Annotated in this window: 50 protein-coding genes and 2 pseudogenes; 31 read left to right on the top strand and 21 right to left on the bottom strand. The window is 72.5% G+C overall.

All coding sequences use genetic code 11. The features are described 5' to 3' along the window. Nucleotides 1–319, bottom strand: a pseudogene (locus KUM38_RS31605) (hypothetical protein); the annotation flags it as partial. Nucleotides 320–500: 181 nt separating this feature from the next. On the opposite strand from KUM38_RS31605, the gene KUM38_RS31600 reads away from it, so the two are divergent. From KUM38_RS31600 to KUM38_RS31585, 4 genes are all read left to right on the top strand, one after another. Beyond that, entirely contained in the window at nt 501–1,439 is a 939-nt protein-coding gene (locus KUM38_RS31600) for an SCO0930 family lipoprotein (protein WP_217134495.1), read from the top strand. Nucleotides 1,440–1,761: 322 nt separating this feature from the next. Next, nucleotides 1,762–2,574 (top strand): SAM-dependent methyltransferase, encoded by an 813-nt coding sequence (locus KUM38_RS31595; protein ID WP_217134493.1) that lies wholly within the window; start codon nt 1,762–1,764, stop codon nt 2,572–2,574. After that, nucleotides 2,571–4,712: a bifunctional diguanylate cyclase/phosphodiesterase gene (locus KUM38_RS31590; protein ID WP_217134447.1), complete on the top strand. Its 2,142-nt coding sequence runs from the start codon at nt 2,571–2,573 to the stop codon at nt 4,710–4,712. Before KUM38_RS31595 ends, KUM38_RS31590 begins: the two co-directional genes overlap by 4 nt. Nucleotides 4,713–4,849: 137 nt before the next feature. After that, nucleotides 4,850–5,236: a DUF4440 domain-containing protein gene (locus tag KUM38_RS31585; protein WP_217134446.1), complete on the top strand. Its 387-nt coding sequence runs from the start codon at nt 4,850–4,852 to the stop codon at nt 5,234–5,236. Between the two features lie 264 nt (nt 5,237–5,500). On the opposite strand, the gene KUM38_RS31580 is transcribed toward KUM38_RS31585, so the two are convergent. Then, nucleotides 5,501–6,385 (bottom strand): LysR family transcriptional regulator, encoded by an 885-nt coding sequence (locus KUM38_RS31580; protein ID WP_217134445.1) that lies wholly within the window; start codon nt 6,383–6,385, stop codon nt 5,501–5,503. A gap of 120 nt (nt 6,386–6,505) precedes the next feature. Here KUM38_RS31580 and KUM38_RS31575 point away from each other — a divergent pair, with 120 nt between their 5' ends. From KUM38_RS31575 to KUM38_RS31550, 6 genes are all read left to right on the top strand, one after another. Further along, on the top strand, nt 6,506–7,177 hold the full coding sequence (locus KUM38_RS31575; protein WP_217134444.1) for a succinate dehydrogenase: 672 nt from the start codon (nt 6,506–6,508) through the stop codon (nt 7,175–7,177). A gap of 2 nt (nt 7,178–7,179) precedes the next feature. After that, nucleotides 7,180–9,129, top strand: coding sequence for a fumarate reductase/succinate dehydrogenase flavoprotein subunit (locus KUM38_RS31570; protein ID WP_217134443.1), 1,950 nt, complete (start codon nt 7,180–7,182; stop codon nt 9,127–9,129). Next, a complete protein-coding gene (locus tag KUM38_RS31565; protein ID WP_217134442.1) occupies nt 9,126–9,875 on the top strand; it encodes a succinate dehydrogenase/fumarate reductase iron-sulfur subunit in 750 nt (249 codons plus the stop codon). The genes KUM38_RS31570 and KUM38_RS31565 overlap by 4 nt, the downstream gene beginning before the upstream one ends. Nucleotides 9,876–10,172: 297 nt before the next feature. Then, nucleotides 10,173–10,943 (top strand): GNAT family N-acetyltransferase, encoded by a 771-nt coding sequence (locus tag KUM38_RS31560; protein ID WP_217134440.1) that lies wholly within the window; start codon nt 10,173–10,175, stop codon nt 10,941–10,943. Continuing rightward, nucleotides 10,943–11,743, top strand: a complete 801-nt coding sequence (locus KUM38_RS31555; protein WP_217134438.1) for a 1-acyl-sn-glycerol-3-phosphate acyltransferase — start codon at nt 10,943–10,945, stop codon at nt 11,741–11,743. Before KUM38_RS31560 ends, KUM38_RS31555 begins: the two co-directional genes overlap by 1 nt. 103 nt (nt 11,744–11,846) lie before the next feature. Further along, a complete protein-coding gene (locus KUM38_RS31550) occupies nt 11,847–12,812 on the top strand; it encodes a DUF2382 domain-containing protein (RefSeq protein ID WP_217134436.1) in 966 nt (321 codons plus the stop codon). Between the two features lie 36 nt (nt 12,813–12,848). Here the strand turns inward: KUM38_RS31550 and KUM38_RS31545 are convergent, their stop codons facing one another. Further along, nucleotides 12,849–13,871 carry an LLM class flavin-dependent oxidoreductase gene (locus KUM38_RS31545; RefSeq protein ID WP_217134434.1) on the bottom strand — a complete coding sequence of 341 codons (1,023 nt, stop codon included), beginning with the start codon at nt 13,869–13,871 and terminating at the stop codon, nt 12,849–12,851. 43 nt (nt 13,872–13,914) lie between these two features. Here KUM38_RS31545 and KUM38_RS31540 point away from each other — a divergent pair, with 43 nt between their 5' ends. Continuing rightward, the gene (locus KUM38_RS31540; protein WP_254397986.1) at nt 13,915–14,424 is read left to right on the top strand and encodes a hypothetical protein; all 510 of its coding nucleotides are present in this window, start codon (nt 13,915–13,917) and stop codon (nt 14,422–14,424) included. A 24-nt stretch (nt 14,425–14,448) separates the two neighbouring features. Here the strand turns inward: KUM38_RS31540 and KUM38_RS31535 are convergent, their stop codons facing one another. Beyond that, nucleotides 14,449–14,664, bottom strand: coding sequence for a dodecin (locus KUM38_RS31535; protein WP_217134430.1), 216 nt, complete (start codon nt 14,662–14,664; stop codon nt 14,449–14,451). A 186-nt stretch (nt 14,665–14,850) separates the two neighbouring features. Here KUM38_RS31535 and KUM38_RS31530 point away from each other — a divergent pair, with 186 nt between their 5' ends. Next, nucleotides 14,851–16,101: an extracellular solute-binding protein gene (locus KUM38_RS31530; protein WP_217134428.1), complete on the top strand. Its 1,251-nt coding sequence runs from the start codon at nt 14,851–14,853 to the stop codon at nt 16,099–16,101. A 32-nt stretch (nt 16,102–16,133) separates the two neighbouring features. Here KUM38_RS31530 and egtD read toward each other — a convergent pair whose 3' ends face one another. The 4 genes from egtD to egtA are packed head-to-tail and all read right to left on the bottom strand — an operon-like array spanning nt 16,134 to nt 20,531. Continuing rightward, nucleotides 16,134–17,096, bottom strand: coding sequence for an L-histidine N(alpha)-methyltransferase (gene egtD / locus KUM38_RS31525; protein WP_217134426.1), 963 nt, complete (start codon nt 17,094–17,096; stop codon nt 16,134–16,136). Continuing rightward, nucleotides 17,093–17,896, bottom strand: a complete 804-nt coding sequence (egtC, locus tag KUM38_RS31520; protein WP_217134425.1) for an ergothioneine biosynthesis protein EgtC — start codon at nt 17,894–17,896, stop codon at nt 17,093–17,095. Before egtC ends, egtD begins: the two co-directional genes overlap by 4 nt. After that, nucleotides 17,896–19,212: an ergothioneine biosynthesis protein EgtB gene (gene egtB, locus KUM38_RS31515; RefSeq protein ID WP_217134423.1), complete on the bottom strand. Its 1,317-nt coding sequence runs from the start codon at nt 19,210–19,212 to the stop codon at nt 17,896–17,898. Before egtB ends, egtC begins: the two co-directional genes overlap by 1 nt. After that, nucleotides 19,209–20,531, bottom strand: coding sequence for an ergothioneine biosynthesis glutamate--cysteine ligase EgtA (egtA, locus tag KUM38_RS31510; RefSeq protein WP_217134421.1), 1,323 nt, complete (start codon nt 20,529–20,531; stop codon nt 19,209–19,211). Before egtA ends, egtB begins: the two co-directional genes overlap by 4 nt. A gap of 301 nt (nt 20,532–20,832) precedes the next feature. Here egtA and KUM38_RS31505 point away from each other — a divergent pair, with 301 nt between their 5' ends. Further along, on the top strand, nt 20,833–21,705 hold the full coding sequence (locus KUM38_RS31505; protein WP_217134419.1) for a TIGR02452 family protein: 873 nt from the start codon (nt 20,833–20,835) through the stop codon (nt 21,703–21,705). Here KUM38_RS31505 and KUM38_RS31500 read toward each other — a convergent pair. Continuing rightward, entirely contained in the window at nt 21,659–22,105 is a 447-nt protein-coding gene (locus KUM38_RS31500; RefSeq protein ID WP_217134418.1) for a type II toxin-antitoxin system PemK/MazF family toxin, read from the bottom strand. The two genes, KUM38_RS31505 and KUM38_RS31500, sit on opposite strands and share 47 nt — an antisense overlap. Before the next feature lie 96 nt (nt 22,106–22,201). Further along, the gene (locus KUM38_RS31495) at nt 22,202–22,660 is read right to left on the bottom strand and encodes a pyridoxamine 5'-phosphate oxidase family protein (RefSeq protein WP_217134417.1); all 459 of its coding nucleotides are present in this window, start codon (nt 22,658–22,660) and stop codon (nt 22,202–22,204) included. A 185-nt stretch (nt 22,661–22,845) separates the two neighbouring features. Here KUM38_RS31495 and KUM38_RS31490 point away from each other — a divergent pair, with 185 nt between their 5' ends. From KUM38_RS31490 to KUM38_RS31475, 4 genes are all read left to right on the top strand, one after another. Further along, on the top strand, nt 22,846–23,382 hold the full coding sequence (locus KUM38_RS31490; protein WP_217134416.1) for a cysteine hydrolase family protein: 537 nt from the start codon (nt 22,846–22,848) through the stop codon (nt 23,380–23,382). A gap of 38 nt (nt 23,383–23,420) precedes the next feature. Continuing rightward, complete coding sequence (locus KUM38_RS31485) at nt 23,421–24,224, top strand: nucleotidyltransferase domain-containing protein (RefSeq protein WP_217134415.1); 804 nt, start codon at nt 23,421–23,423, stop codon at nt 24,222–24,224. Between the two features lie 145 nt (nt 24,225–24,369). Beyond that, entirely contained in the window at nt 24,370–24,798 is a 429-nt protein-coding gene (locus KUM38_RS31480; RefSeq protein WP_217134414.1) for a VOC family protein, read from the top strand. A 118-nt stretch (nt 24,799–24,916) separates the two neighbouring features. Further along, complete coding sequence (locus KUM38_RS31475) at nt 24,917–25,342, top strand: CBS domain-containing protein (protein WP_217134413.1); 426 nt, start codon at nt 24,917–24,919, stop codon at nt 25,340–25,342. Here the strand turns inward: KUM38_RS31475 and KUM38_RS31470 are convergent. Continuing rightward, nucleotides 25,317–25,781, bottom strand: a complete 465-nt coding sequence (locus KUM38_RS31470; RefSeq protein ID WP_217134410.1) for an archease — start codon at nt 25,779–25,781, stop codon at nt 25,317–25,319. The genes KUM38_RS31475 and KUM38_RS31470 overlap by 26 nt on opposite strands. A gap of 131 nt (nt 25,782–25,912) precedes the next feature. Here KUM38_RS31470 and KUM38_RS31465 point away from each other — a divergent pair, with 131 nt between their 5' ends. Then, nucleotides 25,913–26,560: a phosphoribosyltransferase gene (locus KUM38_RS31465; RefSeq protein ID WP_217134409.1), complete on the top strand. Its 648-nt coding sequence runs from the start codon at nt 25,913–25,915 to the stop codon at nt 26,558–26,560. A gap of 6 nt (nt 26,561–26,566) precedes the next feature. Here the strand turns inward: KUM38_RS31465 and KUM38_RS31460 are convergent, their stop codons facing one another. Continuing rightward, nucleotides 26,567–27,757, bottom strand: a complete 1,191-nt coding sequence (locus KUM38_RS31460) for a CaiB/BaiF CoA-transferase family protein (RefSeq protein WP_217134407.1) — start codon at nt 27,755–27,757, stop codon at nt 26,567–26,569. Nucleotides 27,758–27,827: 70 nt separating this feature from the next. Then, a complete protein-coding gene (locus tag KUM38_RS31455) occupies nt 27,828–28,064 on the bottom strand; it encodes a hypothetical protein (RefSeq protein ID WP_217134404.1) in 237 nt (78 codons plus the stop codon). A gap of 125 nt (nt 28,065–28,189) precedes the next feature. Between KUM38_RS31455 and KUM38_RS43795 the strand changes: the two are divergent. Next, nucleotides 28,190–28,360: pseudogene (locus tag KUM38_RS43795) on the top strand (LysR family transcriptional regulator); the annotation flags it as partial. A 235-nt stretch (nt 28,361–28,595) separates the two neighbouring features. Here KUM38_RS43795 and KUM38_RS31445 read toward each other — a convergent pair. Continuing rightward, a complete protein-coding gene (locus tag KUM38_RS31445; protein ID WP_217134400.1) occupies nt 28,596–29,210 on the bottom strand; it encodes a TetR/AcrR family transcriptional regulator in 615 nt (204 codons plus the stop codon). 271 nt (nt 29,211–29,481) lie between these two features. Here KUM38_RS31445 and KUM38_RS31440 point away from each other — a divergent pair, with 271 nt between their 5' ends. Genes KUM38_RS31440 through KUM38_RS31425 form a run of 4 tightly spaced genes read left to right on the top strand, consistent with a single transcriptional unit; the run spans nt 29,482 to nt 34,313 of the window. Then, entirely contained in the window at nt 29,482–30,039 is a 558-nt protein-coding gene (locus KUM38_RS31440) for a 2Fe-2S iron-sulfur cluster-binding protein (RefSeq protein WP_217134398.1), read from the top strand. Then, nucleotides 30,036–31,028: a xanthine dehydrogenase family protein subunit M gene (locus tag KUM38_RS31435; RefSeq protein ID WP_217134396.1), complete on the top strand. Its 993-nt coding sequence runs from the start codon at nt 30,036–30,038 to the stop codon at nt 31,026–31,028. Before KUM38_RS31440 ends, KUM38_RS31435 begins: the two co-directional genes overlap by 4 nt. After that, nucleotides 31,025–33,145, top strand: coding sequence for a xanthine dehydrogenase family protein molybdopterin-binding subunit (locus KUM38_RS31430; RefSeq protein ID WP_217134394.1), 2,121 nt, complete (start codon nt 31,025–31,027; stop codon nt 33,143–33,145). Before KUM38_RS31435 ends, KUM38_RS31430 begins: the two co-directional genes overlap by 4 nt. Further along, the gene (locus KUM38_RS31425) at nt 33,138–34,313 is read left to right on the top strand and encodes an XdhC/CoxI family protein (RefSeq protein WP_217134392.1); all 1,176 of its coding nucleotides are present in this window, start codon (nt 33,138–33,140) and stop codon (nt 34,311–34,313) included. Before KUM38_RS31430 ends, KUM38_RS31425 begins: the two co-directional genes overlap by 8 nt. Nucleotides 34,314–34,470: 157 nt before the next feature. Here the strand turns inward: KUM38_RS31425 and KUM38_RS31420 are convergent, their stop codons facing one another. Next, complete coding sequence (locus KUM38_RS31420; RefSeq protein ID WP_217134391.1) at nt 34,471–35,034, bottom strand: NAD(P)H-dependent oxidoreductase; 564 nt, start codon at nt 35,032–35,034, stop codon at nt 34,471–34,473. A gap of 120 nt (nt 35,035–35,154) precedes the next feature. Here KUM38_RS31420 and KUM38_RS31415 point away from each other — a divergent pair, with 120 nt between their 5' ends. Beyond that, on the top strand, nt 35,155–35,817 hold the full coding sequence (locus KUM38_RS31415; RefSeq protein WP_217134390.1) for a TetR/AcrR family transcriptional regulator: 663 nt from the start codon (nt 35,155–35,157) through the stop codon (nt 35,815–35,817). A 61-nt stretch (nt 35,818–35,878) separates the two neighbouring features. After that, the gene (locus KUM38_RS31410) at nt 35,879–36,916 is read left to right on the top strand and encodes a LacI family DNA-binding transcriptional regulator (RefSeq protein ID WP_374227110.1); all 1,038 of its coding nucleotides are present in this window, start codon (nt 35,879–35,881) and stop codon (nt 36,914–36,916) included. A gap of 182 nt (nt 36,917–37,098) precedes the next feature. Here KUM38_RS31410 and trxA read toward each other — a convergent pair whose 3' ends face one another. Beyond that, the gene (gene trxA, locus KUM38_RS31405) at nt 37,099–37,488 is read right to left on the bottom strand and encodes a thioredoxin (protein ID WP_217134388.1); all 390 of its coding nucleotides are present in this window, start codon (nt 37,486–37,488) and stop codon (nt 37,099–37,101) included. 118 nt (nt 37,489–37,606) lie between these two features. Here trxA and KUM38_RS31400 point away from each other — a divergent pair, with 118 nt between their 5' ends. After that, a complete protein-coding gene (locus tag KUM38_RS31400) occupies nt 37,607–39,052 on the top strand; it encodes an NAD(P)/FAD-dependent oxidoreductase (protein WP_217134387.1) in 1,446 nt (481 codons plus the stop codon). Nucleotides 39,053–39,216: 164 nt separating this feature from the next. On the opposite strand, the gene KUM38_RS31395 is transcribed toward KUM38_RS31400, so the two are convergent. Then, nucleotides 39,217–39,861, bottom strand: coding sequence for a peptide deformylase (locus KUM38_RS31395; protein WP_217134386.1), 645 nt, complete (start codon nt 39,859–39,861; stop codon nt 39,217–39,219). A gap of 129 nt (nt 39,862–39,990) precedes the next feature. Between KUM38_RS31395 and KUM38_RS31390 the strand changes: the two genes are divergently transcribed. Further along, complete coding sequence (locus tag KUM38_RS31390; protein WP_217134385.1) at nt 39,991–41,400, top strand: PepSY domain-containing protein; 1,410 nt, start codon at nt 39,991–39,993, stop codon at nt 41,398–41,400. A 49-nt stretch (nt 41,401–41,449) separates the two neighbouring features. Here the strand turns inward: KUM38_RS31390 and KUM38_RS31385 are convergent, their stop codons facing one another. The 4 genes from KUM38_RS31385 to KUM38_RS31370 form a co-directional block, all read right to left on the bottom strand. Then, nucleotides 41,450–41,797: a tetratricopeptide repeat protein gene (locus KUM38_RS31385; protein WP_217134384.1), complete on the bottom strand. Its 348-nt coding sequence runs from the start codon at nt 41,795–41,797 to the stop codon at nt 41,450–41,452. A 119-nt stretch (nt 41,798–41,916) separates the two neighbouring features. Continuing rightward, nucleotides 41,917–42,579: a response regulator transcription factor gene (locus tag KUM38_RS31380; protein ID WP_217134383.1), complete on the bottom strand. Its 663-nt coding sequence runs from the start codon at nt 42,577–42,579 to the stop codon at nt 41,917–41,919. Further along, nucleotides 42,576–43,805 (bottom strand): histidine kinase, encoded by a 1,230-nt coding sequence (locus KUM38_RS31375; RefSeq protein WP_217134382.1) that lies wholly within the window; start codon nt 43,803–43,805, stop codon nt 42,576–42,578. The genes KUM38_RS31380 and KUM38_RS31375 overlap by 4 nt, the downstream gene beginning before the upstream one ends. Next, the gene (locus tag KUM38_RS31370; RefSeq protein WP_217134381.1) at nt 43,802–44,635 is read right to left on the bottom strand and encodes a CPBP family intramembrane glutamic endopeptidase; all 834 of its coding nucleotides are present in this window, start codon (nt 44,633–44,635) and stop codon (nt 43,802–43,804) included. The genes KUM38_RS31375 and KUM38_RS31370 overlap by 4 nt, the downstream gene beginning before the upstream one ends. Nucleotides 44,636–45,167: 532 nt before the next feature. Between KUM38_RS31370 and KUM38_RS31365 the strand changes: the two genes are divergently transcribed. From KUM38_RS31365 to KUM38_RS31350, 4 genes are all read left to right on the top strand, one after another. After that, complete coding sequence (locus KUM38_RS31365) at nt 45,168–47,789, top strand: FG-GAP-like repeat-containing protein (protein WP_217134379.1); 2,622 nt, start codon at nt 45,168–45,170, stop codon at nt 47,787–47,789. A 126-nt stretch (nt 47,790–47,915) separates the two neighbouring features. Then, nucleotides 47,916–49,406, top strand: coding sequence for a VCBS repeat domain-containing M23 family metallopeptidase (locus KUM38_RS31360; RefSeq protein WP_217134377.1), 1,491 nt, complete (start codon nt 47,916–47,918; stop codon nt 49,404–49,406). 34 nt (nt 49,407–49,440) lie between these two features. Continuing rightward, on the top strand, nt 49,441–50,928 hold the full coding sequence (locus KUM38_RS31355; RefSeq protein WP_217134375.1) for a VCBS repeat-containing protein: 1,488 nt from the start codon (nt 49,441–49,443) through the stop codon (nt 50,926–50,928). A gap of 21 nt (nt 50,929–50,949) precedes the next feature. Then, nucleotides 50,950–52,584, top strand: a 1,635-nt coding sequence (locus KUM38_RS31350; protein WP_217134373.1) for an N-acetylmuramoyl-L-alanine amidase, incomplete at its 3' end; no start/stop codon positions are given.

The raw sequence follows: 52,584 nt of genomic DNA, 5'->3' as shown, positions 1-52,584 counted from the left end.
GGGTCGGGCGTGGTTTCGGCGGTGGTGGAGGTGTGGGCGGTGTGGGCTCGGGCGGGGGCGGCGGCTTCGGAGGGGGCGTGGGCGTGGGGGTGGGCGTGGGCGTGGGTGTGGGGGACGGCGGCGGTGAGCAGACCGGGGGGTCGGTCCAGGTGACGTGCCCCGCGACCGCCACCGCCTCCGTGCCGCCCGGCCCCGTCGAGGCGTACGCGCAGGAGTCGGCCACGGCCGTGCCGGGGGTGCCGACGAGCGCCCAGATCAGCGTCGTCACGGCCAACGCGCGTGCGGTGGCGCGGGATTGGGTCGGTACGAGTGCTTGCACGTTGAGGATCATGAGTCGTGCACCGCCGGGCCACGCCCGGGATCCCGGTGATTGCCCCGAAGGAGTTAACAAAAGAAATCCGGGCCACCGTTGAACACGACCCGTGCCCCCGTGCGTACCCATCGTCGAGCGGCGGCACAGCAGGGCGCTGCAACACCCTTGCGATGATGTGGAGTTGACGATGAAGACCTCCTGGCGGACCGCCTCGCTGGTGGCGAGCGCCGCGGCGGTGCTGGCCCTGACCACGGCGTGCGGGCAGGAGAGCCCGCCGTCCGCCTCCAGCCAGAACGTCGGTGCCACGGCCGGGGCCGGGGACCTCGGCAGCATCGGCACCGGCGCGGGCCAGGCGGGAGGCGGCGACGCACAGGCGTCGGCGGGCCCTTCCGACACGGCGGGCGAGCTGAACGTCTCCACCAACGCCGAACTGGGCAAGGTGGTGACCGACAACCTCGGTCTGACCCTGTACCGCTTCGACCAGGACACCGCCGAGCCGCCCGCCTCCAACTGCGAGGACGACTGCGCCAAGACCTGGCCGCCGGTGCCCGCCGACGACGCCACGGCCGGCGAGGGCATCGACAAGTCGCTGCTCGGGTCGGTCTCCCGGGCCGACGGCACCGAGCAGCTCACCGTCGCCGGCTGGCCGGCCTACCGCTACGTCAAGGACGTCAACGCCGGTGACGTCAAGGGCCAGGGCGTGGGCGGCAAGTGGTACGCGCTGAACCCCGAGGGCAAGAAGGCGCAGGCGGCCGAGCAGCCCGGCCTGTCCACCCGCGAGGACCCGAAGCTCGGGGAGATCGTCGTCGACAAGAACGGCATGACCGTCTACCGCTTCATGAAGGACGAGGCCTGGCCGAAGCCCGTGTCGGCCTGCACCGGCGCCTGCCTGGAGAAGTGGCCGGTGGTCTCGCCGGTCGACTTCGCGGACACCAAGGGCATCCAGAAGAAGGGCTACATGACCTTCACCCGCCCGGACGGCGCCGACCAGCAGACGATCAACTGCTGGCCCATCTACACCTTCGCCGGCGACAAGGCTCCCGGCGACACCAACGGTCAGGGCGTCGGCGGCACCTGGTACGCCGTACGGCCCGACGGAAAGCCGGTCGGCGCTCCGGAGAAATAACAACCTCCCAGGGTGTCGTCCGCTCCGGACGCCGCCGACCGCGTGTCCGCCCCTTCGCAGCCTGCGGAGGGGCGGACCGTTTTGCCGTGATTCACCGGTACCCGTGGAATTATCGGAGCCCTTCTCCGCGTACCTCTCGGCGTGCCGGAACTCTCCGGAATGTCACGGCCGCATGTCGTCACGCTTTCGCGGTGGCCGAATAGGCACGTGCCACTGGCAGTGACCGGGAACGGACGGTCAATTTCCGTTTGGGGTCGCTCCTTTGGCGGGCGATCAGTAGCCTCTGCTCGAACACCGGATCGTCTACGTCTTGGAGAGCTACATGGAGCGTCCCGCCTGGGCCCCTCGGAGCATCGACATCTCGGTGCCCAGCATCTCCCGGATGTACGACTACTACCTGGGCGGTTCGCACAACTTCGAGGTCGACCGGGAAGCGGCCCGCAGGGCCATGGAGTTCATGCCGGGCCTGCCCAAGATCATGCAGGCGAACCGTGCCTTCATGCGGCGGGCGGTGCGTTTCGCGGCCGGTGAGGGCATCACCCAGTTCCTGGACATCGGTTCCGGCATCCCGACGTTCGGCAACGTCCACGAGGTGGCGCAGGCGGCCGTACCGGACGCACGGGTGATGTACGTCGACCACGACCCGGTGGCCGTGGCGCACAGCCAGGCCGTTCTGGAGGGCAACGACGGCGCGGACGTCGTCGCCGCGGACCTCCGCAAGCCGCGGGAGATCATCGACAGTCCCGAAGTGCTGCGGTTGATCGACCTGAATCGGCCAGTGGCGCTGCTTCTCGTTGCCATACTGCACTTCGTGGAAGACGCGGACGACCCGTATGCGGCGGTGGCCGAACTGCGCCAGGCCCTCGCGCCCGGCAGCATGCTGGTGCTCACCCATGCCTCGTACGAGGGAATCCCGCTGCCGGCGGAGCGGGCCGAGGGGGCGGTGGACGTGTACCAGGACATTCGCAACCCGCTGATCATGCGCACGCGCGAGGAGATCGCGCGGTTCTTCGAGGGGTACGACATGGTGGAACCCGGACTGGTGCCGATGCCGCAGTGGCGGCCGGACACCGCACCGGAGGACGAGGATCCCTACGCGTTCTCCGGTTTCGCGGGCGTGGGGCGTACGGCGTGAGCGCGGAGCCGGACGGGCCGGAGGACAGACTGCGCCGGTTCGCGACGATCTGGAGCCGGGCGGTCTTCCCGGTGACCTCGACGTCGGCGACCCGCCCGGAGTTCGAGGAGCGGCTGCTGCCGCTGGCCCGGCTGCTGAGCGAGGCGCTGCGGGCCCGGTCGTTCGACGCGGACGCGGGCCGGACGGCCGGGGCCGCGCTGGTGGAGGCGCACTGCACCGACCCGGAGGCGCTCAGCCGGACCCTGGACTGCGTGGACGCCTATCTCGTCCTGTACTGCGGCGAGGACGGCGACCGGGAGGATCTGCGGGCACGCTCCGCGAGGCTCCAGCACGCCATGGCCGCCGGGTTCGCGCAGGCGCTGCGCGAGCGGACGCTGGCCGAGCAGGAGGCCGTCGCGCGGGCCGCGCTGGAGGCCCAGGGCGTGGTGGCGCAGGCGCTGCACGCCACCGAGGCCCGGTTCCGCGCGGTGTTCGAGGGCGCGGCCATAGGGATCGGCATCGCCGACCTGGAGGGCAACGTCCTGCAGGTCAACGGCGCGCTGCGGCGCATGTTCGGCCTGTCCGAACATGCCTTGCGCGGCCGCAAGGTCAAGGAGTGGGTCCACCCCGACGACGCCCCGCAGACGTGGCGGCTCTACGACGAGCTGGTGCGCGGCGAGCGCGAGCACTACCACCTCGAAAAGGCGTTCTACCGCCCGGACGGAACGGTCCTGTGGACCAATCTGACGGTGTCCCTGCTGCGCGACGCCGACGGCGACCCGCAGTACCAGCTCGCCCTCATGGAGGACACCACCGAGCGGCGGCTGCTCAACCTCCGGCTGCGGTACGAGGCCACCCACGACGCGCTGACCGGGCTGCCCAACCGGGCGTTCTTCTTCGAGCGGCTGGAGAAGGCGCTCGGCGCCGGCGGGGGCCAGCGGTTCGGGCTGTGCTACCTCGACCTGGACGGCTTCAAGACCGTCAACGACAGCCTCGGGCACGCGGCCGGCGACCGGCTGCTCGTCGAGGTCGCCGACCGGCTGCAGGCCTGCGCCACCGCGTCCGGCGAGATGGTGGCCCGGCTCGGCGGCGACGAGTTCGTGGCACTGACCACCGGCCCCGACACCGAGCGGACCGTCGACGAGCTCGCCGCCCGCATCATGAACGCCCTGCTCGCCCCGATCAGCGTGGACGGCCGGGAACTGACCGTGCGCGGCAGCATCGGCATCGTCGAGGGACCGGCCGGGGAGCGCAGCGCGGCGGAGGTGCTGCGCAGCGCCGACATCACCATGTACCGGGCCAAGTCGGCGGGCGGCAACCGGTTCGAGCTCGCCGACCCGGAGGCCGACGCCCGCGCCATCACCCGGCACGGGCTCACCACGGCGCTGCCGACGGCCCTGGACCGGGGCGAGTTCTTCATCGAGTACCAGCCGCTGGTGCATCTCGGCGACGGCAGTGTGCGGGGCGCCGAGGCACTGGTGCGCTGGCTGCACCCGCAGCACGGGGTGCTGTCCCCGGACCGGTTCATCCCGCTCGCCGAGCACACCGGGCTGATCGTTCCGCTGGGCCGCTGGGTGCTGGAGCAGTCGGTGCGTCAGGCCCGTGAGTGGCGGGACCGGCACGGGGGTGAGGCGCTCGGTCCGCTGCGCATCAACGTGAACCTGTCGCCCTGCCAGCTCACGCATCCCGGGCTGGTCCAGGACACGGTGGACATCCTGGAGCGCACCGGCGTGGCCCCCGACGCCCTGTGTCTGGAGGTGACCGAGTCGGCGCTGATCGGCGCGGACGACGACCTGCTGAAGCCGCTGCGCCGGCTGGCGGAGATGGGCGTCGACATCGCCCTGGACGACTTCGGCACCGGCTACTCCAACCTGGCCAACCTGCGCCGGCTCCCGGTGAGCGTCCTGAAGCTGGACCGCTCCTTCACCCAGAGCATGCAGCAGTTCCCGGCCGACCCCGTCGACCTGAAGATCGTCGAGGGGATCGTCTCCCTGGCGCACAGCCTCGACCTCGCCGTCACGGTGGAGGGCGTGGAGACGGGGGCCCAGGCCGAACAGCTCCGTGTCCTCGGCTGCGACACGGCCCAGGGCTGGTACTACGCCCGCCCGGGCCCGCCGGAGCGGCTGCACGAGCTGGCGCTGGTGGACGCGACGGGCTGAGCCGCGCCCGGCGGCTCGGGGGTGCGGGTCGCACGGCGGCTGCGGGCCGGCCGCGCCCACGCGGCGGAGCCGCACATGTGCCGGCCCCGCGCCCTCGAGGGGCATATCGCTCACGCACGGACAAGGAGCAGGTGGGAATGGTCCAGGAAGCAGACTCGGTGAGCGCTGCGATCGAGGGTGAGCTGCGGCTCCTGGACCCGGCCGTACGCTCTTCGCGCGCCGAGGTCGTGCGTCTGCTGGACCCCGAGTTCACCGAGGTCGGCGCCTCGGGCCGGCGCTACACGTACGAGGAGATGCTCACCGAACTGCACGAGCACCCGGGTGGCTCGGCGGGCGGCCCGGTGTACGAACCGTCGGAGATCACCGGCGTCCTCCTCGCACCCGGCGTGGTCCACCTCACGTACGAGACCCGCTTCGACGGTCGGCGGGCCCGCCGCAGCTCCCTGTGGCGCAGGCGTGACGAGGAGTCCGGCTGGCGCCTGTACCACCACCAGGGCACTCCGGTGCCGCCGGACACCCCCTAGGTTTCGGTGCGGGCGGCCTCGGCCACCGCCGTCGCCGCGCGCACCAGTGCCGCGGTCGCCGAACCCAGCACGCCCGGGACCGCGCCCACAGGCTTCCGCCAGTGGTGCGAGACGGTGCTCAGGCCGGCCGTGCTCTCCTGAGCCCGGCCCGCACCCGGGCCCGCACCTAGGCGCGCGGGCTCGAGCCCGCGCGCCCGAGCCCGGTGCCGTTGTCTGAGCCCGTGCCGTGCCCGAGCCCCGTTGCGGCGCCCGAATGCGGCTAGCTCAGCGCTCCAGCAGCATCCGCTGCAGCTCGCGGGCCGCGCGGGGCGGGGCCACGTCGCTGCGGTGGGCCAGGGCGATGGTGCGGTGCAGGCCCGGACGGGCCAGCGGGGTGACGCGCAGTCCGTGGCCGGAGCGGGCGGCCACCATCCGCGGCACCACCGCCACTCCCAGCCCCGCCCGTACGAAGCCCAGTACCGCGTCCATCTCGCCGCCCTCCACCGCGAATCCGGGCTCGAAGCCCTCCGCCCGGCACGCCGCCACGGTCAGCTCGCGCAGGTCGTAGCCGTGCCGGAACATCACCAGGCGTTCGCCCTCCAGGTCGGCGATGCGCACGGCGCGCCGGCCCCGTCCCGGCCGCGGGGCGTCCGGGGAGGAGACGACCACCAGGTCCTCGCGCAGCAGCTCCACCGTGGTGAGCGCGGGGGAGGGGGTCGGCAGCGGCAGGACCACCAGGGCCAGGTCGAGGGCGCCGCGGGCCAGCTCCCGCACCAGGTCGTGGGAGCCGCCCTCCTCGACCAGCAGCCGGACGCCCGGGTAGCGGTCGTGGAAGGCGCGCAGCACGTCCGGCAGCAGTCCGGTGCACAGGCTCGGCGTCGCGCCCAGCCGCACCCGCCCGCTGCGCAGCTGCGCCACCTCCTGCACCTCGTGCCGGGCGGTGTCCGCGTCGGCGAGGATCCGCCGGGCCAGCGGCAGCAGCGCCTCACCCGCGTCGGTCAGCGTGATGTTCCCGCGCGCCCGCCGGAACAGGTCCGCCCCCAGCTCCCGCTCCAGCGCCTTGATCTGCTGCGACAGCGACGGCTGCGCGACGTGGACCGACTCCGCGGCCCGGGTGAAGTGCCGGGTCTCGGCGACGGCCACGAAGTACTGGAGCTGCTGGAACTGCATGCACTCAGCATAGGCTCTCCCTATCGAAACGAGCCGGACCATGTCTTGGACCGATGGGGCCTTCCGGCCCTAGCGTCTGGTGACATGGCTCTGGCAACGCGGACGGACCGACGGCCGTCCATGGCACGCACCGTGTGGGACTCGACCGTCGGCAAGAAGACAGTGATGGCGGTCAGCGGCCTGATCATGCTGCTGTACCTGGTCGCCCACATGATCGGGAACCTGAAGATCTTCTTCGGGGCCGGCGAGTTCAACCACTACGCCCACTGGCTGCGCACGGTCGGCGAACCGTTCATGCACTACGAGTGGACGCTGTGGCTCGTCCGTGTCGTCCTCGTCGTCGCCGTGACCGCCCACGCCGTCTCCGCCTACCAGCTCAGCCGCCGCGACATCAAGGCGCGCCCCAGCAAGTACGTGCACAGGAAGGCGCGGGCGAGCTACGCCACGCGCACCATGCGCTGGGGCGGCGTCATCCTCGCCCTGTTCATCGTCTGGCACCTCCTCGACCTGACCACCGGCACCGTGCACTCCGGCGGCTTCGAGACGGGCAAGCCCTACCAGAACGTCGTGGACACCTTCTCCACCTGGTACGGCAACGTCATCTACATCGTCGCGATGCTCGCCGTCGGCCTGCACATCCGGCACGGCTTCTGGAGCGCCGCCCAGACCCTCGGCGCCGGCGGCCGCACCCGCGACCGCGCCCTCAAGACCACCGCCAATGCCCTCGCACTGCTGCTCACGGCCGGCTTCCTCGCCGTCCCCGTGGGCGTCATGACCGGAGTGGTGAGCTGACCATGACCTCCTACACCGAGTACGCGACCGGCGAGCCGGTCGCCGACACCAAGGCCCCCGCGGGACCGGTCCACGAGCGCTGGGACAAGCGCCGCTTCGAGGCCAAGCTGGTCAACCCCGCCAACCGGCGGGGGAAGACCGTCATCGTCGTCGGAACCGGTCTCGCGGGCGGCTCGGCCGGTGCCACGCTCGCCGAACAGGGCTACCGCGTCGTCCAGTTCTGCTACCAGGACTCCCCGCGCCGCGCCCACTCCATCGCCGCGCAAGGAGGCATCAACGCGGCGAAGAACTACCGCAACGACGGCGACTCGGTCCACCGCCTGTTCTACGACACCGTCAAGGGCGGCGACTTCCGCTCCCGCGAGTCCAACGTCCACCGCCTCGCGCAGATCTCCGTCGAGATCATCGACCAGTGCGTGGCCCAGGGCGTGCCCTTCGCCCGCGAGTACGGCGGACTGCTCGACACCCGCTCCTTCGGCGGCGTCCAGGTCTCCCGCACCTTCTACGCCCGCGGCCAGACGGGCCAGCAGCTGCTCCTCGGCGCCTACCAGGCGCTCAGCCGGCAGATCGCGGCCGGGAACGTCGAGATGCACCCGCGCACCGAGATGCTCGACCTGATCGTCGTCGGCGGACGGGCCCGCGGCATCGTCGCCCGGGACCTGATCACCGGGAAGATCGACACGTACTTCGCGGACGCCGTCGTCCTCGCCAGCGGCGGCTACGGCAACGTCTTCTACCTGTCGACGAACGCCATGAACTCCAACGCCACCGCGATCTGGAGGGCGCACCGGCGCGGCGCGTACTTCGCCAACCCCTGCTTCACCCAGATCCACCCCACCTGCATCCCGCGCACCGGCGACCACCAGTCCAAGCTGACGCTGATGAGCGAGTCGCTGCGCAACGACGGCCGGATCTGGGTGCCGAAGGCCAAGGGCGACACCCGCCCGGCCCACCAGATCCCCGAGGACGAGCGCGACTACTACCTGGAGCGCATCTACCCCTCCTTCGGCAACCTCGTCCCCCGTGACATCGCCTCCCGCGCCGCGAAGAACGTCTGCGACGAGGGCAGGGGCGTCGGTCCCGGCGGCCAGGGCGTCTACCTCGACTTCGCCGACGCCATCAAGCGGATGGGCCGGGGGGCCGTCGAGGCGAAGTACGGCAACCTCTTCGACATGTACCAGCGGATCACCGACGAGGATCCGTACCGGGTGCCGATGCGGATCTACCCCGCCGTGCACTACACGATGGGCGGACTGTGGGTCGACTACGACCTCCAGACCACCGTCCCGGGCCTGTTCGCCGTCGGCGAGGCCAACTTCTCCGACCACGGGGCCAACCGCCTCGGCGCCTCCGCGCTGATGCAGGGCCTGGCCGACGGCTACTTCGTCCTCCCGGCCACCGTCAACGACTACCTGGCCCGCAACCCGCAGCAGGAGGAGGTCACCGACGAACACCCGGTGGTGCAGGAGGTGCTGGCCGAGACCGAGGACCGGCTGAGCCTGCTGCTGTCCGTCGACGGCGACCGCACCCCCGACTCCTTCCACCGGGAACTCGGCGAACTCATGTGGGAGTTCTGCGGCATGGCCCGCTCCGAGTCGGGACTGCGCAAGGCCCTCGAGCGGATCCCGCAGATCCGCGAGGAGTTCTGGCGGCGCATCAAGGTCCCCGGCACCGGCGAGGAGTTCAACCAGTCCCTCGAGAAGGCCAACCGCATCGTCGACTACCTGGAGCTCGCCGAGCTGATGTGCCTCGACGCGCTGCACCGCTCCGAGTCCTGCGGCGGCCACTTCCGCGAGGAGTCCCAGACCCCCGACGGCGAGGCCGCGCGCCGGGACGACGAGTTCTCCTACGCCGCCGCCTGGGAGTTCACCGGCACCGGCGAGGCTCCCGTCCTGCACAGGGAAGACCTGGTCTTCGAGTACGTCCACCCCACCCAGCGGAGCTACGCATGAAGCTCAACCTGCGCGTCTGGCGGCAGAAGAACGCCGGCGCCGACGGCGCCATGTCCACGTACGAGGTGGACGGCATCTCACCCGACATGTCCTTCCTGGAGATGCTCGACACCCTCAACGAGGAGCTCATCCTCAAGGGCGAGGACCCGGTCGCCTTCGACCACGACTGCCGCGAGGGCATCTGCGGCGCCTGCTCGCTCGTCATCAACGGCGACGCCCACGGGCCCGAGCGCACCACCACCTGCCAGCTGCACATGCGGTCCTTCAAGGACGGCGACACCATCGACGTCGAGCCGTGGCGGGCATCCGCCTTCCCGGTCGTGAAGGACCTGGTGGTCGACCGGTCCGCCTTCGACCGGATCATCCAGGCCGGCGGCTACATCACCGCGCCGACCGGCTCCGCTCCCGAGGCCCATGCGACGCCCGTGCCGAAGCCGGACGCGGACCTCGCCTTCGAGCACGCGGAGTGCATCGGCTGCGGGGCGTGCGTCGCGGCCTGCCCCAACGGCGCGGCGATGCTCTTCACCTCCGCGAAGATCAACCACTTGAACGTGCTGCCGCAGGGGGCGCCCGAGCGGGAGACGCGGGTGCTGGACATGGTGGCGCAGATGGACGAGGAGGGGTTCGGGGGGTGCACGCTCGCCGGCGAGTGCGCCACCGCGTGCCCGAAGGGCATTCCGCTCACCTCCATCACCGGTATGAACAAGGAGTGGTTGCGGGCGACGCGGAAGGTCTCCAAGCGGTAGCGCCGTCGCACTGACGGTCGTCGCCGGACTGCGGGCAGTCAGTGGCTGGTCGCGCCCACGCGGCGGAGTCGCACCATGTCACGCCCCGCCCTTTCGGGGCGCTTCACCGAACGTTCGCCGGAGGTGCGGACGGACGGGGCCGGGAGAGGTGCTCCTCCCGGCCCCGTCTCGCTTTCCGCTCCGGTCATTCAGCATCTCCACATCCGTACTCCCGGCTCCGGTCACGTACACGCCAACCCCGGTCGGAAGAACAGGGGTGTCCCCACCCCCGCTCCGGCGCGTGATCAGGAGAGAGCCATGACCGGCGTACTGACCGTCGACCACCCCCCGCAGCCCGCCGCCCCCACCCGCTACACCGTCACCCTCGCCCGCGACGAGGAGGACGTGCGTGCCGCCCAGCGGCTGCGGTACGACGTCTTCGCGGGGGAGATGGGCGCCCTGCTGGCCACCCCGCAGCCGGGGCTGGACGTCGACCCCTTCGACGCCTACTGCGACCACCTGCTCGTGCGTGAGGAGGTCAGCGGCCAGGTCGTCGGCACCTACCGGCTGCTGCCGCCGGAGCGCGCCGGGATCGCCGGGCGGCTGTACGCGGAGGGCGAGTTCGACCTGTCGGGGCTCGACGCGATACGGCCGTCACTCGTCGAGGTCGGCCGCTCCTGTGTGCACCCCGACCACCGTGACGGCGCGGTCATCGGACTCATCTGGGCCGGTATCGCCCGCTACATGACCGATCACGGTCACGCCTGGCTGGCCGGCTGCTGCTCCGTCCCGCTGGCCGACGGCGGCGCGCTCGCCTCCGCCACCTGGGACCGGGTGCGGGCCAAGCACCTCGCACCCGAGGAGTACCGGGTGCGCCCGCTGCTGCCCTGGGTGCCGAGCACCTCGGCACCCGCCGCGTCCTCCGAGCTGCCGGCCCTGCTGCGCGGCTACCTCCGGCTCGGCGCCTGGGTCTGCGGCGAGCCCGCGCACGACGTGGACTTCGGTGTCGCCGACCTCTACGTGCTGCTGCCGATGAACCGGGTCAACCCCCGCTACCTGCGGCACTTCCTCTCCCTCGTCCCCGCCTGATGAGCGTCTGGCTGCCGAGCGCGCCCTGCACCCCGCGGGGCTGTGTGGAACCGACGGCGTCCGCGGCGGCCGTACCGCTGGCGGTGCTGCGGCTGGCGGCGGTGGGCCTGCTGGTCCTCGCCGGGATCGCGCTGCTCCCGCTCGGGCGGCGGGTCCCGGCCGGCGCGGTGCGCCGGTGGTGCCGGTGGATCGTACGGGCCGCCGGGGTCCGGGTCCGTATCGCCGGGGCCGCCGTGCCCGAGGGCGGACTGCTGCTCGTCGCCAACCACATCTCCTGGCTGGACGTGCCGCTGCTCGCGGCGGTCCGTCCGGCCCGGATGCTGGCCAAGACCGAGGTACGGCGCTGGCCCGTGGCCGGGGCGCTGGCGGCGCGCGGTGGCGTGCTGTTCATCGACCGTGACCGGCTGCGCGCCCTGCCGGACACGGTCGCCGCGCTCGCCGGGATCCTGCGCGGCGGCGCGGCGGTCGCGGCGTTCCCGGAGGGCAGCACCTGGTGCGGCCGGGCCCGGGGGCACTTCCGCCGCGCGGTCTTCCAGGCGGCGCTGGACGCCCGGGTCCCGGTACAGCCGGTGCGCATCAGCTACCGGAGCGCGTGCGGAACCCCGGCCACCGCACCGGCCTTCGTCGGCGACGACACGCTCCTCGCCTCGCTGTGGCGCGTGGCGTCGGCCCGTGGCGTGGTCGCCGAGGTCGAGGTGCGGGCCCCCATCCGGCCGGGGAGTCACATCGACCGCCGTGCCCTGGCGTACGCGGCGCAGCCGGAGGCGGTGGCGGGACACGAGGGAGGTCACCACGCGTGAGCACTGTGGAAAATTAAGTGCTCTTTGTCGCCTTTGCCCCGTTTTTAGCGGGTAATCCGGGAGACCCAGTGAGGGGCGACCTTCGAAAGGAGGGTGATGGAAGATGATCACCCGCGAAGAGATCTCGATCCTGCTGGATCATCCGGTGTACGACGGGGACGGGAACAAGGTCGGCGACGCGAAGCACGTCTTCCTCGACGACGCGAGCGGGCGCCCCGAGTGGGTGACTGTCAAAACAGGCATGTTCGGCTCCAGCGAGTCGTTCATCCCCATCCGTGACGCCGCCCTGGTGAAGGACCACCTCGAGGTCCCCTACCGCAAGGACAAGATCAAGGGCGCGCCCAACGTCGACATCGACGCGGGCGGCCATCTGTCGGTGGAGGAGGAGCACCGGCTGTACGACTACTACGGCATCGACTGGGGTTCCGTGCTGACCGAACCCGGCGAACGCGACCGGTCCCCCGGCATGGGCACGGCCGGTACGGCGGGAGCCGCCGGAGCGGCCGGAGCGGCGGGCGCCGCCGGTGCGGCGGGCACGGCCGGCCGCCGGGGCGACACCTCCCGGACGGCGCCGGGCACGGCCGGGCCCGCGGGCGTCGCCGGAACCGCCGGCACCGCGGGCGGCCGGAGCGAGGCCCGGACCCGGGGACCCGGCGACGACGCCATGACCCGTTCCGAGGAGCGGATGCACGTCGGCGTCGAGCGGCATGAGGCCGGACGGGCCAGGCTGCGCAAGTACGTGGTCACGGAGGAGGTCCAGCAGACCGTGCCGGTGCGCCACGAGGAGGTCCGCGTGGAGCGCGAGCCGATCACGGACGCCAACCGCGGCGAGGCCATGTCGGGCCCGGCCTTCAAGGAGGACGAGCACGAGGTCACGCTGTACGAGGAGCGCCCGGTCGTGGAGACCGAGGCGGTGCCGGTCGAGCGGGTCCGGATGACCACGGAGGAGAAGACCGCCGACGAGACCGTCCGCGGCCGGGTCCGCAAGGAGCGCATCGAGGCCGAGACGGAGATGGACGAGGAGTCCGGCCGCCGTGGCCGTGACGTCCCCGGGCGGGGCCGCGAGTAACGCCGCCCCCGACCCCCAGCGCGCGCCGGTCCCATTTCACCGGCGCGTCGCCGTGCCGCCGTCCAGCCCGGCGATCGCGGCGAGCCGCCGGTAGGAGTCCAGCAGCGCCTCCCGGTCGTGGGTGCTGGTGGTGACGAGCACCTCCTGCGCGCCCGTCTCCTCCAGGACCGCCTCCAGCTGGTGCGCCACCTCGTCCTCGGTGCCGGCCACTTGGCCGCTGAGCCCCGACTCGTAGAAGCCGCGCTCCTTGGCGTTCAGGGAGAGCGCCTCGACGCGCTCGGCGGGCGGCAGCGGCGGAAAGCTGCCGTGGGTCCGGGAGTACGCCATCGACCAGGCCTCCGGGACCAGCAGCCGTCGGGCCTCCTCGGGGGTGCCGGCCACCGCGACCGTGCCGGAGACGACCACGTACGGCTCGCTCGCCCACGGAGAGGGGCGGAACCGGTCGCGGTAGTGGTCGATGCCGCGCCGCATCCTGTCCCGGTCGCGGAGGTCGCCGATGACCATCGGCAGGCCCGCGCGGGCCGCGATCGTGGCGCCCTCGCCCATGGCGAGCACGAACGGCGGCACGGTCAGACCCTCGGTGGGCCGGGCGTGCACCCCGGTGGGAGAGGTGCCCCGGAACCAGCCGAGCAGCTCGTCGAGCTGGGCCGCGAAGTCCTCCGCGTCGTCCTTGCCGCGCCCCAGCGCCCTGCGCACCCCGTCGGTGAAGCCGACCGATCGGCCCAGGCCCATGTCGACGCGGCCCGGGAACAGCGATTCCAGCACCCCGAACTGCTCGGCCACCACCAGCGGCCGGTGGTTGGGCAGCATGACCCCGCCGGTGCCGACGCGGATGGTCCGGGTCGCCCCGGCGACGGCGGCGGCCAGCACGGTCGGCGCCGAACCCGCGACCCCCGGCACCCCGTGGTGTTCGGCGACCCAGAACCGGTGGTAGCCGAGCCGCTCCACCTCCCGCGCCAGGCCGACGGTGTCCCGCAGCGCCTCGGGGCCGGTGTGCCCCTCACGGATGCGGGAGCGGTCGAGGACGGAGAAGCGGGCCGAGCGGATCACGGAACTCATACCGGGTTCAACACCCGGTGGCCCTCAGGATTCCGCACGCTCCATGGCTAGGCTGGGCGGTGTGACCGACCGCAACGAGCGGCCGCTGGCCGTGTTCGACCTCGACAACACCCTCGCCGACACGGCGCACCGGCAGCACTTCCTGGAGCGCAGGCCGCGCGACTGGGACGCCTTCTTCGCCGCCGCGCCGCAGGACCCACCGCTCGCCGAGGGCATCGCACTGCTCCGGGAGCGCGCGCGGGAGTGCGAGATCGTCTACCTCACCGGGCGGCCCGAACGCTGCCGGCGCTCCACGCTGGACTGGCTCGCCGCCCAGGAACTGCCCGAGGGGGACGTGCACATGCGCGGCAACGCCGACCGCAGGCCGGCCCGCCACACCAAGCTGGCGATCCTGCGCCGCCTCGCCCGTACCCGGGACGTCCGCGTGCTCGTGGACGACGACGAGCTGGTCTGCCAGGACGCCCGGCGGGCCGGCTTCACCGTCGTCCTCGCCCGCTGGACGGCCCCGTCCGGGGAGCTGAGGGACGCGCAGGAGCGGGAAGGGCGTACCTGAGCGGCGGCCCGGTCCCACCCCGGATCAGTCCGCCTCCTCCAGCCGGAAGCCGACCTTCAGCCCCACCTGCCAGTGTGCGACCTGCCCGTTCTCGATCTGGCCGCGCACCTGGGTCACCTCGAACCAGTCCAGGTTGCGCAGGGTCCGCGAGGCGCGTTCGATGCCGTTGCGTACGGCCTGGTCGACGCCGTCGGGTGAGGTGCCGACGATCTCCGTGACCCGGTAGGTGTGATTCGACATGCGACTGCTCCTCTCGCCTCATTCCACCGTGCCCCACACCCCGGCGGAGCGCGAGACGTCGGCCCCGTTCGCCGGACGGCCTTGACCTACGCATTGGTCCATACCAAGATGCTGGGCACCCGCCCGAGCTCCGCTCGCCCCCCACGTCGGGCCCCGCCCTGTCCGTCAGACAGAAACAGGACCCCCGTGAAACGCCGTCTGCTCGCCCTTGTCTGTGTGTCCGCCTCCCTGCTCAGTGGCTGCGGACTGATGCCCGGCGACGCCGAACGGCGCACGGTCACCGTGTGGTTGATGCAGCACAGTGCCTCGCAGGAGTACCTGGACCGCTTCACCGAGGAGTTCGAGCGCGAGCACCCCGAACTCGACCTCGACATCCGCATCCAGGAATGGACCGGCATCGGCGAGAAGGTGCAGAAGGCACTGGCGACGGACGAGGAGGACGGCCCCGACGTCATCGAGGTCGGCAACACCCAGGTCGCCACGTACGCGGAGGGCGACGGACTGCTCGACCTCACCCTGGAGTCCATGCGCGACTGGGGCCGCGACGACTGGCTGCCCGGCCTCGCCGAACCCGGCCGGTGGGGCTCCCAGCAGTACGGCATCCCCTGGTACGCGGCCAACCGCGTCGTCATCTACCGCAAGGACCTCTTCCGGCAGGCCGGCGTCACCGCCCCGCCGAAGACCCGCGACGAGTGGCTCACCCTCACCGAGAAGCTCGACACCGGCCGCAACCAGGGCATCTACCTCGCCGGACAGGACTGGTACACCCTCGCCGGCTTCATCTGGGAGGAGGGCGGAGACCTCGCCAAGGAACGGGACGGCCTCTGGCGGGGCACGCTGGACAGCCCGGAGGCGCTGCGCGGCATGGACTTCTACCGCCGGCTCCAGGCGCTCGGCGACGGACCGGTCGACGCCGACGAGGAACACCCGCCGCAGGCCGGCGTGTTCGCCGAGGGCAAGGTCGCCCAGATCGTGGCCGTGCCGGGGCTGGCGAGTGCCATCCTCAAGCAGAACCCGCAACTCAAGGGCGAGTTGGGCTACTTCCCCCTGCCCGGCAGGACCGCCGACAAGCCCGGCGCCGTCTTCACCGGCGGCTCCGACCTCGTGGTCCCGGCCAAGACCGACACCAGGGAGGGCGCCATCGAGGTCGTCGCCGCGCTCACCGGCGCGAAGTGGAACACCGACCTGGCCCGCACGATGAACTACGTCCCCAACAAGGCCGGACTCGCCGAGTCGGTGGCGGGGGAGGAAGGGGTCGCGGCCATGGCGGCCGGAGCCGCACAGGGCCGGGCGACCCCCGGCACACCCCAGTGGAGCGCGGTCGAGGCGGACAACCCGATCAAGGAGTACATGACCAAGGTGCTCACCGGGGCCGACCCGGCCACCGAGGCCGGGCGCGCCGCGCGCCGCATCACCGAGGCCCTGGCCTTCGACTAGGGCGACGCCTTTGCCGGCACGCGGCGCTCCCGTCAGCGCGCGACGCTCAGCGACAGCGCGAACCGCCCCTCCTCGTCCGTCCACCACCGGGCCAACTCCAGCCCGGCGGACGACAGTTCCTCATGCACTCCGTCCCGGCGGAACTTCGCCGACACCTCGGTGCGCAGCTCCTCGCCCGCCGCGAAGTCCACGGCGAGCCCCAGGGAGGGGATCTTCACCGTCTGCGCGGTGCGGGAGCGCAGCCGCATCTCGATCCACTCGTGCCCGGCGTCCCACAGCGCCACATGGTCGAAGGCGCCCGGGTCGAAGTCGGCGCCCAGCTCCCGGTTGATGACGGCCAGGACGTTCTTGTTGAACGCGGCCGTCACACCGGCCGCGTCGTCGTACGCCCGGACCAGCACCTTCTCGTCCTTCACCAGGTCCGTGCCCAGCAGCAGGGCGTCGCCCGGGGCGAGCAGGGCGCGGACGGAGGCGAGGAACGCGGCACGCTCGGCCGGCAGCAGGTTGCCGATGGTGCCGCCGAGGAACGCCACCAGCCGCGGCCCCGGCGTGTCGGGCAGGGCCGGCAGGGCGGTGAAGTCGGCGATCAGCGCGTGCACGTCCAGTCCCGGCCGCTCGGCGGCCAGCGCCCGCCCGGCCAGGGCGAGGGCGCTCTCGCTGACGTCGACGGGGACATAGGCGCGCAGCCCGGTCAGGGCGTCGATCAGGTGCCGCGTCTTCTCCGAGGAGCCGGAGCCCAGTTCGACCAGGGTGCGGGCGCCGGACGCCGCGGCGATCTCACCGGCGCGGGCGAGCAGGATCTCGCGTTCGGCGCGGGTCGGGTAGTACTCGGGCAGCTCGGTGATCTCCTCGAAGAGCTCACTGCCCCGGGCGTCGTAGAACCACTTGGGCGGCAGCGTCCTGGGGCTGCCGGTCAGGCCCTCGCGGACGTCGGCGCGCAGGGCGGCGTCGGCGGCGTCCTCGGGCAGGGTGCGGGTGAGACGGAACGGGCTCACGTAAGGGGCTCCCTCGGAGGTGCGGGTGCGCCGGCGGACGTCAGGGCGTCGCCGGGCTCCTTGAGCGGGGTCAGCAGGACGTCCGTACGGCTCGCCGCGAGCAGCGTGCGGTCGGGGACCTCACGCCAGTGCGGATCGTCGTCGTAGGGCTCGGAGGCCACGACGGTGCCGCCGCCGGCCCGGGTGAGGTACCACAGGGTGTCGCCCCAGGCGGTCGCGGTGACGGTGTCGCCGCCCGTGAGCAGCAGGTTGAGCCGGGCCCCGGGGGCCGCCGCGGCGACCTCCAGGACCGTGTCGGCCAGCGCCTGCCCCTCCTCGTCACCGGCCCGCAACCGGGCGAGCACCAGGGCCCACACGAACGCGGAGTCGTTGCGGGCCTCCAGCGACAGCACGTCCTCGGCGGACAGGGACGCCACCAGCGGCGCGAGCGACCCCGGCCAGCCCGGCACCGCCCCGTTGTGGCTGAACAGCCAGGTTCCGGCCGCGAACGGCGCCGCCGCGGCCTCCGCGTCCGCGCCCGAGAGGGTCGCGTCCCGTACGGCCGCGAGCAGCGCCCGGGTCCGTACGACACGGGCGAGATCCGCGAACGACAGGTCCGCCCAGACCGGCCCGGCCCGCCGGTACCGGGCCGGCACCGGATCGCCCTCCGCGTACCAGCCGACGCCGAAACCGTCGGCGTTGACCGTGCCGTACCGCTGCCGCCGGGGCGCCCAGGACTGCCGGTACAGACCGTGCGGCGGCTTCACGAGCAGCTCGCCCAGCGGCTCCGCTGGCCCTACGTACGCCAGGTGACGGCACATCAGACGTCCTCCGAGCGCGCCGTGCGGAACCCGGAGAAGATCTGCCGCCGGACCGGCAGGTCCCAGTTGCGGAACGTGCCCCGGCAGGCCACCGGGTCCACGGCGAACGAACCGCCGCGCAGCACCTTGTGCTCCGGCCCGAAGAACACCTCCGAGTACTCCTTGTACGGGAACGCCCTGAACCCCGGGTAGGGCAGGAAGTCGCTCGAGGTCCACTCCCAGACGTCACCGATCAACTGCCGTACGCCGAGCGGCGACTCACCGGCCGGGTAGCTTCCGGCGGGCGCCGGACGCAGATGCCGCTGGCCGAGGTTGGCGTGCTCGGGTCCGGGATCGGCGTCGCCCCACGGGTAGCGCATGGAACGCCCGCCGGCCGGGTCGTACCGTGCCGCCTTCTCCCACTCGGCCTCGGTGGGCAGCCGGCGCCCGGCCCAGCGGGCGTAGGCGTCGGCCTCGTACCAGCACACGTGCAGCACCGGCTCGTCGGGCGGCACCACCTCGGTGACACCGAACCGGCGCCGCAGCCACTGCCGGCCGTCCCGGTGCCAGAACAGCGGCGCGGTGAGAGAGTTGCGGCGGACGTGGGCCCAGCCGTCGGCCGTCCACCAGCGGGGCTCGTCGTAGCCGCCGTCCTCGATGAACGCCTGGTAGGCGGCGTTCGTCACCGGGGTGGTGTCGATGCGGAAGGACGCCACCTCGCGCCGGTGCGCGGGCCGTTCGTTGTCCAGCGCCCACGGCTCGTCCGAGGTGCCCATGGTGAACGGGCCGCCCGGGACGAGGACTTCGGACGGGCCCGTGAACAGGGGCACCGGCTCCGGGTCCGGGGCGGTCAGCGCCCGCGGTCCCTTCCGGAGCTGATGGGTGATCAGCATGGTCTCGTCGTGCTGCTGCTCGTGCTGCGCGATCATCCCGAAGGCGAAGCCCGCCTCCGTCAGCCGCGTCCCGTGGAACGCGGCGGCCTCCAGCACGTCCAGCGCCCGGCCGCGCACGTCGGCCGCGTACCGGCGGGCCTCCTCCGGCGACAGCAGCGGCAGCTTCGGACGTTCGGCGCGCGGGTGCTCGAAGGCGTCGTACAGGGTGTCGATCTCGGGCCGCATCGCCTCATGGCCGGCGACGGCCCGCAGCAGCCACTGCTCCTCCTGGTTGCCGATGTGGGCGAGGTCCCACACCAGCGGGGACATCAGCGGCGAGTGCTGGGCGGTCAGGTCGGGTCCGTCGACGCAGCTGGTGAGCAGCGTGGTGCGGTCCCGTGCGGTGATCAGCGAGGCGACCGCGCGCTCGCGCAGGGCTTCGGCGTCGAGGGCGGGGTCGGTCATGAGGAGGTGTCCTTCCCGTGCGGGTGCGTGGGGCGGGGGTGCGCGCCGCGGGCCGTCGCGCACAGCTCGTCGAGCAGATCGTCGGCCGGACAGCGCCCCCGGGCGACATAGCGGTCCCGGTACGTCCTGACCGCGTCGACCACCTCGGTGCCGGCGCCGAGCCGGGGCAGGGCGCGCAGCGCCGCCGCGAAACAGGTGGCGGCCACCTCGCGCAGCTCCGGGTCGGCCAGGCCGACGCGGGCCGCGTCCCGCCAGAGCGGATTGTGCGGCGCGGGCATGCCGTGGGTCCGCTCGGCCAGCGGCTTCACCGCCCGGTAGGCGGTCTCGGTGGCCTCCGGGTCGTCGAACAGCGCCGCGACCACGGCCAGCGGCACGATCCAGCCGTCGTCACCGGGCTGCGCGTCGATCATGCGCAGTTCCAGGTGGCCGCGCGGCCTCACCGGCGGGAACAGGGTCGTGGCGTGGTAGTCGAGGTCGTCCCGGGTCGGCGGTCTGGGCGTGCCGGACCTGGTCCACTCCCGGAAGGTGAGCCCCCGGGGCACGTCCCACGGTCCGCCGTCGTCCCGCACGCACATCACGGGCGAGTCCAGGACGTGCCGGGCCCAGGTGCCGCGCGGGTCGGCGTCCAGCACGGGGGCGCCCGCCCGGCCGGTGCCGATCTGCGCCCAGCGCAGCTGCCGTGTGGACAGCCAGCCGGTCGGCCGGTCACCGGCGATCGGGGAGTTGGCGAACACGGCGACCAGGACCGCGCCCAGCTGGTGCGCCAGCCACCAGCGCCGTACGTGACCGAGCGGGCCGGGCTCCTCGTACCCGGCGTCCATGCACACCTGCACGGAGGCGGAGGTGCACATCATGGCCCGGCCGGCGGGACCGGTGCGGTCGAGACAGGCCTCCATGGCGTCGTAACGCGGTTCGCGCAGGAACCGGCGGGGGGTGTGCCAGGGGTCGTGGCCGAGGCCGACGAGGACCAGACCGTCCTCGCGCAGGACCGCGCGGACGGCGTCGAGGTCGGCGGAGACGGTACCGACGCACTCCATCAGGGAGGCGGCGGGCGGCGAGCTCAGCTCCAGCTGGCCGCCGGGCTCGACGGTGAGCGCCGACCTCAGGGGCACGGTCCGCAGAGCGGCGTAGGCCGCTTCGAGTCGTTCGGGTGACACGGGGAGCCGCGGGTCCCGCAGCTCGTGGACGAGCCATTCCACCTCGACGCCGAGGAGGCGCGGCGGTCCGGTCTTGAAGCAGATGCCCCGCACGAGGGCTTCCACCTCGGCTTCCGTAACGGCGCTACGCGGCTCGGGACAGCCGCCTGCCGAATCGGACATGTAGGGATCCTCCTGAGATTCCGCCATGTCACCGGCCCGGAACGGCAACGGTCCCGGCCGGCACCAACCCGTCCACCCAAAACCTTCGCGTCGGCGGGCACAAGGGCGCCTGGCGGGGCGTTCCGGTTCGGTCATCCTTTCGTCCGGCCTGTTCCCGGGCGGTTCTCCGCCCGTTTCCCGGGCCTTTCGGGGAGGCGGAAACTCCGTTGCGGCGCATCACCAGCATCGCTCAGGATGCCTGCATGAGCACGACGAGCGAGACCGCGCGGCGCGTGGTCACGGCGGCTACGGGGGTGGCGCCGTGAGCGCGCGCCTGCGCGGCATCGCCCGCGAGACCGAACAGATCGTGGCGGCCGGTGCCTACCGCGCACCCGGCGGCCACGAGGTGTCCGTCGCGGCGGCGGTCGAGGCCGCGGCCCGCGGCACGCGGACGCACGGGCCGCAGCCGGTCCCGGTCCCGGCGTTCCGTCCGGTCGGGACCCGGTTCGAGGTCACCGGCGAGAGCAGCCTGGAGGCCGCCCGGCGGCTCGCGGACCACGTGGCCGTGCTGAACTTCGCCTCCGCCCGCAATCCGGGCGGCGGATACCTCAACGGCGCACAGGCCCAGGAGGAGGCCCTGTGCCGTGCCTCCGCGCTGTACACCTGCCTGCTGCGGGCCCCGGACTTCTACGACCACCACCGCGCCCACCGCGACCCGTTCTACACGGACCGCGTGATCCACTCACCCGCCGTGCCGGTCTTCCGCGACGACCGCGGACGCCTCCTGGACGAGCCGTTCACGGCCGGTTTCCTCACCTCGCCCGCGCCCAACGCCGGAGTGATCCTGCGAACGGCGCCGGAGCGGGCGGGCGAGGTGCCGCACGCCCTGACCGTACGGGCCGGGCGGGTCCTGGAGACCGCGGCCGCCCACGGCTACCGGCAACTCGTGCTGGGCGCCTGGGGCTGCGGGGTGTTCCGCAACGACCCCGCCCACGTGGCGGCGGCGTTCCGGTCGCACCTGGAGCCGGGCGGACGCTTCGCGGGCGCCTTCGCCCACGTGGTGTTCGGCATCCTGGACCGCACCCGCGACAGCGCGGTCCGCGCCGCGTTCGAGCGGACCTTCGCGGACCTGCTGCCCGGGGCGGACGTCAGCTCCAGCCGTACCGCTCCCGCAGCCGCTGACGCACGAGGTTGAACCGCATCCGGTCCAGCGCGCACGCCTCCCGGCGCATGCCCTCCTCGTGCAGCCGCAGCACCCGGTCCACGTCGACCCACGAGTCGCGGCCCGACCGGTCCCACGGCCCGCTGCCGATCGGCACCCACTCCCGGTCGCCGTCGTGCCGCCTGCTCGACAACTGCACGGCGAGGAAACTCCCGGCCGCCTCCCGGGCGACGACGAGCACCGGACGGTCCTTGCCCCGGCCGTCGTTCTCCTCGTAGGGCACCCAGGTCCAGACGATCTCCCCGGGATCGGGGTCGCCGTCGTGCGCGGGCGAGTACTCGGTGCGCACCCGGCCCACCTCACGGGGCGCGGCCTCGACGGTGGCGGAAGGGCCGTGGCGGCCCGGGGTGTTCTCAGGGCTGAAGGCGGTCACAGGCGTACCGTACGGCACCCCGGAAGGCGCCTCGCACGCGGCCGGTGACACCGTCGGCGGCTCGCCGTACGCCGCGCCCGGCGCACAGCGCCGACGTCATGCGGGCGTCTTCGGAGGCGAGGTGTCCACCGGTTCAGCCGGGCCGGACAGCCCCGTGAGTTCCCGGCCCGTGACCATCTCGGCCTCGATCCGGACGAACACCCCGTCGCGCATCGGCATCCACGAGCGGGGACCGGTCCGCAGCAGGCGTTCGTGCTCGGCCGGGCCGGTCACCACGGCCGCCCGGCCCGTGACCACCACGCTCCAGCCGGACCGTCTCCCGGCATCGAAGTCGTCGGCCTCGAAGGCGACCACGACGCCGTCCACCGCCCGCACCAGATCGGACGCGGCGGAGGTGCACAGCACCACGGAGGAATCCGCGTCCAGGGAGAAGTTGACGGGCAGGACCGCGGGCAGCGCCCGCCGGGTGTAGACGACGCGACCGACCGGCACCTCGGCCAGCAGGCGCAGACACTCCTGGCGGTCCAACGGCCGGAAGCCATCGCTGTGGATCATTCCTCCATCGTCGGCGCCGGACCCCTGCCGGGCTAGGGCCGGACGGCCCTGATGACGGTCCGGCACCGGCGGCGGTTCCCCCACGGGCGGATCCTCGTGGGGCGGCTGTCGCACGCCTCCGACCGTCACGGCCGTGCGCGCGAGCAGACATGTCTGACCTCCTTCGCGGGTGGAACCCGGAGGGCATGAGCAAGGCCGCGCTGATCGTCATCGACATGATCAACACCTACGACCATGTGGACGCCGAGCATCTGATCCCGTCCGCCGAGTCGGTCGTACCGGTCGTCTCCACCCTGCTGGAACGGGCGCGGCACCGGGACGTGCCGGTGATCTACGTCAACGACAACTTCGGCGAGTGGCGCTCCCACCACGGCGAGCTGCTCGACAAGGCCCTGTCGGGCCCGCACGCGCGCCTCGTGGAACCGCTGCTGCCGGACGACTCCTCCCTCTTCGTCGTCAAGGCACGGCACTCGATCTTCTTCGAGACGCCCCTGGGCTATCTGCTCAACCAGCAGGGCATCGACCGGCTCGTGCTGTGCGGTCAGGTCACGGAGCAGTGCGTCCTGTACTCGTCGCTCGACGCGCACATCCGCCACTTCGACGTGACCGTCCCCCGTGACGCCGTCGCCCACATCCACGCCGACCTCGCGGACGCCGCCCTGCGGATGATGGAACGCAACATGGGAGCGCGGGTGTGCCACAGCGACGAACTGTGGAACTGATGCGCCGCGACGCGGGTCCGCGGGCCGACACCGGTCCCATGAGCCGTACCCTCGTCCCGCCCCGCGAGGTCCGCCCCTACCTCGACGAGCTGGTCCGCCGCACGCGCGCCGTCTGCGGCCCCCACCTGGTGAGCGTCCTCGCCGTCGGCTCCCTCGCGCTCGGCGACTACCGGCACGGACGCAGCGACGTCGACGTGACCGTCGTGGTGGACCGCTCGCTTCCCCGGCGTGCCCTGTCCGAACTGGCCGGGGTGCTGGCGCACCCCGCCCTGCCCTGTCCCGCGGCCGGACTGGAACTGGTCGTGTACCCGGCCGATGTCGCCGGCCGCCCGTCCGGCGGGGCGGGATACCTCATGGACCTCAACACCGGACCGTCCCTGCCCGAGCGGGTCAGCCACGACCCCGAGGAGGCGCCCGCGTTCTGGTACGTCCTCGACCGTTCCCTCGCCCACCAGGCCGGCCTCCCGCTGTTCGGCGGGCCGGCACGGGACGTGATCGCCGCACCGCAGCGGGTCGCCGTGCTCACCGCGCTCCGCGCCTCCGTGCGGGAACACGCCGAGGGCGAGGGGCACGCGGCCGACAACCGGGTGCTCAACGGCTGCCGCTCCGTGGTGTGGTGCCGCACCGGCCGCTGGTTCGCCAAGCGCGGGGCGGCCGAAATCGTCGCCGCCTCGGAGGCGGACTTCCGGCCGCTGGTCACGGACGCGCTGCGCAGCTTCGAACGCCCCCGTGAGTCCGCGCTCGCGCTGCCCGGGGCGGCGGTCGGGGACTTCCTGGCCTGGGTGGCCGCTCGCGTGGACGAGGCCGCCGCGGCCGAGGGCGGGCACGACGCCCCGGCCTGACACGCGCCCGCGTGCCGTCGCCCCCGGTCGACGGCTCGACAGCCGTCGGCTCCGCCGTCTAGGCTCTTCGGCGCGGCATCGCGTGTCGGTCACCGGCTGGGTGAGGCATGGAGGCGCCGCGGATGCACGTGGAGGCATCGCCCTCGTGTCAGTCGAGTTCAACCACACCATCGTTCTCACCCGTGACCGGGAGAAGTCCGCCCGTTTCCTCGCCCACGTCCTGGGCCTGGAGGTCGGGGAACCGGCCGGAATGTTCCTGCCGGTGACGACCGCCAACGGAGTCACCCTGGACTTCGCGACCGTCGACATCGACATCCCGGCGCAGCACTACGCGTTCCTCGTCTCCGAGGACGAGTTCGACGCGCTCCTCACCCGGCTCGTGGAGGCCGGGATCCCCGTCCAGGCCGATCCGCACGGCAGGCACCCCCGCCGCATCAACCGCAACGACGGCGGTCGCGGCGTCTACTTCCGGGACCCGGCGGGCCACGGCCTCGAGGCCCTCACCCGCCCGTACGGCACCGACCCGGCCTCACCGCTGAACGGCGTCACCGAGGAGGTTCCCGGAGCCGTGTAGGCGGGACGGGGGCGGGCGTGCTCACGCGTCCGCCTCCGCCCGGTCGGTTTACGCGCCGCGCAGCGGGCTACGCGTCGGACACGGGGAGTCCAGGCCGGCCACGTACCGGGAGGTGCCCATGACCATGCGGATACGGGACGTGATGTCCACGGACACCGCGTCCGTCGAGCCCATGACGACGGTGGCGCGGGCGGCGCGCCTGATGCGCGAGCAGGACATCGGCGACGTCCTCGTCGCGTACGACTGTGATCTGTTCGGTGTGCTCACCGACCGCGACATCGTGCTGAGGGGCGTCGCGGAGGGACGCGACCCGCAGGCCACGACGGTCGGTTCCCTGTGCACGCGCCCGCCCCTGGTGACACTCGACCCCGAGGACACCACCGATCACGCCGTGGAGCTGATGCGGCGGTACGCCGTCCGGCGGCTCCCGGTGGTGGAACGCGGCGGCTGTCCGGTGGGGATGGTGAGCCTCGGGGACCTCGCCGCGACGGAGGATCCGCACTCCGCCCTGGCGGACATCAGCGCGGCGGCTCCCACGCACTGAGCGCGCACGTCCAGCCGTACGGGCCCGGGCGGATCCGCAGTTCCTCCCAGTCCACGGCCGTCGGCATCCGCCCGGTGACCCGTACGTCCGTCAGGGCGGCCACCGCCAGGCGTACGTCGAGACCGTCCTCGGTCCCGTCCGCCTCCACGTCGACCGGTACCTGGCCGTACTCCTCCAGCCGGTACAGGATCTCGTCCAGCAGCGCCGCCAGCAGATCGTCGTCACTGGCCCCGTCCAGCCGGATGCGGCCCACGCCCGTCGGCCGCACCCCGGAGACGTCGGCGAAACACTCCACCATCGCCGCCACCGCCTCCGCCAGACAGTTCTCCCGGCTCGCCGCCCACGCCTCGATCCGGAACTCGTCCTCCTGCGCCACCGCCCGGTGCCCGCTCTCGTCCGGCCGCCGCGCCTGCCCGTAGTCGCTCGTGTCACCGACCATGGAACTCGCCTGCCCGACGACCGCGCACCCATGCCGGACGTCGTGCGCTTCGAGTGGCGGGGAGCGGGGTACACGGGTGCGGACCAGGTGCTTCAGGTGCCGTCTTTCGGTGTGGAGGGAGGGCATCCGCCATGCGGTTCCGTGATCGCCGGCAGGCCGGCCGTGAACTGGCCGCACGGCTGCGGGAGAGGCAGGACGAGGGAGCCCTGCCCGAACCCGTCGTGCTGGCCCTGCCCCGCGGCGGTGTCGCCGTGGCCGTCGAGGTCGCCCGGGCACTGGACGCCCCGCTCGACGTCCTCGTCGTACGGAAGATCGGTGCCCCCTTCCACGAGGAGTTCGGCGTCGGCGCGATGGCCGGTGACGGGATTCCGCTCTTCGACGAGGACGCCCTGCTGCGGCTGGGCATCACCGAGGCCGACCTCGCGCCCGTCGTCGAACGCGAGCGCACCGAGCTGCGCCGCCGCGAACAGCGCTACCGCCAGGGCCGCCCCGCTCCCGAACTGGGCGGACGGACCGTGATCGTCGTCGACGACGGGCTGGCGACCGGCTCCACCGCCCGCGCCGCGCTGCGCGCCCTGCGGGCACAGGACCCCGGACACCTCGTGCTGGCCGTTCCGGTCGGCGCGGCGGAGGGCGTCGCACTGATGCGCTCCGAGGCCGACGAGGTGGTGTGCCTGCACGAGCCGGCCGCGTTCATGGCCGTGGGCCAGTGGTACGAGGAGTTCGACCAGCTGACCGACGAGGACGTGCTGGACGCGCTGCACCAGCGGCAGGCGTAGCCGCGGTCAGACGACCCCGTCCGCGCGCAGTGCCGCGATCTCCTCGGGGGAACGGCCCAGTTCCGTGAGGATCGCCTCCGTGTGCTCGCCCACGGCCGGTACCGGGTCCATACGGGCCGGCAGCCCCGCGAGGTCGGCGGGCGGCAGCAGCGCCTCCACGGTTCCGCCCGGCACCGCCACCTCGCGCCAGCGGTCGCGGCCGGCGAGCACCGGGTGGCCGAGGAACGCGGCGACGTCGTTGACCCCGGCGCAGGCGATGCCGATCGCCTCCAGGTCCTCGAGCAGTTCATCGGCGTCCGCGCGGGCGAAGCGCTCGGCGATGACCGCGTTCAGCTCCTCGCGGTGGGTCACCCGGTCGGGGCCGGTGGCGAAGCGCGGATCGTCGGTCAGCTCCGGCCGGCCGAGGAACTCCGCGCACAGGGCCGCCCACTCGCGCTCGTTCTGGACGGAGAACAGCACCTCGCGTCCGTCGGCGGCCCGGTAGGTGCCGTACGGGGCGATGGTGGCGTGCTGCGTGCCCAGCCGCGGGGGCTGGGCACCGCCGTAGCGGGTGTAGTAGGCGGGCTGGCCCATCCACTCGGCGAGCGCCTCGAACAGGGACACCTCCACCGGGTGCGCCGTGCCGGTGGTCGCGCGGGTGTACAGGGCGGTGAGCACGCCGCTGTACGCGTACATCCCGGCGGCGATGTCGGCGACGGAGATCCCGGTACGGGCGGTCTCCTCCGGTGTTCCGGTCAGCGACACCAGGCCGGTCTGGCACTGCGTCAGCAGGTCGTACGCCTTGCGGTCGGCCCAGGGGCCGCTCGTGCCGTAGCCGGAGATCGTGCAGGGGATCAGCCGCGGATAGCGGCGGGTCAGCTCGTCGGTCCCGAGGCCGAGGCGGCCGGCGGCGCCCGGCGCGAGGTTCTGCACGAACACGTCGGCGTCCCGGAGCAGCCCGTGCAGGATCGCGCGGCCGCGCGGGTCCTTCAGGTCCAGCGTGAGGGATTCCTTGGAACGGTTGATCCACACGAAATAGCTGGAGTGGCCGTGCACGGCCGTGTCGTACCGGCGGGCGAAGTCCCCCTCGCCCGGCCGCTCCACCTTGATCACACGGGCGCCGAGATCGGCCAGCTGGCGGGTGGCGTAGGGCGCGGCCACCGCCTGCTCCACACTGACCACCGTGACCCCGGACAAGGGGGGTTCGCGCACGTCCACGCCTCCTGCCTGCTCCGGCCTCGATCAGTACAGCCGGGGCGTGGCGGCTGTCAACGGCCGCCCCGGCCGTTCACCGGCCGGCCCGGCTCCACGGAGCGTCCGCGGGCCTGCTGCGGGAGACGACGCGGGCGCCGCGGTCGTCGACGGCACGGACCTGGAGCGAACCGCAGCCGCAGCGGGTCCACACCGTGCTGCCCGCCGCGGTGCCGTGCCGGGAGACCACCCGGAACGGCTCGGCGTCGTCCGGCCACCCGCAGTACGGGCAGGACGTGCCGGTCGTACCCGTGGCGCCGGTCGTGCTGGTCATGGTGACTCCTCGGATCCTCGATCACATGGGTGCGCTTCCGATTGTCGCGACACGGCAAGGGTGCTTCGTACCCTCCGTACACGTCCAGGCTGACTTCGCGCACGCCATCGTCAAGCGTGGACTTCATGATCGACCTGCGCCGGCTGCGCGTCCTCAGGGCGGTCGCCCACTACGGCACGGTCACCGCGGCCGCCCGCGCCCCGCACTTCACCCCGTCCGCCGCCTCCCAGCAGATCCGTCAGCTCGCCCGCGGCCTCGGCGTCGCCCTGATCCCGCGCCTCGCCCGTCTCGCCCCGGACCTGCCGGTCACCCGGGTGCGCTGCACCGGCGACCCGCACCGCGCGCTGCTGACCTGCACCCGCGGCGGCGGGCGCGCCCGTCCGGCGGTGGCCGCCGCCCTGCGGGAGCCGCGCGAGCCGGCCACTACGGCGGTCGCCTGGGAGCGGGACGGTGTCCATGCCGCGCGGGCGTCCGCACGGGGCCGCCGGCGGGTGGTCCGTCCACCGGCGGACCGGCGTTCCGGCCCGCGCGCTACCGCCCCGGTGCCCCCGCCCGCAGGCCGTCCATGACCAGGTCCAGCAGCCGGGTGGCGCGCGGCTGCCAGTCCTCGGCGGGGTCGAGCTGCCAGAGACCGCCGATGGCGAGGACGAGATCGTCCGCGGTCACCCCCGGGCGAATGGATCCGGCCTCCTCGCAACTGCGCAGCAGGAGTTCCGCCGCCTCGGTCACCGGACTGTGTCCCGGCTTCGCCGGGCTGCCCGGTCCGCTGGTGGCCTGCCGGATGGCGTCGGCCAGCCCGGCCTTGGTCATGGCGAAGCGGGCGAGCCCGTCCATCCACTCGCGCAGCGCGCAGTCGGGCTCCCGCGTGCCCAGCAACCGCGCCGCGCTGTCCGCCACCTGCTGCATCTCGTACCGGTAGATCTCCATGACGAGGGCCTCGCGGCTGGGGAAGTTCCGGTAGAACGTGCCCTGCCCGACGCCCGCCTTCTTGGCGATCACGCTCAGCGGGGTCTCCGCCGAGCGCGTGAGTTCGACGAGGGCCACCTCCAGGATGCGCTCGCGGTTGCGCTGCGCGTCCGAGCGCAGGGGTGCCGCCGTGCTCCGCGGCGTCCGCGCGCAGGGGGACGCGTCCTTCTTGTGCCCCACTCGTCCTCCTCCCGGGCCGTGACCGAAACCCGTCCTTGCTAACCGGACAGTTGTCCACTACGTTTTCGGAGTAACGGACAGCTGTCCGCTTCGGGTCCATCGTATCGGTGGACACGGACGGCGCGGGACGCCCGGTGGCATGCCCGCGACGACCGGTGTGTTCCCGGCCCTCCCCCTCTGCCCCATGCTCCCGAACGCCCCACGTTCCGTACAGCCCACCCCTCACGTCATCGACTCGTCCGCCTTCCAGATCCCTGAAAGAAGGCTGCTCATGGCCCCCTCGACGTCCAGCAGCGTCACCTTGAACATCAACGGCGAGAAGCACACGCTGTCCGTCGACCACCGCACCACCCTGCTCGACGCCCTGCGCGAGCGCCTCGATCTGACCGGCACCAAGAAAGGCTGCGACCAGGGACAGTGCGGCGCCTGCACGGTCCTGGTCGACGGCCGCCGCACCGTGTCCTGCCTGCAACTGGCCGTCGCGTCCGACGGGCGCGAGATCACCACCGTGGAGGGCCTGGCCGACGGGGACCGGCTGCACCCGGTGCAGCAGGCCTTCCTCGACCTGGACGGCTTCCAGTGCGGCTACTGCACCCCCGGCCAGATCTGTTCGGCCGTCGCCGTCATCGAGGAGCACGCGGCGGGCTGGCCCAGCGCCGTCACCGGGGACGTGCGTCCCGAGGCGGGACCGCCGCCCCTGACCCCCGAGGAGATCAAGGAACGCATGAGCGGCAACCTGTGCCGCTGCAGCGCGTACGTACAGATCGTCGAGGCGGTCGCCCGCGCGGCCGCCGAGAGCCGCAACGAGACCGAGGAGGCCGCGGCGTGAGGGAGTTCGACTACCGGCGCGCCGACGACGTCTCGGGCGCGGTGGCGCTGCTCGACGCCGACCCCGACGCCCGCTACCTCGGCGGCGGCACCAACCTCGTCGACCTGATGAAGAACGGCGTCGAGCGCCCGGCCCGGCTCGTCGACGTCCGCACCCTCCCGCTGGACCGGATCGAGCCGGCCGACGGCGGCGGACTGCGCATCGGCGCCACCGTCACCAACAGCGACCTCGCCGCGCACCCCGGCGTCCGGCGGAACTACCCCGCCCTCGCCCAAGCCGTACTCGCCGGTGCCTCCGGGCAGTTGCGCAACATGGCCACCGTCGGCGGCAATCTGCTCCAGCGCACCCGCTGCGGCTACTTCACCGATGTGACCAAGCCCTGCAACAAGCGCGCTCCCGGCAGCGGTTGCCCCGCCGTCGAGGGCGAGCACCGCAACCACGCCGTCCTGGGCGCCTCCGACCACTGCGTGGCCGTCCACCCCTCCGACATGGGTGTGGCGCTGACCGCCTTCGACGCGGTCGTCTCCTACGAGACCGCCGACGGGCCCGGGGAGTTGCCGCTGGCCGACTTCTACCTCCCGGTGGGCGACACCCCGCACCGGGAGACCGCCCTGCCGCCCGGCGCGCTCATCACCCACGTCACCCTGCCGCCGGCGCCGGTCGCCGCCCACTCGCGCTACCGCAAGGTCCGCGAACGCGCCTCGTACGCCTTCGCGATCGGCTCGGTCGCCGCCGCCCTCGACGTCAGCGGGGGAGTCGTCCGTGAGGCCCGCCTCGCCTTCGGGGCCGTGGCGTCCCGGCCCTGGCGGGCCCGCGCCGCCGAACGCGTGCTGAACGGCGCCCCGGCCACCGCGGAGTACTTCGCGGCGGCGGCGGACGCCGAACTCGCGGCCGCCAGGCCGCTGCCCGACAATGGATACAAGGTGACACTCATGCGCAACCTGGTGGTGGCCGTGCTGTCCGAACTCGCCGAGGAGGCCGCCCGATGACCACCGCCACGACGATGACGGGCGCCGTCGGCACCGCGCACACCCGCGTCGAGGGCCGCGACAAGGTCACCGGCGCCGCCCGCTACGCCGGCGAGATCCCCTTCGCCGACCTCGCCCACGGCTGGCTGGTGCTGTCCACCGTCGCCCGCGGCCGGATCCTGTCCGTCGGGACCGGACCGGTGCTCGACATGCCGGGCGTGCTCACCGTCCTGCACCACGGGAACGCCCCGCGCCTCGACATCGACTACGTCGGCATGCTGGGCGTTCCGCCGGACCCGACGGCCGCGGTCTTCCAGAACGACCGGGTCCCGCACGCCGGCTGGCCCGTCGCGCTCGTCGTCGCCGAGACGCCGGAGCAGGCCCGGGAGGCCGCCGAGGCGCTCGTCGTCACCTACGAGCAGGAGCCGCACGACATCGAGCTCTCCGCCGGCCGCCCGGACGCCTACCCGGTGGACGGACACATGCCCGCGGTGACGGAGAAGGGCGACCTGGAGGCCGAACTCGCCGCCTGTGCCCACGTGGTGGACGTGGAGTACACCACGCCCGAAGAGCACCACGCCATGATGGAGCCGCACGCGGCGACCGCCCTGTGGGACGGCGGCCGGCTCGAGGTCGTCGACTCCAACCAGGGCACCACCTGGGTCGCCGACGAGATCACGCGGATGTTCTCACTGGACGCGTCCGCGGTGCGGGTGCGCTCCGAGCACGTCGGCGGCGGCTTCGGCAGCAAGGGCGTACGGGCCCACCAGGTCTCCGCCGTGATGGCCGCGACCGCCCTGCGACGGCCGGTCCGCGTAGTGCTGACGCGCCGTCAGATGTTCTCGCTCACCGGTTACCGCAGCCCCACGGTCCAGCGGGTCCGGCTCGGCGCCGACTCCGACGGCCGGCTGCGCGCCCTCGAGCACCGCGCACTGAACCAGACGTCCACGGTCTGGGAGTTCGTCGAGCCGAGCGCCGGTGTGGCGCGCGTGATGTACGACGCCGACGCCCACCGCACCTCGAACGAGGTCGTACGGCTGGACGTGCCGTCCCCGACGTGGATGCGCGGGCCGGGCGAGGCGCCCGGGTCGTTCGCGCTGGAGGCGGCGCTCGACGAACTCGCCGAGCGGTGCGGCATCGACCCGGTCGAGCTGCGGCTGCGCAACGATCCCGAGCACGGACCGGTCTCCGGGCTGCCGTTCGCCGGCCGCAACCTCGCCGCCTGCTTCCGCGAGGGCGCCCGCCGTTTCGGCTGGGCCGACCGTGACCCGCGCCCGGGGACGCGCCGTGAGGGGCGCTGGCTGCTCGGCACGGGCACGGCCGCGGCCTCCTTCCCCTCGGGCGCCCTTCCGTCGACGGCCGCGGTGACCGCGGAGGCGGACGGCACCTTCACCGTGCGGATCGCCGCGGCCGACATCGGCACCGGGGCGCGCACGGCGCTCACCCTGGTGGCCGCCGACGCGCTCCGGGTGGCGCCCGACCGGGTCCGGGTGCACATCGGCGACAGCGACTTCGGCCCGGCGGGGATCGCGGGCGGCTCCATGGGCACCCGCTCCTGGGCCTGGGCGATCACGGCCGCCGCCGGGGAACTGCGGGACCGGCTCGTTCCGGGAGGCGCCGTGCCGCCGGAGGGCATCACCGTACGGTCCGACACCACCGCCGCCCTGGGCGCCCTCGCCCAGAAGGAACGGCACTCCTTCGGGGCGCAGTTCGCCGAGGTGGCCGTGGACGTCGCCACCGGCGAGGTGCGGGTGCGGCGGATGCTCGGCATCTTCGCCGCGGGCCGGATCGTCAACCCGCTCACCGCGCGCGGTCAGCTCGTGGGCGGCATGACCTGGGGCATCTCGATGGCCCTGCACGAGGAGGCGGTCCGGGACCGGGCCTTTGGCGGCCTCTACGGCGCCGATCTGGCCGGCTACCACGTCGCCACCCACGCCGACGTGCCGACGGTCGAGGCGGACTGGATCGACGACCCGGACCCCGACGACCCCGTCGGCATCAAGGGCATCGGCGAGGTCGGCATCGTGGGCGCGGCGGCGGCCGTCGCCAACGCGGTCTGGCACGCGACCGGCGTACGGCACCGGAACCTGCCCATCCGTCCGGACCGGGTACTGGAGGCGGGAGGACCACGTGTTTGACATCGCCGGCGAGCTGCACCGCTGGCTGACCGAGGACAGGGAGTTCGCCGTGGCCACGGTGGTGTCCGTGGGCGGCAGCGCGCCGCGCGGCCCCGGCGCCGCCCTCGCCGTCGACAGCGGGGGAACGGTCGTCGGCTCGGTGTCCGGCGGGTGCGTGGAGGGCGCGGTGTACGACCTGTGCGCCCAGGCGCTCGCGGACGGCGAGAGCCGTGTCGAGCGGTTCGGCTACAGCGACGAGGACGCCTTCGCCGTCGGCCTGACCTGCGGCGGGGTCATCGACATCATGGTGACCCCGGTCGGTGTGCGGGCTCCCGTCCGGCAGGTGCTGCGGGCGGCGCTGTCGGCCGTCCTCCAGGGCGGGCCGGGGGCACTCGCCCGGGTCGTCGAGGGCCCGGCGGAACTTCTCGGCAGGGCCCTGTTCGTCCACCCGGACGGATCGTACGAGGGCGGCCTCGGCGGGGTTCCCGAGCTGGACCGGACGGCGGCCGGGGAGGCCGGGGCCCTGTTGGAAGCGGGCCGCACCGGTACGGTCGCCGTGGCTGCGAGCGGAGCGAGAGGGGAGTCCCCCCGGACGGAGTCTGGGGGAGGGTCGTACTGCCCCGGTGGTCTGACCCTGTTCGTGGAGTCCTCGGTGCCGCCGCCCCGCATGATCGTCTTCGGGGCGATCGACTTCGCGGCGGCGCTGGTGCGGGCGGGGAAGTTCCTCGGCTACCACGTCACGGTGTGCGACGCGCGGCCCGTGTTCGCGACCGGGGCCCGCTTCCCGGAGGCCGACGAGATCGTGGTCGACTGGCCGCACCGCTATCTGCGGAGCACGGAGACCGACGCGCGCACGGTGCTGTGCGTCCTCACCCACGACGTGAAGTTCGACGTACCGCTGCTGGAGGTGGCGCTGGGGCTGCCGGTGGCGTTCGTCGGGGCGATGGGCTCCCGGCGCACCCACGCCGACCGCGAGCGCCGCCTGCGCGAGGCGGGCGTGGGGGAGCGGGAGCTGGCCCGCCTGCGTTCCCCGATCGGCCTCGACCTCGGCGCCCGCACCCCGGAGGAGACGGCCCTGTCCATCGCGGCGGAGATCGTCGCCACCCGCCGGGGCGGCACGGGCGTTCCCCTGACGGGCTTGCGAACGCCGATCCACCGTGACGGGCGGTCCGCGCCGGCGGCTGCCTGAGTCCTTGGACACGGGGTCCGGTTCCGCCGCGTCGGGTGAGGGGTTTCGCCCCCACCGCCCCTTCCCGTCCCGAACCCGGGGCTCCGCCCCGGGCCCCGCTCCCGAAACGCCGGAGAGGCTGAGACTCAGCCTCTCCGGCGTTTCGGAGTGAGGTGGATCAGGCCGCAACCGGCTCGCCGGCGAGGCCGTGGAGGCGGGTGATGACCTCGGTCAGCTGGCCGGCGACCTCGTCGTCGTCCGCCGGGTGGGTCTCGGCGAAGCGGGTCACCGAGCCGGGGATGGAGAGCTTGATGTCCTCGATCACCTTGCCGCCCGCGATGCCCACGGACTTGCGGGCGTCGTCGTGGGCCCAGACACCGCCGTACTGGCCGAAGGCGGTACCGATCACGACGACCGGCTTGCCGCTGATGGCGCCGGCGCCGTAGGGGCGGGACAGCCAGTCGATGGCGTTCTTCAGGACGGCCGGCATCGTGCCGTTGTACTCGGGCGTGAAGAGCAGCAGCGCGTCGGCGCCCGCGGCGGCCTCGCGCAGCTTGGCGGCGGCGGCCGGCACGGTGCCCTCGACGTCGATGTCCTCGTTGTAGAAGGGGATCTCCGCCAGCCCTTCGTGGAGCGACACCTCGGCGCCCGCGGGAGCGAGCTTGACAGCGGCCTCGGCGAGCTGACGGTTGTGCGAACCGGCGCGGAGGCTGCCGACGAGGGCGAGGATGCGAACAGACATGAGGGGCTCCAGGGGGTGCTGAAACATCGCCGAAACAATCCGGACCGGGGTCCGTTTCTCTGTTGTAGCACTTCAACCGGACCGCGGTCCAGTTTCTTCCCGATGCTTTACGCTGGCTTCATGTCCGCCGCGCCGCCGCCCGTCCCGGCACCCCAGGACCCCGCACAGCCGCAGGAGTTGCTGCAACTCGGAACCGGCCCCGACGAGCCCTGCCTGCGCGCCGACGCCGCACGCAACCGGGCCCGCCTGCTGGAGGCGGCCGCGCGGCTCGTGGCCGAGCGCGGGGCCGACAGCATCACCATGGAGGAGGTCGCGGCGGCGGCCCGCGTGGGCAAGGGGACGGTCTTCCGCCGCTTCGGCGACCGCACCGGCCTGCTCACCGCCCTCCTCGACCACTCCGAGAAGAAGTTCCAGGCCGCCTTCCTCACCGGACCCCCGCCGCTCGGGCCGGGCGCGCCCCCGGCCGAGCGGCTGCGCGCCTTCGGCCTCGCGATGCTCCGCCGCACCACCGAGGAGCTGGAACTGCAGCTGGCGGCCGAACCGGGAGCGGGCCGCCGCTTCACCAGTCCGCCCCGCCGCGTCCTGCGCCACCACGTGACCCTGCTGCTGCGCGAGGCGGTCCCGGACGCGGACTGCGAGGTCCTCGCCCACACGCTGATGGCCCAGCTCGACCCCGCCCTGATCCACCATCTGATACGGCAGTGCGGCATGCCGCCGGAGCGGCTGGAGTCCGCGTGGCTGGACCTGGTCGGCCGGGTGACGGGCCCGGCGCCCGCCCGCTGACGGGGTATCAACTCACCCACCTGATCGCCCGGTTACGGCTTCTGCAAGGATGCCGTACGTCATGGTGCAGATAACGAACACGCCCGCGTCCGCGTCCCCCGCACCGACGCGCTCCGTACCCACGAGTGCCGATGTGGCCCGGCTGGCCGGCGTCTCGCGCGCGACCGTCTCCTACGTCCTGAACAACGCCGGTGCCGTCCGGATCAGCGAACCCACCCGCCGCCGTGTCCGCGAGGCCGCGAGGGAACTCGGGTACGTGCCGCACGCGGCGGCCCGCAGCCTGCGCGCCGGACACAGCCGTACGGTCCTGATGCCCGCGCCCGCCTTTCCCGTCGGGCCGCTCTACAGCCAGTTCATCAACGATCTCCAGGGCTCCCTGGCCCGCCTCGACTACACGGTCGTGCAGTACGGCACCGTCGGCCTGCACGACGACGAGGCCGCCCGCGCCTGGGCCGAGCTGAGGCCCGTGGCGGTCCTGGTGCCCGGCTCCGGGCTCGGCCCGCGCGGCGTCGAGGTGCTCAAACGCTCCGGGGCGCGGGCCGTCGTCACCCTCGGTCCCGAGCCCGTCGAGGGCGCGCACGCCCTGCTCATGGACCACGACGTCGTCGGGCACAGCGCCGGCGCCCACCTCTTCGACCGGGGCCGCCGCCGGATCGGCGTGGTCGTTCCGGGAGAGCCCGCCCTGGAGGCGTTCTCCGCGCCCCGCCTGGCCGGGGTGCGCGCCGCCCTGCGCGGCACTGACGCCACGGTCACCGAGCTGCCGCTCGCGCACGACGAGGGCGCCGCCGCCCGGCTGGCCGCCCGCTGGCGCGAGCTCGGCCTCGACGCCGTGTTCACGTACAACGACGAGTACGCGATGCTGCTGATGCGCGCGCTGCAGGACGAGGGCGTCCGCATCCCCGAGGAGACCGCCGTGGTCGGCGCCGACAACCTGATGCTGGGCCGGCTGCTGCGGCCCCGGCTGAGCACCGTCCACCTCGAACTGCCGGCCGGCCGCGAGCTGGCCGAACTGGTCGACCGCGCGGTCCGCGACCCCGCGGCGGCGCCCGAGGCCCACAAGGTGCTGGGGGCGTCGGTGGTGCGACGCGAGTCCAGTTGACTCAAGGGGTGCGGGGCTCTACTGACATGCGGCTCCGCCGCGTGGGCGCGAAGGATCTGGGGGCGGGGCCCCCGGGGACGACGGGGGTCCCTCCCGCTCGAGCGAAGCCGGGAGTGTGGGGGAGGGAAGGGGCGGAGGGGCGAAGCCACCCCACCGCCACCCTCACCGCCGCCGAGGCCGTCTCAGGCGCCCGGCGCCTCGCCCTGCTGCGCCTGCTGCTCGGCGATCTGCTTGCGGACGTCGTCCATGTCCAGCTTGCGGGCCTGCCCGATGACATCCGTCAGAGCGGCCTCGGGCAGCGCACCCGGCTGGGCGAACACGGCGACCTGGTCACGCACGATCATCAGCGTCGGAATCGACTGGATGCCGAAGGCCGCGGCCAGCTCCGGCTGCGCCTCGGTGTCCACCTTGCCGAACACCAGGTCGGGGTTGTCCGCCGCCGCCTTCTCGTACACCGGCGCGAACTGGCGGCACGGACCGCACCAGGCCGCCCAGAAGTCGATCAGCACGAACTCGTTGTCCGTGACCGTCTGGTCGAAGTTCTCCTTGGTGAGCTCCACGGTGCTGCTCATCGCGTGTTCCCTCTTCCTGGCGTCGGGTCGGGCCGTCGGCACAACACGGCCGGCCGGTCACCTATTCCGCGCCCCTACCCATGTGGCCACAGCGCACACCACCCACCAGACTGACGCCATGACGGAAACGCAATCGACGCAACCGGAATCAACCGCCTACGACGTCGTGGTGCTCGGCGCCGGACCCGTGGGCGAGAACGTCGCCGACCGCACCCGCGCCGCCGGGCTCACCACCGCGGTCGTGGAGAGCGAACTGGTCGGCGGCGAGTGCTCCTACTGGGCGTGCATGCCCAGCAAGGCCCTGCTGCGCCCGGTCATCGCCCGGGCCGACGCCCTGCGCGTCCCCGGCCTGAGCCGGTCCGTCCAGGGGCCCCTGGACGCCGACGTCGTACTCGCCCGCCGGAACTCCTTCACCTCCGACTGGAAGGACGACGGCCAGGTCCAGTGGCTGGAGGGCACCGGGGCCGACCTGTACCGCGGCCGGGGACGGCTCACCGGTCCGCGCACCGTCACCGTCACGGACGCCGACGGCGGCAGGCGGGTCCTCACCGCCCGGCACGCCGTCGCCGTCTGCACCGGCAGCCGCGCCCGGCTGCCCGACCTGCCCGGACTCGACGGGGTCCGGCCCTGGACCAGCCGCGAGGCGACCAGCGCGCAGTCCGTGCCCGGTCGGCTGGTCGTGGTCGGCGGCGGGGTCGTCGCCACCGAGATGGCCTGCGCCTGGCAGGCCCTCGGCTCGCGGGTCACCGTCCTCGTCCGCGGCGAGAGCCTGCTGAACCGCATGGAGCCGTTCGCCGGCGAGATGGTCGCCGAGGCGCTCACCGAGGCCGGCGCGCAGATCCGCACCGGCACCTCGGTGAAGTCGGTGACCAGGGAGAACGGCACGGTCCTGGTCGTCACCGACGACGGTGACCGGATCGAGGCCGACGAGATCCTCTTCGCCACCGGACGCGCCCCGCGCACCGACGACATCGGTCTGGAGACGATCGGCCTGGAGCCCGGCTCCTGGCTCACCGTGGACGACAGCCTCCGCGTCACCGGCCACGACTGGCTGTACGCCGTCGGCGACGTCAACCACCGGGCCCTCCTCACCCACCAGGGCAAGTACCAGGCCCGGATCGCGGGCGCCGCCATCGTCACCCGGGCCGCCGGGGAGCCCGTACAGGCGGAGGACTGGGGCGCGCACGCCGCCACCGCCGACCACGCCGCCGTCCCCCAGGTCGTCTTCACCGACCCGGAGGCGGCCTCCGTCGGCCTCTCCCTGGCCGAGGCGGAACGGGCGGGCCACCGCGTCCGCGCCGTCGACGTCGACCTGTCCTCGGTCGCGGGCGCCGGCCTGTACGCCGACGGCTACAAGGGCCGCGCCCGCATGATCGTCGACCTCGAGGACGAGATCCTGCGCGGCCTCACCCTCGTCGGCCCCGGCGTCGGCGAACTCATCCACTCCGCGACCATCGCCGTCGCCGCCCGCGTCCCGATCGCCCGCCTGTGGCACGCGGTCCCGTCCTATCCGACGATCAGCGAGGTCTGGCTCCGCCTCCTGGAGGCCTACCGCGACGCCTGAGCCGCAGCGGCCCCTCCGGCCCTTCCGGCCCGTCCGGCGTTTGAGGACGAGGCCCGTTCAGGGCCGAAGGAGGTCCGGGGGCGCTGGGGGTCCTTCCCGCTCGAGCGAAGCCGGGAGTGGGGGAGGGAAGGGGCGGCGGGGGCGAACCATCCTTCGGGACGCGGTCACGGCAGCTCGAAGCCCAGGTGCCGCGCCGCCCCGTCCGGCGTCGGCTGCGACCAGCGCTCCGCCACGGCCCGGCTGGACGACAGCGAGCGCGGCTCGGCCCGGTCGAGGTACAGCGTGCCGTCGAGGTGGTCCGTCTCGTGCTGCACGATCCGCGCGGGCCAGCCGGTGAACACCTCGTCCAGCGCCCGCCCGTGCTCGTCCTGCCCCCGCAGCCGCACCTCGGCGGGCCGCGCCACCACCGCCTGGTACCCCGGCACGCTCAGGCACCCCTCGAAGAACCCGACCCGCCGGGTGCCGACCGGCTCGTACGCCGGATTGACCAGTACCCGGAACGGCTGCGGCACCCGCCCGCGCGCGAGGCGCACCTCCTCCGGGACCGGCGCCGGATCCTCGATCACCGCGATCCGCAGCCCCACCCCGACCTGCGGCGCGGCCAGCCCGACACCCGGCGCCGCGCGCATGGTGACCCGCAGCGCCGCCACGAACCGGGCCAGCAGCTCGGGCCCCAACTGCCCGTCGTACGGCTCGGTACCACCGCGCAGCACCGGGTCACCGGCCGCGACTATGGGCAACGGCCCTTCCACGGCGAGCAGTTGCTCGACCCGCTCGGTCAAGGGCGCGCGATCGTCCGGAGTTCCCATGCCGCCAGGATCGCACGCCTTCCGCATGTGGCACAGGTCACACGTATCTCCCGGGAACCGGACGCCCCGCCACCCCGACTACTGCACCACCACCCCGCCCGCCGAGACGTCCCCGGGAGAACCCCACCGATGACCACCGCTCCCTCTACCAGCACGGAAGAGGCACCGAAACCCCCCGCCCCCGCATCGGAGAAGAGCGCCTGGGCCGGCCTGCGCCCCCTCGTCCTGCGCCTGCACTTCTACGCGGGAGTCCTGGTCGCGCCGTTCCTCCTCGTCGCCGCCCTCACCGGCCTGCTGTACGCCGCCTCCTTCCAGGCCGAGGAGATCGTCTACGACCATGAGCTGACCGTCCCCGTCGGCGACCGGAAACTGCCCGTGTCCGAGCAGGTGGCCGCCGCCCGCGAGGCCCACCCCGAGGGCACGATCTCCGCCGTACGCCCCTCACCCGAGGCGGACGCCACCACGAGGGTGATGCTGTCCGGCATACCGGGTGTGGACCCCGACCACACCCTGGCCGTGTTCGTCGACCCGTACACCGCGAAGGTGCGCGGCGAACTGGAACAGTACGGTTCCACGGGCGCGCTGCCCCTGCGCACCTGGATCGACGAGTTCCACCGCGATCTGCACCTGGGCGAACCGGGCCGCCTCTACAGCGAGTTCGCCGCCAGCTGGCTGTGGGTGATCGCGTGCGGCGGACTGGTGCTGTGGTTCTCCCGGCGCCGCGCCCTGCGCAAGATACGCGGCACCAGCGGGCGGCGCCGCACGCTGGCCCTGCACGGCGGCGTGGGCGTGTGGGCCGCGGCCGGCTTCATCTTCCTCTCGGCGACCGGCCTGACCTGGTCCACCTACGCCGGCGCGAACATCGGCGAGCTGCGCACCTCCCTCGGCCAGGAGACCCCCTCGGTGTCGGCCGCGGCGGCCGGCGAACACGCGGGCCACGGCGCGGCCGGCGGTACGGCGGGCGACGCGGCGCACGGCGTCGGCCTGGACAAGGTCCTCGCGGCGGCGCGGGCCGAGGGCCTGGGCGACCCGGTGGAGATCGTGCCGCCCGCCGACGAGAAGTCCGCGTACGTCGTGCGGCAGATCCAGCGCAGCTGGCCCGAGAAGCAGGACTCGGTCGCCGTCGACCCCGCCTCCGGTGAGGTCACCGACGTCCTGCGGTTCGACGACTACCCGGTCCTCGCGAAGCTCACCCGCTGGGGCATCGACCTGCACACCGGCAACCTGTTCGGCCTGGTGAACCAGATCGCCCTGATGGCCCTGGCCCTCACCCTGATCCTGCTGATCCTGTGGGGCTACCGCATGTGGTGGCAGCGGGGCCGCGGCTCCGCCTTCGGCCGGCCGGTCCCCCGCGGGGCCTGGCAGCAGGTGCCGCCGTACGTACTCGTCCCCCTGCTGGCGGCGATCGCCGTCCTGGGCTACTTCGTCCCGCTCCTCGGCATCCCCCTGGCGGCGTTCCTCGCCGTCGACATCGTGCTCGGGGAAGTGGCCCACCGCCGGGGCCGGCGGACGTACGGAAGCGGCACGGCGGCACGATGACGCACGGTGCCCGGCTCCCCGTCGCGGGGAACCGGGCACCGGCCCGCCCTCACTCCTCGTCGAAGGAGCCGCCCAGCGCGGCGGCGATCCGCAGGTGCGGCCGGGCCTCGTCGTCCCGCCCCTGCCGCTGGAGGGTGCGCCCGAGCATCAGCCGGGCGTAGTGCTCCACCGGGTCACGCTCCACGATGACCCTCAGCTCCGCCTCCGCGCGCCGCAGTTGCGCCGAGTGGTAGTAGGCGCGCGCCAGCAGCAGCCGCGGCCCGGTCTGCTCCGGCACCTCCTCGACCAGCCCGCCGAGAACGCGCGCGGCGGCGGCGTAGTCCTTGGCGTCGAAGAACATCCCGGCGCGCTCCCAGCGCTCGGCCGGCGTTCCGTGGTCGTAGTACATGGTGTCCACTCCTGACCTCCTTCGACGCCGACAACGGACCGGGGCGGTTCCGTATTCCGCTCCGCGCCGCCGGGCGGCTCGTCGCCGGAGGACGGGGAACGCCGGCGGACCCGGCCCGTGCGTCCGGTTCAGGTCGCCAGGCCCTGGCGGTAGGCGTAGACCACCGCCTGGACGCGGTCGCGCAGGCCGAGTTTGGCGAGGATGCGGGAGACGAAGGTCTTCACGGTCTCCTGGCTGATCAGCAGGGCCGCGGCGATCTCGCTGTTGGACAGGCCGTCCGCGATGAGGCGGAGGACCTCCAGTTCGCGGGGGGTCAGGGGGAGGTCCCGCGGCGCCCCGCCCTCGGCGGGGCGGATCCGGGCGGCGTACCGGCCCACGAGCCGGCGGGTCACCTCCGGGTCCAGCAGCGCCGCGCCCATGGCCACGGTCCGGATCCCGTGGAGCAGTTGGGACGGCGGCGCGTCCTTGAGCAGGAACCCGCTCGCCCCCGCGCGCAGCGCCTCGTAGACGTACTCGTCCAGGTTGAACGTCGTCACCACGAGCACCTTCACCGGATGCGGCACCCCCGCACCGGCCAGCAGGCGGGTGGCCTCGATGCCGTCGAGCACCGGCATGCGTACGTCCATCACCACGACGTCCGGACGGAGCCGGCCGGCGAGGTCGACGGCGGACCGCCCGTCGCCGCACTCGCCCGCCACCTCCAGGTCGGGCTGGGCGTCGATGATGGTCACCAGGCCGGTGCGGATCAGCATCTGGTCGTCGCAGACCAGGACCCGGATCGGTGCGGTCATGCCGTGTTCCCCGTCGGTACCGTGTCTTCCGTCGCTGCCGTGTCCCCTGTCGCTGCCGTGTCCCTCGTCGGCACCGTGGTCCCCGTCGGTATGCGGGCCCGTACGACGAAGCCGCCGCCCGCCTCCGGGCCCGCGCTGAAGTCGCCGCCCAGGACGTCGACCCGCTCCCGGAGGCCCACCAGGCCCCGGCCGCTCCCGCCGGGGGAGGAGGCCACCGGTGCGCCGGAACCGTCCGTGCCGACCTCCACGGTGATCTGCCGTTCGCTGTGCCGCACCAGGACCCGGGTGGCGCCGCCGTGGGCGTACTTGAGGGCGTTCGTCAGGGACTCCTGCACGACCCGGTAGGCGACGAGGTCGGCGCTGCCGGTCGACGGCGCCGGCGTACCCTCCTCGGTGAATTCCACCGGCTGCCCGGCCCGGCGGGTCTGCTCCACGAGCGTGAGGAGCCGGCCGACGGGCGGTGTCCTGGTCTCGGGGCCGTGGTCGGGGTTGAGCAGGTCGAGCAGGTGCCGCAGGTCGGTGATGGCCCGACGGCCGGTGTCGGTGACGGCGGTCAGTGTCCGGTCCAGCCGGTCGGGCGCGGCGGTCAGATAACGGGCCGCCTCGGCCTGCACGACCATCGCCGTCACATGATGGGTCACGACGTCGTGCAACTCGCGGGCGATCCGGGCGCGTTCGGCGGTCCGGGAGTCCTCGGCGACGCGGTGCCGGCGCTCGGCCTCCGCGACCCGGGTGGAGCGCAGCCACGCCCCGATGCCCCAGGCGAGGGCCACCGCCAGGTAGAACGTCACGAACTCGCTCACCGGCTCGCCCGGACCCAGCCGGTGGAACGCGACCGTCAGCGCCACGTAGACGGCGGTGCACAGGGCCGCGGTGGTGCGCCGGTACCGCTCCAGATACGCCCCGGCGCTCAGCAGCGCGATGGGCAGCGCGGTGCCCGCGGGGGAGTGGTAGCCGCGGAGCTGGTCGAGGGCGAACCCGGCCACCACCAGGGCGAGACAGACGGCCGGCCACCGCCGGCGCACGGCGAGCGGAAGGGCCTGGAGGGCCACCGCCACGAAGGCGAGCGTGTCGAAGGGACGCTCCGGCACGCCGCCGACGAGCGTTCCGTGGTTCTGGAAGTCCGGCAGCAGCGACAGGGAGAGGACGAGCAGCCCGAGCAGAAGGTCCCTGACGGTGACGTCCAGCCGGTGCCACCGTTCCAGGAGCCGGTGAGGAGCGATCACCGGGGCAGTCTAGCGGTGGAGTCGACCCGGTCGGCGCGCCGGCGGGGCACCAGACGGCCGCGCCGGTGGGCCAGCCACAGGAACGCGATCGTCAGCAGCACACCGAACAGCACCGAGTACACGCTTCCCTCCGGCCCGAAGTCGCCGCCGGTGATCCACTTGTTGCCCGTCGTCGTGGAGTCCAGCAGCCCCTGCTCGGTGTCGTTGCCCGAGACCACGGTGCTGAAGATGCCGCCCGCGGCGAAGTTCCAGCCGAAGTGCACGCCGATCGGCACCCACAGGTTGCGGGTGGCGACGTACGCGGCGGCGAGCATGCCGCCGGCCTCGATCGAGATGGCGAAGGCGCCCCACACCGTGGCGTCCGGGTTGGGCAGGTGCGCCAGGCCGAACAGCAGCGCGGTCAGCGCCAGCGCGATCCAGGTGCCCAGGTACTCCTCGGCGATCCGGAACAGCACACCGCGGAACAGCAGCTCCTCGGTGACGGCGGCGGCTGCCATGAAGCCGAACAGCCCGGCCGTGCCGCTCAGCGAACCCAGGCCGTGCACCTCGTAGTTGCCGGAGGTGAAGAGGTTCGTGATGACCATGCCGAACATCACGACGCCGATCAGCGTCCCCCGGCCGAGCGCCGGCGCGGCACCGTTCGGGTCCAGTTCCGTGACCGGCCGGCGCTCGGTCCGCGCCACCACCCAGCGGTAGACCAGCACGGCGAGCACGGTGGTCAGCAGCCCGAGGGCGAGCGTGAGCCATGGGTTGTCCCGCACCGCGTTCACGCTCTGACCGCCTACGGCGGTGATCGCCACCACGGCCAGGATCTGCCAGACCACTCTCATCGATGACTCCTTCGTCGGTCCCGCGGCCCAGCGCCGCGTGTCACAACGGACGCTACGGATCCGGCGGCCGGGAATCGTCACCGTGCAGTGGACACTTGCCCGTAGCTCGCTCGGGGGACGGGACGCGCTCCGTGGACCACATGTGACAGGTGCGGCGAACGGTCGGCCAACTCTGGACGGCCAGATGTGAAATGGATTTCTTGTGTCACGGAACGAGCGCGCCGGTCGATTCCCCCGCCCGTCCCGCCGACAAGGTCGACTCCCGCTGTGTACCGCTGTGACCTGCTCGAACACCCTGGAGGCAGAAGATCCAAGAGGCCCGCGCCGCAGCGGTCGCACGGCCGGAAGAATGGGGTGCATCGGCCAATTCTCGCCGAATCCTCGCCTCCCATGCGTCAGTTGACGCCCTCCTGGCGCGCTAGTACCGTCCGCTGAAATCGATTTCGACGCTGGCCGGCCGAGTCCACCGGGAGCACAGTCAATGCGCAGATCCGCCCCACCCTCCAGACCGGCAGGGCCCCTGGGCCGTGCCATGGCCACGGCCCTGCTCGCCCTCGGCACGGTGCTGACGGTCGTGCCGCCGGGTTCGGCCGCGACCGGTACGACGCCGGACGTCGTACGGACCGCGGAAACCCGGGCGGCCGCCGCCGGTTCACCTCCGGCGAGCGGCTTCTTCTCGACCGTGGCCGTCGACCCCGCGGCCACCGTCGGCGCACCCGCGGCCGGCGACAACCGGGACCACGGTGACCTCTGGCCCAACTGCTGGTCCGACGACGACAACGTGTACGCCGCCTACGGCGACGGGACCGGCTTCGGCAGCGACTTCAGCGACATCGGGGTCACGAAGATCTCCGGCATGCCCGGCGGACTGACCGGATCACAGCTCTCCACCGACGTGGGCCAGATCTGGAGCGCGGGCCACAACCGCAAGCCGACCGGCATGGCCTGTGTGAACGGCGACCTCTACCTCGCGGTGCAGGACCTGGCGCACGACTTCAACGACGCCCCGGCCGCGACGATCGCCAGGTCCACCGACAAGGGCCGCACCTGGACCTGGGACCGCGACCGGCCGATGTTCGGCGGCGGCGTCTTCACCACGGTGATGTTCCTGGACTACGGCAAGAACTACGCCAACGCCCCCGACGACCACGTCTACGCCTACGGCCTGGACCACAACTGGCGGGACTCCTTCGACAACACCGTCCCCGACCCCGTCGACCTGTACCTGGCCCGCGTCCACAAGAACTCCGTCATGGACGAGAACGCCTGGCAGTACATGTCCGGCACGGACACCTCCGGCAACCCGGTCTGGTCCACGGAGATCGCGCAGCGCAAGCCCGTCCTCCACGACGACCGGCGCGTCTACCAGAACGTCCTCACCCCCGGCCGGGCACGCGACATGACGGTCCTCGGCCAGGGCGGCGTCGTCTACAACAAGCCGCTGAACCGCTACATCTACACCTCGTGGACCGAGTACACCTTCGAGTTCTACGAGTCCCCGACCCCCTGGGGCCCCTGGAAGCACTTCGCGACCAAGGACTTCGGCGGCTACCCCTGGACCCACTCCAAGCACGGCGGCTACGCCACCACGATCCCGTCCAAGTACATCAGCGCCGACGGCAAGTCGATGTGGCTCCAGTCCAACGTCTGCCCCTGCGGCGGCGGTTACCCGCAGGGCGACCACTACGCGTACACCTTCTCCCTGCGGAAACTGAGCCTGGAGCCGCGCCGCGACACCACTCCCGGCAACGCCGCCGACCCGAACCGCAACCTCGCCCGCGAACCCGGCACGGTGCCCGTCCAGCGGGCCACCCACTTCGGCAAGGACGCCTTCTACGCCGACGGCAACCGCGACCAGAGCGAGGACGACTGGAACGACGAGCGCAAGGACGCCGGCTGGTGGGGCTACACCTGGCCGCGCCAGTACATGATGAACAAGGTCACCTACACCACGGGCGACATGTTCGCGGACGGCGGCTGGTTCGCCGGTGACCTGCGCGTCCAGGTCCGGCGCGACAACCAGTGGGTGGACGTCTCCGGCCAGCGCGTCGGCCCCGCGTACCCGTACGACAACTCCGCGGGCCCGCACCGGACCTACACCTTCTCCTTCGACCCGACGGCGGGCGACGGCGTGCGGATCATCGGCCGGCCCGGCGGGGCGAAGACCTTCACCTCCATCGCGGAGCTCGAGGTCCACTACGGCGACGCGGGCGGCCTGATGCTCGGCGGTTCACCGACCGATGTGACCGGTGACGGCAAGGACGACATCGTCACGTTCACCCGCGGCACCGCCGCGGAGGTCTACGCGGTCCCCTCGGACGGCACCGCGTTCACCGGCGGGGGCAAGTGGAACGACCACTTCGCACCCGCCGGGGAGACGCCGCTCACCGGTGACTTCAACGGGGACGACAAGGACGACGCGATCACCTTCACCCAGGGGACGACGGCCGACGTCTACGTCGCGCCCTCCACCGGCACCTCGTTCGCCACCGGGCAGAAGTGGAGCGACCACTTCGCGCCCGACGGCGAGGTCCCGGCCGTGGGCGACTTCGACGGCGACGGGACCGACGACATCGTCACCTTCACACAGGACGCCACCTCCGACGTCTATGTGTCCCTCTCCGACGACAAGTCCTTCACCACCGGCGGGAAATGGCACGACCACTTCGCGCCGCGCGGCGAGTTCCCGGCCGTGGGCGACGTGAACGGCGACAAGAAGGACGACATCATCACCTTCACCAAGGGCACCGAGGCCGCCGTCTACGTCGCCTTCTCCGACGGCGACTCCTTCGGGCCCGCACGCAAGGTCCTCACCGGCTTCTCGCCCGGCGCCGAACTGCCGCGGGTGGGCGACTTCGACGGGGACGACCGCGACGACATCGCCTCCTTCACCGCGGACGCGGCCGCCGAGGTCCGCGTCGCCCTGTCCGACGGCGAGGGCTTCGTCGCCAAGGGCCTCTGGCACGACGCGTTCTCGGGCCCCAGCGCCTCCCCGTACGTCGGTGACTTCGACGAGGACGGCCGGGACGACGTGGTCTCCTTCGGCCACACCCCCGAGGCCGATGTGCACGTGGCGCTCTCGTCCGGCACCGCCTTCGGGGAGCCGAGGAAGTGGAACGACTTCTTCGGCCTCCCCGGCGAGATCTCTCTCTGAGCCCCCGCCCCGTCCTCTCCACCCGTGGCACCCGGGCACGCGCCCCGATTCGGCGCGTGTCCCGGGCAGCCCTGTGCCCACAACCGACCGATGGCGATTCCCGCCCCCCATGGAAGGAAGAACGAAGTGCGAAGACGGCACCTCAGCCTGGGCCTGATCGGCACCGTACTGGCCTCCGGCGCCCTCCTGGTCCCCGCACAGACGGCCTCGGCCGCCGGCACCCGCCCCGACTTCCGCGCGCCCTGGCCGTGCGGACAGGGGCGGGACTACTACCACCACTCCTCCGAGGCCCACAACGCACTGGACTTCAACATCGCGGGCTCCGCCGACCTCGGCACCCCGGCCCTGGCCTCGGCACCCGGCACCGTGATCGACGTGGTGCCCATGCCCAACACCTCCGGGTACGGCAACTATGTGCGCGTCGACCACGGTGGCGGCTGGACCAGCCTGGTCGCCCACCTGGACCGCATCACCGTCTCCAAGGGCCAGTACGTCCGCACCGGCGACGAACTGGGCAAGGTCGGCACCACGGGCGAGTCGTCCGGTCCCCACCTGCACTACGAGCAGGAGGCCGACGGCCAGAACGTGCCCATCGTGATCGACGGGGTGGCGCTGCGCTACAGCTCCACCGCCGCCCGCCACACCAGCGGCAACTGCGGAACGCCTCAGCCGCTGTTGGCCGGTTCGCCGACGGACTTCACGGGTGACGGTGTGGACGACATCGTGACGTTCACCCAGGACCCGGAGGCGGACGTCTATGTCGCTGCCTCGACCCGTGAGGGGTTCGGTGGGGCGAAGGTGTGGCACGACTTCTTCGCGCCGAGCGGGGAGACCCCGCTGACGGGTGATTTCAACGGTGACGACAAGGACGACGTCGTCACCTTCACCAAGGGTGCCGACTCCGATGTGTACGTGGCGCTGTCCAACGGTGGCGGGTTCGGTCCTGCGGCGGTCTGGCACGACCACTTCGCGCCGGGTGGTGAGGTTCCCGCGGTCGGTGATGTGAACGCGGACGGTTTCGACGACATCGTCACCTTCACTCATGACGCCGACGCCAAGGTGTATGTCGCGTTGTCCAACGGCAGCAACGGTTTCCTCCCGGCGACGGTGTGGCACGACTTCTTCGCGCCGGCCGGTGAGTTCCCGGCGCTCGGTGACATCGACGGTGACGGTGACGACGATCTGATCGCGTTCACTCAGGGCACCACCGCGGACGTGTATGTCGCTCTGTCGAACGGGGAGAACGGCTTCGGTGCGGGCAAGCTCGTGCACGAGCACTTCGCGCCGGCCGGTGAGCAGCCCCGGGTCGGTGACTTCAACGGTGACAAGAAGGACGACATCGTCGCCTTCACTCAGGGCGCCGAGTCCGATGTCTTCGTGGCGCTTTCGGACGGGGCCCGGTTCGAGGGCGGGCAGCTCTGGAACGAGTTCTTCTCTCCCTCCGGCGAGTTCCCGTACGTCGGTGACTACGACGGTGACGGCAAGGACGACATCGTCACCTTCACCCACAACGCCGAGGCCGACGTCTACGTCGCCACCTCCAACGGCACCGACGGCTTCGTCAACGGCCGCAAGTGGCACGACTTCTTCGGCACCCCCGGCGAAACCAGCCTCTAGCCACCACCTGATCCCGACCCGAAAGGGCACACCCATGCCCCGTCATAGACGTCTGTCCGCCTGCGCCGCCGGGTTGGCGGCGGCAGGTTTCCTGATAGCCGCCGGTGCCACGCCCGCCCAGGCCGCCGACCCGTCGCCGAAGCCGCCCAAGAACCTGGCCAACGCCGAGGTCCTGGACGCCTCGTGCTACGTACCGTCGACGCACGATCCGAACGTCCTCGTCAACGTGCTGCGCGTCGCCCGCACCCACAACGCCAACGCGAAGGTGACCCTCGCGGCCTTCGAGGCCGGCTGGGTCGAGTCGCACATGAACAACCTGGCCTGCGGTGACAAGGACTCCATCGGTGTCTTCCAGCAGCGGCCGAGCTACGGCTGGGGCACCGTCGAGCAGATCATGGACCCCTGGTACGCGGCGACGCAGTTCGTCACCCGTGCCATCGCCAACGACCGGAAATACCCCGGCTACACCGCCGGCCAGCTCGCCCAGAGCGTCCAGGGCTCCGGCTTCCCCACCCGCTACGACGAGGCGGAGGCCAAGGCCCGCGCCCTGCTCGCCGAGGCGGAGCGCAGCACCGGCGTCTTCGGCGGAGGACCCACCGACTTCACGGGCGACGGTGTGGACGACATCGTCACCTTCACCCAGAACCCCGAGGCGGACACCTACGTCGCGCCCTCCACGGGCAGCGAGTTCGGTGGGGCGAAGCTGTGGCACGACTTCTTCGCTCCGCGTGGCGAGACCCCGCTGACCGGTGACTTCAACGGCGACGACAAGGACGACGTCGTCACCTTCGCGCACGGTCCCGAGGCCGACGTGTACGTGTCGCTCTCCAACGGTGACGGGTTCGGTCCGGCGACGGTCTGGCACGACTTCTTCGCACAACGGCACGAGGTTCCCGCGGTCGGTGATGTGAACGCGGACGGTTTCGACGACATCGTCACGTTCACCCATGACGCCGACGCCAAGGTGTATGTCGCGTTGTCCAACGGCAGCAACGGTTTCGGGCCCGCCACGGTCTGGCACGACTTCTTCGCGCCGGCCGGTGAGTTCCCGGCGCTCGGTGACGTGGACGGTGACGGTGACGACGATCTGATCGCGTTCACGCAGGGCGGCACGGCGGACGTGTATGTGGCTCTGTCCGACGGGGAGAGCGCCTTCGGTGCGGGCAAGCTCGTGCACGAGCACTTCGCCCCGGCCGGTGAGCAGCCCCGGGTCGGTGACTTCAACGGTGACAAGAAGGACGACATCGTCGCCTTCACCCAGGGCGCCGAGTCCGATGTCTATGTCGCCCTGTCGAACGGCTCCGGGTTCGGTCCCGGCGCGCGGTGGAACGAGTTCTTCTCTCCCTCCGGCGAGTTCCCGTACGTCGGTGACTACGACGGTGACGGCAAGGACGACATCGTCACCTTCACCCACAACGCCGAGGCCGACGTCTACGTCGCCACCTCCAACGGCACCGACGGCTTCGTCAACGGCCGCAAGTGGCACGACTTCTTCGGCACCCCCGGCGAAACCAGCCTCTAGCTTCCACAACAGGGGGAACCCATGTCCCAGCACCCACCCAACCGCAGACGCACCGGACCGGGCGCGGCCCTGCTCGTCGCCGTACTCGCCTCCGCACTGACCCTGACCGGCCGGGCGAGCGCCGCCCCGGCCGACGACACCGCCATGAACGACGCCTTCGCCGCCGCGAGCAAGGAGTTCGACGTTCCGCGTGACCTCCTGGTCGCCGTCGGGTACGGGGAGACCCATCTCGACGGCCACGCCGGCAAGCCGAGCGCGTCCGGCGGCTACGGGGTGATGCACCTCGTCAGCAACCCGGAACGCCGGACGCTGGAGACCGCGGCCGAGCTGACCGGTCTGCCGGCCACCGAGCTGAAGCGCGACACCGACGCCAACATCCGTGGCGGCGCCGCCGTCCTGCGGTCCTACGCCGACGCCCTCGGACTGGACGCCGGCGAGCGGGACCGTATCGGCGAGTGGTATCCCGCCGTCGCCGAGTACGGCGGTGCGGACCGGGCGAGCACGGCACGGCTGTACGCCGACACGGTGTACGACTTCCTCGGACAGGGACTGGCCCAGAAGGTGACGGGCGGTGAACGCGTCACCGTCAAGCCGCGAACGGTCGAACCGGAACGCGGAGAGTACGAGAAGACACGTCCGCTCGGCAGCTCCACCGGCGACGGCGAGCAGGCCGAAGTCTCCGTCCTGAGCGCCGATTACGGGCCGGCCCACTGGGTCCCCGCCCATGCGAACAACTACGAGCCCGGGCGTTCGGCGCGGATCGACAAGGTCGTCATCCACGTCACGCAGGGCTCGTACGCGGGCTCCATCAGCTGGTTCCAGAACGGTGCCGCGGGCGTCAGCTCGCACTATGTGATCCGTTCCTCGGACGGCGATGTCACCCAGATGGTGCGTGACTCCGACACCGCGTACCACGCCCGCAGCGCCAACCCGTCGTCGCTCGGGATCGAGCACGAGGGGTACGTCGACAACGCGTCCTGGTTCTCCGACGCCATGTACCGTTCCTCCGCCGCGCTGACCCGGCACCTGTGCGACCAGCACGGCATCCCCAAGGACCGGGCGCACATCCTGGGCCACAACGAGCTGCCGGGCAACGACCACACGGATCCGGGACCGCACTGGAACTGGAACTACTACATGCAGCTCGTCACCAGCGGTGGCAGCGGGATGCGGGCCGGTTCGCCGACGGACTTCACGGGTGACGGTGTGGACGACATCGTGACGTTCACCCAGGACCCGGAGGCGGACGTCTATGTCGCTGCCTCGACCCGTGAGGGGTTCGGTGGGGCGAAGGTGTGGCACGACCACTTCGCGCCGGGCGGGGAGGCTCCGCTGAGTGGTGACTTCAACGGGGACGACAAGGACGACGTCGTCACCTTCACCAAGGGTGCCGAGTCGGACGTGTACGTGGCCCTGTCCGACGGTGGCGGGTTCGGGCCCGCGAGTGTGTGGCACGACCACTTCGCGCCGGGTGGTGAGGTTCCCGCGGTCGGTGATGTGAACGCGGACGGTTTCGACGACATCGTCACGTTCACCCATGACGCCGACGCCAAGGTGTATGTCGCGTTGTCCAACGGCAGCAACGGCTTCGGGCCCGCCACGGTCTGGCACGACTTCTTCGCGCCGGCCGGTGAGTTCCCGGCGCTCGGTGACATC

Source organism: Streptomyces sp. AC558_RSS880 (assembly GCF_019049255.1).
Taxonomy (GTDB): Bacteria; Actinomycetota; Actinomycetes; order Streptomycetales; family Streptomycetaceae; genus Streptomyces.
Note: the sequence above shows the minus strand (reverse complement) of the source record. Positions and strands in the feature narration are given on the sequence as shown.

What these genes read in the sequence shown, in the direction of transcription:
- KUM38_RS31600 (WP_217134495.1), top strand. Translation starts at nt 501, where the DNA reads ATGAAGACCTCCTGGCGGACCGCCTCGCTGGTGGCGAGCGCCGCGGCG.
- KUM38_RS31595 (WP_217134493.1), top strand. Translation starts at nt 1,762, where the DNA reads ATGGAGCGTCCCGCCTGGGCCCCTCGGAGCATCGACATCTCGGTGCCC.
- KUM38_RS31585 (WP_217134446.1), top strand. Translation starts at nt 4,850, where the DNA reads ATGGTCCAGGAAGCAGACTCGGTGAGCGCTGCGATCGAGGGTGAGCTG.
- KUM38_RS31580 (WP_217134445.1), bottom strand. Translation starts at nt 6,385, where the DNA reads ATGCAGTTCCAGCAGCTCCAGTACTTCGTGGCCGTCGCCGAGACCCGG.
- KUM38_RS31575 (WP_217134444.1), top strand. Translation starts at nt 6,506, where the DNA reads ATGGCACGCACCGTGTGGGACTCGACCGTCGGCAAGAAGACAGTGATG.
- KUM38_RS31570 (WP_217134443.1), top strand. Translation starts at nt 7,180, where the DNA reads ATGACCTCCTACACCGAGTACGCGACCGGCGAGCCGGTCGCCGACACC.
- KUM38_RS31565 (WP_217134442.1), top strand. Translation starts at nt 9,126, where the DNA reads ATGAAGCTCAACCTGCGCGTCTGGCGGCAGAAGAACGCCGGCGCCGAC.
- KUM38_RS31560 (WP_217134440.1), top strand. Translation starts at nt 10,173, where the DNA reads ATGACCGGCGTACTGACCGTCGACCACCCCCCGCAGCCCGCCGCCCCC.
- KUM38_RS31555 (WP_217134438.1), top strand. Translation starts at nt 10,943, where the DNA reads ATGAGCGTCTGGCTGCCGAGCGCGCCCTGCACCCCGCGGGGCTGTGTG.
- KUM38_RS31550 (WP_217134436.1), top strand. Translation starts at nt 11,847, where the DNA reads ATGATCACCCGCGAAGAGATCTCGATCCTGCTGGATCATCCGGTGTAC.
- KUM38_RS31545 (WP_217134434.1), bottom strand. Translation starts at nt 13,871, where the DNA reads ATGAGTTCCGTGATCCGCTCGGCCCGCTTCTCCGTCCTCGACCGCTCC.
- KUM38_RS31540 (WP_254397986.1), top strand. Translation starts at nt 13,915, where the DNA reads ATGGCTAGGCTGGGCGGTGTGACCGACCGCAACGAGCGGCCGCTGGCC.
- KUM38_RS31535 (WP_217134430.1), bottom strand. Translation starts at nt 14,664, where the DNA reads ATGTCGAATCACACCTACCGGGTCACGGAGATCGTCGGCACCTCACCC.
- egtC (WP_217134425.1), bottom strand. Translation starts at nt 17,896, where the DNA reads ATGTGCCGTCACCTGGCGTACGTAGGGCCAGCGGAGCCGCTGGGCGAG.
- egtB (WP_217134423.1), bottom strand. Translation starts at nt 19,212, where the DNA reads ATGACCGACCCCGCCCTCGACGCCGAAGCCCTGCGCGAGCGCGCGGTC.
- egtA (WP_217134421.1), bottom strand. Translation starts at nt 20,531, where the DNA reads ATGTCCGATTCGGCAGGCGGCTGTCCCGAGCCGCGTAGCGCCGTTACG.
- KUM38_RS31495 (WP_217134417.1), bottom strand. Translation starts at nt 22,660, where the DNA reads ATGATCCACAGCGATGGCTTCCGGCCGTTGGACCGCCAGGAGTGTCTG.
- KUM38_RS31490 (WP_217134416.1), top strand. Translation starts at nt 22,846, where the DNA reads ATGAGCAAGGCCGCGCTGATCGTCATCGACATGATCAACACCTACGAC.
- KUM38_RS31485 (WP_217134415.1), top strand. Translation starts at nt 23,421, where the DNA reads ATGAGCCGTACCCTCGTCCCGCCCCGCGAGGTCCGCCCCTACCTCGAC.
- KUM38_RS31475 (WP_217134413.1), top strand. Translation starts at nt 24,917, where the DNA reads ATGACCATGCGGATACGGGACGTGATGTCCACGGACACCGCGTCCGTC.
- KUM38_RS31470 (WP_217134410.1), bottom strand. Translation starts at nt 25,781, where the DNA reads ATGGTCGGTGACACGAGCGACTACGGGCAGGCGCGGCGGCCGGACGAG.
- KUM38_RS31465 (WP_217134409.1), top strand. Translation starts at nt 25,913, where the DNA reads ATGCGGTTCCGTGATCGCCGGCAGGCCGGCCGTGAACTGGCCGCACGG.
- KUM38_RS31455 (WP_217134404.1), bottom strand. Translation starts at nt 28,064, where the DNA reads ATGACCAGCACGACCGGCGCCACGGGTACGACCGGCACGTCCTGCCCG.
- KUM38_RS31440 (WP_217134398.1), top strand. Translation starts at nt 29,482, where the DNA reads ATGGCCCCCTCGACGTCCAGCAGCGTCACCTTGAACATCAACGGCGAG.
- KUM38_RS31430 (WP_217134394.1), top strand. Translation starts at nt 31,025, where the DNA reads ATGACCACCGCCACGACGATGACGGGCGCCGTCGGCACCGCGCACACC.
- KUM38_RS31420 (WP_217134391.1), bottom strand. Translation starts at nt 35,034, where the DNA reads ATGTCTGTTCGCATCCTCGCCCTCGTCGGCAGCCTCCGCGCCGGTTCG.
- KUM38_RS31415 (WP_217134390.1), top strand. Translation starts at nt 35,155, where the DNA reads ATGTCCGCCGCGCCGCCGCCCGTCCCGGCACCCCAGGACCCCGCACAG.
- KUM38_RS31410 (WP_374227110.1), top strand. Translation starts at nt 35,879, where the DNA reads ATGGTGCAGATAACGAACACGCCCGCGTCCGCGTCCCCCGCACCGACG.
- trxA (WP_217134388.1), bottom strand. Translation starts at nt 37,488, where the DNA reads ATGAGCAGCACCGTGGAGCTCACCAAGGAGAACTTCGACCAGACGGTC.
- KUM38_RS31400 (WP_217134387.1), top strand. Translation starts at nt 37,607, where the DNA reads ATGACGGAAACGCAATCGACGCAACCGGAATCAACCGCCTACGACGTC.
- KUM38_RS31395 (WP_217134386.1), bottom strand. Translation starts at nt 39,861, where the DNA reads ATGGGAACTCCGGACGATCGCGCGCCCTTGACCGAGCGGGTCGAGCAA.
- KUM38_RS31390 (WP_217134385.1), top strand. Translation starts at nt 39,991, where the DNA reads ATGACCACCGCTCCCTCTACCAGCACGGAAGAGGCACCGAAACCCCCC.
- KUM38_RS31380 (WP_217134383.1), bottom strand. Translation starts at nt 42,579, where the DNA reads ATGACCGCACCGATCCGGGTCCTGGTCTGCGACGACCAGATGCTGATC.
- KUM38_RS31370 (WP_217134381.1), bottom strand. Translation starts at nt 44,635, where the DNA reads ATGAGAGTGGTCTGGCAGATCCTGGCCGTGGTGGCGATCACCGCCGTA.
- KUM38_RS31365 (WP_217134379.1), top strand. Translation starts at nt 45,168, where the DNA reads ATGGCCACGGCCCTGCTCGCCCTCGGCACGGTGCTGACGGTCGTGCCG.
- KUM38_RS31355 (WP_217134375.1), top strand. Translation starts at nt 49,441, where the DNA reads ATGCCCCGTCATAGACGTCTGTCCGCCTGCGCCGCCGGGTTGGCGGCG.